Annotated in this window: 53 protein-coding genes and 1 tRNA gene (2 of these 54 running past the window's edge); 26 read left to right on the forward strand and 28 right to left on the reverse strand. The window is 35.6% G+C overall.

Translation table 11 applies throughout. The features are described from left to right. The 7 genes from selD to yedF all read right to left on the reverse strand — a co-directional run. Positions 1–574 carry the 5' portion of a selenide, water dikinase SelD gene (gene selD / locus C3L23_RS06755; RefSeq protein ID WP_127681126.1) on the reverse strand. The gene continues 470 nt to the left of window position 1, outside the view, so only the first 574 of its 1,044 coding nucleotides appear in the window; its start codon is at positions 572–574; its stop codon lies off the left edge, out of view. A 55-nt stretch (positions 575–629) separates the two neighbouring features. Continuing rightward, the gene (locus C3L23_RS06760) at positions 630–986 is read right to left on the reverse strand and encodes a DsrE/DsrF/TusD sulfur relay family protein (RefSeq protein ID WP_127681127.1); all 357 of its coding nucleotides are present in this window, start codon (positions 984–986) and stop codon (positions 630–632) included. Between the two features lie 66 nt (positions 987–1,052). Beyond that, positions 1,053–1,328 carry a heavy-metal-associated domain-containing protein gene (locus tag C3L23_RS06765; RefSeq protein ID WP_127681128.1) on the reverse strand — a complete coding sequence of 92 codons (276 nt, stop codon included), beginning with the start codon at positions 1,326–1,328 and terminating at the stop codon, positions 1,053–1,055. Position 1,329: 1 nt separating this feature from the next. Next, entirely contained in the window at positions 1,330–1,926 is a 597-nt protein-coding gene (locus tag C3L23_RS06770; protein ID WP_127681129.1) for a mercuric transporter MerT family protein, read from the reverse strand. Further along, the gene (locus tag C3L23_RS06775) at positions 1,926–3,041 is read right to left on the reverse strand and encodes a transglutaminase family protein (RefSeq protein WP_127681130.1); all 1,116 of its coding nucleotides are present in this window, start codon (positions 3,039–3,041) and stop codon (positions 1,926–1,928) included. The genes C3L23_RS06770 and C3L23_RS06775 overlap by 1 nt, the downstream gene beginning before the upstream one ends. Before the next feature lie 10 nt (positions 3,042–3,051). Continuing rightward, complete coding sequence (locus tag C3L23_RS06780; RefSeq protein ID WP_127681132.1) at positions 3,052–6,519, reverse strand: molybdopterin-dependent oxidoreductase; 3,468 nt, start codon at positions 6,517–6,519, stop codon at positions 3,052–3,054. 9 nt (positions 6,520–6,528) lie between these two features. Beyond that, the gene (gene yedF / locus C3L23_RS06785; RefSeq protein ID WP_127681134.1) at positions 6,529–7,125 is read right to left on the reverse strand and encodes a sulfurtransferase-like selenium metabolism protein YedF; all 597 of its coding nucleotides are present in this window, start codon (positions 7,123–7,125) and stop codon (positions 6,529–6,531) included. A 279-nt stretch (positions 7,126–7,404) separates the two neighbouring features. Between yedF and fdhD the strand changes: the two genes are divergently transcribed. Genes fdhD through C3L23_RS06810 form a run of 5 tightly spaced genes read left to right on the forward strand, consistent with a single transcriptional unit; the run spans position 7,405 to position 13,031 of the window. Next, a complete protein-coding gene (fdhD, locus tag C3L23_RS06790; protein WP_127681136.1) occupies positions 7,405–8,196 on the forward strand; it encodes a formate dehydrogenase accessory sulfurtransferase FdhD in 792 nt (263 codons plus the stop codon). A 3-nt stretch (positions 8,197–8,199) separates the two neighbouring features. Continuing rightward, complete coding sequence (locus C3L23_RS06795) at positions 8,200–8,925, forward strand: winged helix-turn-helix domain-containing protein (RefSeq protein ID WP_127681138.1); 726 nt, start codon at positions 8,200–8,202, stop codon at positions 8,923–8,925. Beyond that, positions 8,922–10,157: a molybdopterin molybdotransferase MoeA gene (locus C3L23_RS06800; protein WP_127681140.1), complete on the forward strand. Its 1,236-nt coding sequence runs from the start codon at positions 8,922–8,924 to the stop codon at positions 10,155–10,157. Before C3L23_RS06795 ends, C3L23_RS06800 begins: the two co-directional genes overlap by 4 nt. A gap of 44 nt (positions 10,158–10,201) precedes the next feature. Then, positions 10,202–11,587, forward strand: coding sequence for a diguanylate cyclase (locus C3L23_RS06805; protein WP_127681142.1), 1,386 nt, complete (start codon positions 10,202–10,204; stop codon positions 11,585–11,587). A gap of 55 nt (positions 11,588–11,642) precedes the next feature. Then, positions 11,643–13,031 (forward strand): diguanylate cyclase, encoded by a 1,389-nt coding sequence (locus C3L23_RS06810; protein ID WP_127681144.1) that lies wholly within the window; start codon positions 11,643–11,645, stop codon positions 13,029–13,031. Here the strand turns inward: C3L23_RS06810 and C3L23_RS06815 are convergent. Genes C3L23_RS06815 through C3L23_RS06825 form a run of 3 tightly spaced genes read right to left on the reverse strand, consistent with a single transcriptional unit; the run spans position 13,009 to position 16,257 of the window. Next, positions 13,009–13,686 carry a response regulator gene (locus C3L23_RS06815; protein WP_127681146.1) on the reverse strand — a complete coding sequence of 226 codons (678 nt, stop codon included), beginning with the start codon at positions 13,684–13,686 and terminating at the stop codon, positions 13,009–13,011. The genes C3L23_RS06810 and C3L23_RS06815 overlap by 23 nt on opposite strands. Then, the gene (locus tag C3L23_RS06820; RefSeq protein ID WP_127681148.1) at positions 13,673–15,163 is read right to left on the reverse strand and encodes a sensor histidine kinase; all 1,491 of its coding nucleotides are present in this window, start codon (positions 15,161–15,163) and stop codon (positions 13,673–13,675) included. The genes C3L23_RS06815 and C3L23_RS06820 overlap by 14 nt, the downstream gene beginning before the upstream one ends. After that, positions 15,160–16,257 carry an ABC transporter substrate-binding protein gene (locus C3L23_RS06825; RefSeq protein ID WP_127681150.1) on the reverse strand — a complete coding sequence of 366 codons (1,098 nt, stop codon included), beginning with the start codon at positions 16,255–16,257 and terminating at the stop codon, positions 15,160–15,162. The genes C3L23_RS06820 and C3L23_RS06825 overlap by 4 nt, the downstream gene beginning before the upstream one ends. 133 nt (positions 16,258–16,390) lie before the next feature. Here C3L23_RS06825 and C3L23_RS06830 point away from each other — a divergent pair, with 133 nt between their 5' ends. The 9 genes from C3L23_RS06830 to C3L23_RS06875 all read left to right on the forward strand — a co-directional run bounded on the left by C3L23_RS06830 (position 16,391) and on the right by C3L23_RS06875 (position 26,499). Beyond that, entirely contained in the window at positions 16,391–18,043 is a 1,653-nt protein-coding gene (locus C3L23_RS06830) for a 4Fe-4S binding protein (RefSeq protein ID WP_127681152.1), read from the forward strand. After that, positions 18,033–18,770, forward strand: coding sequence for a molecular chaperone (locus C3L23_RS06835; RefSeq protein ID WP_127681154.1), 738 nt, complete (start codon positions 18,033–18,035; stop codon positions 18,768–18,770). The genes C3L23_RS06830 and C3L23_RS06835 overlap by 11 nt, the downstream gene beginning before the upstream one ends. A 353-nt stretch (positions 18,771–19,123) precedes the next feature. Then, entirely contained in the window at positions 19,124–19,315 is a 192-nt protein-coding gene (locus C3L23_RS06840; protein WP_127681156.1) for a twin-arginine translocation signal domain-containing protein, read from the forward strand. Positions 19,316–19,325: 10 nt separating this feature from the next. Continuing rightward, positions 19,326–22,151 carry a molybdopterin-dependent oxidoreductase gene (locus C3L23_RS09655; RefSeq protein ID WP_256385436.1) on the forward strand — a complete coding sequence of 942 codons (2,826 nt, stop codon included), beginning with the start codon at positions 19,326–19,328 and terminating at the stop codon, positions 22,149–22,151. 10 nt (positions 22,152–22,161) lie between these two features. Continuing rightward, complete coding sequence (gene fdh3B / locus C3L23_RS06855; protein WP_127681163.1) at positions 22,162–22,758, forward strand: formate dehydrogenase FDH3 subunit beta; 597 nt, start codon at positions 22,162–22,164, stop codon at positions 22,756–22,758. 9 nt (positions 22,759–22,767) lie between these two features. After that, on the forward strand, positions 22,768–23,688 hold the full coding sequence (locus C3L23_RS06860) for a formate dehydrogenase subunit gamma (RefSeq protein ID WP_127681165.1): 921 nt from the start codon (positions 22,768–22,770) through the stop codon (positions 23,686–23,688). Between the two features lie 99 nt (positions 23,689–23,787). Further along, entirely contained in the window at positions 23,788–24,723 is a 936-nt protein-coding gene (gene wtpA, locus C3L23_RS06865; RefSeq protein WP_127681167.1) for a tungstate ABC transporter substrate-binding protein WtpA, read from the forward strand. Between the two features lies 1 nt (position 24,724). Beyond that, positions 24,725–25,708, forward strand: a complete 984-nt coding sequence (locus C3L23_RS06870) for an ATP-binding cassette domain-containing protein (RefSeq protein WP_127681169.1) — start codon at positions 24,725–24,727, stop codon at positions 25,706–25,708. 29 nt (positions 25,709–25,737) lie between these two features. Continuing rightward, the gene (locus C3L23_RS06875) at positions 25,738–26,499 is read left to right on the forward strand and encodes an ABC transporter permease (RefSeq protein WP_246831056.1); all 762 of its coding nucleotides are present in this window, start codon (positions 25,738–25,740) and stop codon (positions 26,497–26,499) included. On the opposite strand, the gene mnmH is transcribed toward C3L23_RS06875, so the two are convergent. From mnmH to C3L23_RS06890, 3 genes are read right to left on the reverse strand one after another with little or no spacing between them, the layout of a single operon-like run. Beyond that, positions 26,461–27,462: a tRNA 2-selenouridine(34) synthase MnmH gene (gene mnmH / locus C3L23_RS06880; protein WP_127681171.1), complete on the reverse strand. Its 1,002-nt coding sequence runs from the start codon at positions 27,460–27,462 to the stop codon at positions 26,461–26,463. The genes C3L23_RS06875 and mnmH overlap by 39 nt on opposite strands. Further along, entirely contained in the window at positions 27,449–29,488 is a 2,040-nt protein-coding gene (locus tag C3L23_RS06885; RefSeq protein ID WP_127681173.1) for a molybdopterin oxidoreductase family protein, read from the reverse strand. The genes mnmH and C3L23_RS06885 overlap by 14 nt, the downstream gene beginning before the upstream one ends. Positions 29,489–29,521: 33 nt before the next feature. Continuing rightward, positions 29,522–30,232: an SDR family NAD(P)-dependent oxidoreductase gene (locus tag C3L23_RS06890; protein WP_127681175.1), complete on the reverse strand. Its 711-nt coding sequence runs from the start codon at positions 30,230–30,232 to the stop codon at positions 29,522–29,524. A 60-nt stretch (positions 30,233–30,292) separates the two neighbouring features. Between C3L23_RS06890 and C3L23_RS06895 the strand changes: the two genes are divergently transcribed. Beyond that, positions 30,293–31,018 carry a YdcF family protein gene (locus C3L23_RS06895; protein ID WP_127681177.1) on the forward strand — a complete coding sequence of 242 codons (726 nt, stop codon included), beginning with the start codon at positions 30,293–30,295 and terminating at the stop codon, positions 31,016–31,018. Here C3L23_RS06895 and C3L23_RS06900 read toward each other — a convergent pair. Genes C3L23_RS06900 through thrC form a run of 5 tightly spaced genes read right to left on the reverse strand, consistent with a single transcriptional unit; the run spans position 31,004 to position 36,576 of the window. Beyond that, positions 31,004–32,968: a bifunctional diguanylate cyclase/phosphodiesterase gene (locus tag C3L23_RS06900; RefSeq protein ID WP_127681179.1), complete on the reverse strand. Its 1,965-nt coding sequence runs from the start codon at positions 32,966–32,968 to the stop codon at positions 31,004–31,006. The genes C3L23_RS06895 and C3L23_RS06900 overlap by 15 nt on opposite strands. Next, positions 32,965–33,810, reverse strand: a complete 846-nt coding sequence (locus C3L23_RS06905) for a hypothetical protein (RefSeq protein ID WP_127681181.1) — start codon at positions 33,808–33,810, stop codon at positions 32,965–32,967. The genes C3L23_RS06900 and C3L23_RS06905 overlap by 4 nt, the downstream gene beginning before the upstream one ends. A gap of 42 nt (positions 33,811–33,852) precedes the next feature. Further along, positions 33,853–34,725, reverse strand: coding sequence for an AEC family transporter (locus C3L23_RS06910; protein ID WP_127681183.1), 873 nt, complete (start codon positions 34,723–34,725; stop codon positions 33,853–33,855). Between the two features lies 1 nt (position 34,726). Next, the gene (locus tag C3L23_RS06915) at positions 34,727–35,002 is read right to left on the reverse strand and encodes a hypothetical protein (RefSeq protein WP_127681185.1); all 276 of its coding nucleotides are present in this window, start codon (positions 35,000–35,002) and stop codon (positions 34,727–34,729) included. A gap of 53 nt (positions 35,003–35,055) precedes the next feature. Then, complete coding sequence (gene thrC / locus C3L23_RS06920; RefSeq protein ID WP_127681187.1) at positions 35,056–36,576, reverse strand: threonine synthase; 1,521 nt, start codon at positions 36,574–36,576, stop codon at positions 35,056–35,058. 184 nt (positions 36,577–36,760) lie between these two features. Here thrC and C3L23_RS06925 point away from each other — a divergent pair, with 184 nt between their 5' ends. Further along, positions 36,761–37,627, forward strand: coding sequence for a YfdX family protein (locus tag C3L23_RS06925; protein ID WP_127681189.1), 867 nt, complete (start codon positions 36,761–36,763; stop codon positions 37,625–37,627). Positions 37,628–37,632: 5 nt separating this feature from the next. On the opposite strand, the gene C3L23_RS06930 is transcribed toward C3L23_RS06925, so the two are convergent. After that, complete coding sequence (locus C3L23_RS06930; protein ID WP_127681191.1) at positions 37,633–37,929, reverse strand: hypothetical protein; 297 nt, start codon at positions 37,927–37,929, stop codon at positions 37,633–37,635. A 64-nt stretch (positions 37,930–37,993) separates the two neighbouring features. On the opposite strand from C3L23_RS06930, the gene selA reads away from it, so the two are divergent. The 5 genes from selA to trpB all read left to right on the forward strand — a co-directional run bounded on the left by selA (position 37,994) and on the right by trpB (position 43,876). Beyond that, entirely contained in the window at positions 37,994–39,379 is a 1,386-nt protein-coding gene (gene selA / locus C3L23_RS06935) for an L-seryl-tRNA(Sec) selenium transferase (RefSeq protein ID WP_127681193.1), read from the forward strand. Beyond that, positions 39,376–41,205 carry a selenocysteine-specific translation elongation factor gene (selB, locus tag C3L23_RS06940; RefSeq protein WP_127681195.1) on the forward strand — a complete coding sequence of 610 codons (1,830 nt, stop codon included), beginning with the start codon at positions 39,376–39,378 and terminating at the stop codon, positions 41,203–41,205. Before selA ends, selB begins: the two co-directional genes overlap by 4 nt. A gap of 297 nt (positions 41,206–41,502) precedes the next feature. Beyond that, complete coding sequence (rpmE, locus tag C3L23_RS06945; RefSeq protein WP_127681197.1) at positions 41,503–41,703, forward strand: 50S ribosomal protein L31; 201 nt, start codon at positions 41,503–41,505, stop codon at positions 41,701–41,703. After that, positions 41,704–42,492 (forward strand): 16S rRNA (cytidine(1402)-2'-O)-methyltransferase, encoded by a 789-nt coding sequence (rsmI, locus tag C3L23_RS06950; protein ID WP_127681199.1) that lies wholly within the window; start codon positions 41,704–41,706, stop codon positions 42,490–42,492. A 172-nt stretch (positions 42,493–42,664) separates the two neighbouring features. Then, entirely contained in the window at positions 42,665–43,876 is a 1,212-nt protein-coding gene (gene trpB, locus C3L23_RS06955; protein ID WP_127681201.1) for a tryptophan synthase subunit beta, read from the forward strand. On the opposite strand, the gene C3L23_RS06960 is transcribed toward trpB, so the two are convergent. Genes C3L23_RS06960 through C3L23_RS06970 form a run of 3 tightly spaced genes read right to left on the reverse strand, consistent with a single transcriptional unit; the run spans position 43,873 to position 46,843 of the window. Further along, positions 43,873–44,439, reverse strand: a complete 567-nt coding sequence (locus C3L23_RS06960; RefSeq protein WP_168175723.1) for a rhomboid family intramembrane serine protease — start codon at positions 44,437–44,439, stop codon at positions 43,873–43,875. The two genes, trpB and C3L23_RS06960, sit on opposite strands and share 4 nt — an antisense overlap. 20 nt (positions 44,440–44,459) lie before the next feature. Then, a complete protein-coding gene (lepA, locus tag C3L23_RS06965; protein ID WP_127681205.1) occupies positions 44,460–46,241 on the reverse strand; it encodes a translation elongation factor 4 in 1,782 nt (593 codons plus the stop codon). A 29-nt stretch (positions 46,242–46,270) separates the two neighbouring features. Further along, positions 46,271–46,843, reverse strand: a complete 573-nt coding sequence (locus C3L23_RS06970) for a hypothetical protein (RefSeq protein ID WP_127681207.1) — start codon at positions 46,841–46,843, stop codon at positions 46,271–46,273. Between the two features lie 64 nt (positions 46,844–46,907). On the opposite strand from C3L23_RS06970, the gene C3L23_RS06975 reads away from it, so the two are divergent. Together C3L23_RS06975 and dnaE are read left to right on the forward strand one after the other, a co-directional pair. Then, positions 46,908–47,216 carry an iron-sulfur cluster assembly protein gene (locus C3L23_RS06975; protein ID WP_127681209.1) on the forward strand — a complete coding sequence of 103 codons (309 nt, stop codon included), beginning with the start codon at positions 46,908–46,910 and terminating at the stop codon, positions 47,214–47,216. A 30-nt stretch (positions 47,217–47,246) separates the two neighbouring features. Then, positions 47,247–50,645, forward strand: a complete 3,399-nt coding sequence (dnaE, locus tag C3L23_RS06980; RefSeq protein WP_127681211.1) for a DNA polymerase III subunit alpha — start codon at positions 47,247–47,249, stop codon at positions 50,643–50,645. Here the strand turns inward: dnaE and C3L23_RS06985 are convergent. The 4 genes from C3L23_RS06985 to C3L23_RS07000 form a co-directional block, all read right to left on the reverse strand. Beyond that, complete coding sequence (locus tag C3L23_RS06985; protein ID WP_127681213.1) at positions 50,640–51,578, reverse strand: DUF3137 domain-containing protein; 939 nt, start codon at positions 51,576–51,578, stop codon at positions 50,640–50,642. The two genes, dnaE and C3L23_RS06985, sit on opposite strands and share 6 nt — an antisense overlap. Further along, positions 51,575–52,129: a LemA family protein gene (locus C3L23_RS06990; protein ID WP_127681215.1), complete on the reverse strand. Its 555-nt coding sequence runs from the start codon at positions 52,127–52,129 to the stop codon at positions 51,575–51,577. Before C3L23_RS06990 ends, C3L23_RS06985 begins: the two co-directional genes overlap by 4 nt. 2 nt (positions 52,130–52,131) lie before the next feature. Further along, a complete protein-coding gene (locus C3L23_RS06995) occupies positions 52,132–53,760 on the reverse strand; it encodes a GGDEF domain-containing phosphodiesterase (protein WP_168175724.1) in 1,629 nt (542 codons plus the stop codon). Between the two features lie 95 nt (positions 53,761–53,855). Then, positions 53,856–54,287, reverse strand: a complete 432-nt coding sequence (locus C3L23_RS07000; RefSeq protein WP_127681219.1) for a DNA polymerase III subunit alpha — start codon at positions 54,285–54,287, stop codon at positions 53,856–53,858. Between the two features lie 96 nt (positions 54,288–54,383). Here C3L23_RS07000 and C3L23_RS07005 point away from each other — a divergent pair, with 96 nt between their 5' ends. Beyond that, a complete protein-coding gene (locus tag C3L23_RS07005) occupies positions 54,384–54,638 on the forward strand; it encodes an RNA-binding protein (protein WP_015902068.1) in 255 nt (84 codons plus the stop codon). 199 nt (positions 54,639–54,837) lie between these two features. Here C3L23_RS07005 and C3L23_RS07010 read toward each other — a convergent pair. Next, positions 54,838–54,936, reverse strand: a tRNA-Sec gene (locus C3L23_RS07010). Positions 54,937–55,117: 181 nt separating this feature from the next. Here C3L23_RS07010 and C3L23_RS07015 point away from each other — a divergent pair. Further along, on the forward strand, positions 55,118–55,462 hold the full coding sequence (locus tag C3L23_RS07015; protein WP_127681221.1) for a hypothetical protein: 345 nt from the start codon (positions 55,118–55,120) through the stop codon (positions 55,460–55,462). Between the two features lie 95 nt (positions 55,463–55,557). Here C3L23_RS07015 and C3L23_RS07020 read toward each other — a convergent pair whose 3' ends face one another. Continuing rightward, entirely contained in the window at positions 55,558–55,902 is a 345-nt protein-coding gene (locus tag C3L23_RS07020; RefSeq protein ID WP_127681223.1) for a hypothetical protein, read from the reverse strand. Positions 55,903–56,213: 311 nt separating this feature from the next. Here C3L23_RS07020 and thrS point away from each other — a divergent pair, with 311 nt between their 5' ends. Next, positions 56,214–57,671, forward strand: partial view of a threonine--tRNA ligase gene (gene thrS, locus C3L23_RS07025; RefSeq protein ID WP_127681225.1) — the 5' portion only. Its footprint extends 378 nt past the window's final position; 1,458 of the gene's 1,836 nt are visible here — the first part of the coding sequence; its start codon is at positions 56,214–56,216; the stop codon falls past the right edge of the window.

The following is a 57,671-nucleotide window of genomic DNA, read 5'->3' on the forward strand; positions in this document are numbered from 1 at the left end:
CCGCTTTTATAGCGGTTGTAAGAATACCCATTCCGAGAGGTTTTGTAAGTATTATTACGTCATCTTTTTCTAAAGTGTTGTTTCTTATCATTTTATCAGGATGTACCACTCCCGTCACACTAAGGCCGTACAGCATTTCCGGCGTTTCTATGGTGTGTCCTCCGGCAAGTACTCCTCCGCACTCTTTTATTTTGTCTTCACCGCCTCTTAAAATCTCTTTTAATATTTCCCTGGAATGATGACAAGAATCAAACCCTACAAGATTAAGTGCCGTTTTAACGTCTCCTCCCATTGCAAACACGTCGCTTAACGAATTAGCCGCCGCAATCTGTCCGTAAACAAAAGGATCGTCAACCACGGGAGTAATAAAATCAACCGTCTGAACAAGCGCAATATCATCTGTTATTTTATAAATGCTCGCATCTTCATTGCCTTCGAATCCCACAAGCAGGTTTTTATGTCTTCCCTCCAAGGTGCATGTTGTGTCGTTTAGCTCCTCCGGAGCCAGTTTGCCCGCTCAGCCGGCCGCTCTGACATATTTTGTAAGTTTTGCCTCATTGTTTAATTTCAGCATTAAAGACCTTTTTATTTTTATTCGAATTTAAGCATAAAAAAAGAAAAAAAAGAAGTTAAAAAGTAAGAACCTGATCGCACTCTTCCACCCAGTCTGCCAAGTCGTTCATAGTCGCTTTGATTTCAGGCGCAAAATAAGGCTCGTTTTTGTAAATACCGCATCTTGCCTGGCATGTTCCGCAGACTTTCAGTTTAACTCCGTTTTGATACATCTCTTTTAGCATCGCAACCAGATCGTTGTCGTAATTATCCGGTTTTTTATTGCAGTCTCTTGCCAGATCCACGGAATCGTTCATAAGAAATATTCTTACGTCATGCCCGCGTCCATGCATATTTTTGGCAAGTCTAAGCCCGTTCCATGCCACATCGCTTCCGTCATACGGTTCATGGTTAAATATAAAAAGCACTTTCATTTCCACTCCTTTAAATTTTTTTATAAATTCCTTACAACTTCACAACTTACCTACTTTACAACTTACCTACTTCACAACTTTTATTATTTTTCCTTTGTATCCCACAACTTCAATCGCATGCAAAAGTTTTTTTATATTCGTTTTGGTATCGTCAAAGATTACTGTCGCGGTTTTTGTATTTAAAATAACCCTGGCCTTTATTACACCAGGTGTAGTTCTCAATGACTGTTTAACCGCACTTGTGCATAAAGGGCATGTCATTCCCTCCACATGAATTATTGCCACTTTTTGAGCCGCAAAAAGCAGCGTAGAAAAAATAAGCCCGATAAAAAGTTTCCTCATATTATTCTCCTGTCAATAAATACTGCGCCCAGTAAGGATATGTAAGCATAATTGCCACAAACACAGTACCTATACTTAAATATTTTACATAATTTTTGCAAATGCTGCCTTCACACACAGGCCTTTTTCTTAACCTGAAAAACCAGTTCCACCACAAATAGCCTATTATTATAACAGCCGCAACCGTAAAATAATCTCTGTACGGAGCAAACACATGTAAAAAAGAAAGGCTTCCCACACTGACTCCGAACATCAAAAATAAAAGCGGTCCAAGGCAGCATGTACTTGCTAAAATTGCCGTTACGGCAGCTCCGGCTATCAAAGCCCAAAATGATCTGCTCTCTTTCTCGCCTCCGCTTTGCGGCAGGTCAAGCTCACATTCATAACCTTTTACAATTCTGATAACCGTATTTTTACCTTCTTTTTTTGTATCGACATAAAGCCCCTGATTTTGTGCAAATCTCTTAACGTTTTGAATAGAGGAGAAAGAGTTTACCTCAACTTCGAGTATCCCCTCTTCCATTGAATCGAGTGCGTCTTTGGTCCTGAGAACCGGCTCGGGACATGCCAAATCTTTACAGTCGATTCTTTTTACCATTAAAACAGCTCTTGAGACGTAATTTTATATTCAAAACTTTTCGGTGCGTAATAGTTAAGAACATCGTCGTTCACTTCAGCATAAGGATATCCGAACATATTAAGCGGATATTGAGTAGGTTTCGGATACAGTACGAAATCTCTCGCATGATTGAATCCGACCCAGTTCATTTCCCATGAATGCAGATATCTTTTTACAAGTTCCTGAACTTTCGGGTCGTCATATTTTAAACCTTCAACAAGTTCAAGTTTAGTAATATCCGCAGGATCCGCCGGAATCCATCCAGCTCCAGGAATATAATATTCGGCTCTACAGTGCTGCCATGTCGTAATAGTGGCGAAACCATTTTTATCACTCTTACCGAGAGCTTTATCGAAATGGCTTTTACCGAGTCTGATACCGAACACTTCTCTTGCAGGAACACCCGCAGCTCTTACAAGTGCGGTAAACAGTGAACTTAAATCCGTACATTTACCGCCGAAATATCCGTTTTTGTAAATATCGTCGACATTTTGTTCTTTAACCATTTTTTTAACGTCACCCTTACCGCAGCCGATTACTTTAGGATTTCTGAATGTATGAGCCGTACACCAGTAATAAATGGCTTTTACTTTTTCAAATCTGTCGGTTTTTCCTGCGGTAATTTTATCTGCAAGCTCTTTAATAATACCTGTGGTAGGAATATGAGCAGTCGGTTTTAAAAACTTTTGCGCTTCTTCCGGAATAGGAAGATTTTCTTTACTCGCAGCTTCTATTTTTTCAATCGGAACGATTCTCGGTTTAGTCTCTATTTCCATTTCAAGATATGCGAGTTTTCTTTTTGGAGATTTGTCCCACTCGGCATAAAACGTATTTGCGTTGTATTCGTTTTTGCAGTTAATGTCGTAATCATTGTAATTACCAGAAAATTTCAGGAATTTCACTCTTTGATAATCCGCATTGAAAGGCAGAGGATTCCAAAGTCTTGCAGGATAGTCTTTTTCATAATATTTAATATCAAACGCATAATTAACTTTAAATCTTCTAACCTTGTCTTCATTAGCACTCAATACGCTAGGCATTGACGCTACAATTCCTAAAGCTGCACTAGTTTTTAAAAATTCTCTTCTTTCCATAATAACTCCTTTATATTTTTATTATTTTTACTTTTGTCGAACTGAAATCAGGAATACCGCCTAGTAAATCCAAAAGCGGCAGATCATACATATCTTTATCAAGGTATGTTATAAGATTAGGCGTAATCCCCACACCTCTTGTCGGATTTGACAATACTTTATCACCTTTGCAAACTTCCGCACCTCCTTTTAATATATTTTTTGCGTTTTTAATTTCAATTTCACTCGCACCGTGCTGCCAGTGTCCGAAATGATGTGAATATGCAACATTTCCTTCAGTTACAAAGTTTGTAATTTTTACTTTTGTTTTAAGTTTTTTGTTTTGCATATTGTCTATAATAACTTCATCTCCTTCTTTTAACCCTAACCGTCTGGCGTCGTCAGGATTGACTTTAAGCTCAAAATCAGGTTCGTAAAACAGAGCTCTTTCATAACATATGGTTCTTGACTGCGTGTGAAGGGAGGATTTGTATGTTGTAATGTTAAATCCGTCTTCAGGAAGTTTTTTCCCTCTGTATGTCACAAAATCAGGATATTTAAGCCCACCGTAATATTTCTGGCCGGTTATGGTATTAGTTGATTTGGCAAGTCTTTCGTTATAAAGATAAATTTTTTCAAATCCGAACGTGTAGTTTCCGTTTTTATCAAACCAGCTGTTGTTTTTAAACACCCCGCCCCTTGCAACGACCGAACATAAAGCCGTCCACTCGTCTTTGGAAAACATATCTTTATACCTGCTTACAGGATAGTTTTTCTCAACGGCTGTAACGTCTTCTTTATTTCCTTTAACTCCGGAAGTTAAAGCAAGATTATAAATTCCCCTTAAATAATAATCTTCCGCTTTATACAGAGGATAATAATTCCCGTTTTTATCTTTAATCGCTTTTTCACCGTAACCCGGAAGATTCAGTTTTAAAGCCAGATCAATTAAAAACGTCTCAAGACAGATAGGTCTATTGTTTATTTTCGGAGTCTGAGCATCTATAAGAGGCGTTCTCACTCCAGTAAAATGCCCTCCGGGCGCATGAGGAGTTAAAAATCCGTACTGCCCTTCCATATAGGTAATATCCGGAATAATATAATCAGCATAAATATTCGTCTCGTTCACGGTTGTATCTATTGATACGAAAAGAGGCACTTTGTTGTGGTCTTTAAGAGTCTGCTTAAACCTGTATCCTCCCGGCATTGAATATATAAAATCGCTGAAATACGCAAACACTATTTTTGCAGGATACGGGTATTTTAAATCAATTCCGCTTATGGCGGAAACGCTTAATCCCCCTTTTGTAAATTCAAACCAAGGAAGTTTGGACGGATATCCGTGTTTTTTAAATTCGGACGAATGTTCGTATTTTGCTTTCTCCCTGGAAATTTTAACGCCCTTCGGTTTAAGCATTCCGTCGAATTTTTTAAGGTCGTATTTACCTTCTCTCCATTTGCCGGCACCCTTGCCTTTACCTAAATAACCGCCTTTGCGGTTTACGTTTCCGACAAGAGCGTTTAATATCGCAATCGCAAAGCTTGAATACGCCCCGCCGACGTAATTTCCTCCGCCGTGATATGCAAACGCCACGCTTTTCGGAGCGTTTTGCCAAAATTCTCTGGCAAGCGTTTCTATTTCGCTTACATCGATACCGCACTCTTTTGAATAAAATTCAAGCGAGTGTCTGTTTACTTCCTTTTGAAGCAGTGAAAATACGCTTTCACACTTAAACCCTTCTATTTCTCCTTTCCAGAAAAGTTCAGGATTATCAGCATCCGAAGCAAATACAGGCTTTGCATTTTGTATAACAATCTCTTCATCAGAGCCTTTTTTCAAATGTGACGCTTTTAATATCTCACCCTCGTGTTCACCATCCGTAATTACCAGATGAGCCGCGTTTGAATATGTTTTTCTTCCGGCTTTTTCAGCACTTTTTTGCGAAGCGAGTTTTAAAAATTTTTCATCATACCAGCCGTTTTTCAGCATTATCTTAATCATAGCCATTGCAAGAGCTCCGTCTTTTGTAGGTTTTACCGGCACCCATCTGTGAGCCACATGCACGGCTTTAGGAGCTTTAGGGTCTACTAAAACTATTTTAAGCTCGCCGTTTGCAACCCTTCTCGCAATCATTGCACCTGAAGTCGCAACCCCCGGCTGAAGTGCCGAATAGATGTTGGCACCGAAAATCAGCATATATTTTGAATTTTCAAAATCGGCTTTAAGTTCCACTTCCCTGCCGTCTGTGAAAATATAATTGCCCATCCTAAACCCTATACCGCATATATCCGTATGTCCGATATAGTTTTTAGAACCTACTGAATTTAAAAACCATCTTTTAATAAAATGGCTCCTTCCTCCCTGGGATCTCCCGGTAAACCACACAAACTGGTTTCTTTTAGGTCCTAGTTCCGGAGCGTTTTTATCAATAGGCTCGTCGCTTAAAATATCTTTTATTCCCGGATAATATCTATCGTCTCCTAAATGTTTGAAGTTTTTGCCTCCGTTGGCTATTTCGTTAATCAAATCTTCCCATTCGATTTCAACAAATTTGCCTTCCCCTCTTTTTCCGGCTCTTTTGAGAGGTTTTAAAATCCTGTAAGGGTTATTGATATAATCGTTTACCATCTGAGGTTTAGAACACGTTCCCGCTGCATATTTCATTGAATCTTTCACAGGCGTGTCATACGTAATCTGATTAAAACTTCTGTTATAAGGATGGTAAGGGTTGCCGTCTACCTGAACTATTTTATTACCGTTAATCCCGACTCTAAGCCCGCATCTTGCGTTACAGTCAAGACAAACCGTATGTGCGACCTTTTCCGTTTTAGGTCTGTTTTGTTCGGGATAAACGTAAGGATTGGAATATTTGGCTCCTTCAACAAACGTATGATGATGCTGAAGCAGAATATATTTAAGTCTTGGATTGTTATTGAGAAGTTCTTTTAAAGCACCCTCGGGTTTTTTAAGATTTCCGTATATAATTGCGCCTGCCGGACATACGGCTGCACATCTCGGAATATCCCCTTTTGTTATTCTGCTAAAACACATATCGCATTTTTTTGCCTTGCCGTCAATAACAATAGCGTCATGCGGACATGAAGCGACACATGGAGGATTGTTTTGGGCGCATGAAGCCTCACATCTGTTTTCATCTATAAGCACTACCGAATCTTCGATTTTTATCGCATTATACTGACATGCGTCTTTACAAGGCTTATGAAGACACTCTTTACACATATTTTCAAGTTCAAAATTAAGCCTTGCATGAGGATAGCTTCCTTCTTCATTTTCACTCATTTTAAAAAGCAGCGTTTTTACAGGCAGGTCTTTTTCAAGCTGACAGGCCGCCATACATGCTTTACAGTCCATACATCTGCTTTTGTCGTAAATAAGAACAGGCAAAAAATCATCTTCAACATTAATAGCGGCGCCTTTTAAAGTACTTCCGAGAAAAATACTCAATCCGCCCAGTTTTAAAAACTCTCTTCTTTTCATAGCACCTCTTTATAAACTTATGACTTCGGTATGTAAAAGCATATCCATGGTATCGTAGGCATTGCCGATTTCGCCGACTTTTAAATCTTCTGCGGGAATATTGTAATGATTCATACAAAGTCCACATGAATAGATCTTTACACCTCTTTTTTCAAATTCTTTAAGTATTTCTATTACTTCGGCATTTTCTTCTTTTGTGGTTAAAAAAACGCCTTCGTTAACAAAAATAATATTCTTAGGCAGTTTTTTAAATTCTAGCGTTGTTTTTAAAAAGCCTTTCATTAAAACGCTTCCGAGTTCTCCGTTTCCGACTTTATCCGTTTTTATAAACAGTGATTTGTTTAAAAATTTTTCTTCGTCTTCGTCATCCGCAACTATCGCACATTCATAACCTTTAACAATGGTTATCAGCGTATCGCCGTTATCCAGTTCTTCAACTTTGGGTTCAAATCCGTTATTCATTGCGTATCTTTTCACATTTTGCACTGAAGATACGGAATTAACCAATACTTCCAGAATTCCCTCATCCATTTCTTCAAGCGCTTTTTTGGTTTCAAGCACAGGCTGAGGGCATGCCATATTACGGCAGTCAATCTTTTTATTCATAATACTCTCCTTTGGTTTTAAAAAGATTTAAATATAAAACACCCCGGTAATGAGAATTTTATGCATGTAAAATAACAACAGGTTAATTAAAAATTAAGAATTTGCTTGAAGTACATCATGAAGCTATTAGAAGTTGCTGCTTCATGTGTGTCTCTGAACCTCAGAGCTTACAGCGTCAGAGAATTATAGCTCACTATTCTTAAAAATCTCTTAAACTTTTAAAAAATCAAAAATATATTATCCGTTTTTTGATATCATATAAAAAACAAAAGGCCTGCTATGGAACCGGTGTATAAATTTAAAATAAAAAAAGTCAAAAACGGAAAAAAATTCGATTTTGAAGACACTTTGATCAGGGAAATAAGAACCGACATACATATAAACGGACAAAAAACCGTATCAATGATGGCGACACCAGTAGATCTCGAAGCTTTGGCCGTGGGATACCTGATAAGCGAAGGAATAATAAGCTCATTTAACGATATTGAAAAAATCGAACTTAAAAACGACGGACTTATTATTGACGTTACGGCAAAAGCCGACACCAAAAAAATAGAAAAACTGAACGAAGAAGCCATAATAGTTAGCGGATGCGGCAAAAGCGTCACATCAAACATAGATATCGATCCTTCGAAAATAGAAGCTGAAAAAATCGATTCCGACATTACAATAAAAATTTCCGATATTTCAAAACAGATGGGCGAATTTTACAAATCATGTCCTTTGTATGAAAAAACAGGATGCGTCCACACGGCAAGACTCTATTTTGACGAACACACATATTTCGATGCCGAAGACATAGCACAGCATTCAACCGTAGACAAGGCTGTCGGAAAGGCGATAATTGCGGGATACTCTCCCAAAAACGGTATAATGATGGTAAGCGGAAGGCTTAGCAGCGAAATGGTAGTCAAAGCCGTTATGCATAAAATACCGATATTGATATCAAGAACAGCTACAACATGCCTCGGTGCAAAAATAGCAGATACGTTCGGCCTAACGCTTGTAGGTTTCGCAAGAGGCGAAAGAATGAACATATACACCCATGACTGGAGAATTGAAGAAGGATAAAAAATGGAAAATATTAAAGAACTTATTGAAAAATATAAAAACGAAGAAAACAGACTCACATGCGCAAAAGCATATGTAGTGGCAAAAAAAGCGGGAGTTGAACCTATTGTTGTAGGAAAAGCGGCGGATGAAATGGGTGTTAGAATTACAGACTGCGGACTCGGACAGTTTGGAAAACTGGATTTTACGGACAGTTACGAAAAAGAAATAATTGACGAGCTTCAACAGCTGGCCGATGAAAAAAACAGGGTCTTTTGCAAAGATGCCAGAAAACTTGCAGAAAAATACAATCTAAAAAAAGTCAGAAGCGCAATAAAAGACAACGGCTTTGAAGTAATATACTGTGAACTAGGCGTATTTAAAGAAAAAAAACGTCCAAGAGCTTTTATAAAAACAAAAATATGGATTGAAGACAATAAAGGAAATTTGCTGTTTGGAAAAGGTAAAACAGAGATTTTGGAACTTATAGAAAAAGAAGGATCCATTGCAAAAGCGGCTGAAAAAATGGGACTAAACTACAAAAAAGCTTGGAATCATATTAAAATTCTGCAAAAAAACCTTGAAGACGAGCTTGTTACGGTTGAAAAAGGAGTAAAAGGAGGCACATATCTCACTCCTAAAGCAAAAGAATATATAGAAGTTTACAAACAGCTGGAAAATGAAATTCAGGATTTTGCGAATAAAAGATTTAAAGAACTTTATTTAAAAAAATTAAAAGGAAAGAAATGATAACACTTGATAAGATTTCTTTTTCCCAGGCATTGGATTTATGTCTTGAAAACACATCTGAAACAATTATAAAGAAGCAGGTTTTTATATACGACGCATTAAAAGAGTTTATTGCCGAAGACGTAAAAGCCGAAAGAAACTCCCCCGCTTTTACCAATTCCGCAATGGACGGCTTTGCTTTTAAACATTCGGATAACAGAAAACTGAAAGTAGTTAAAACAATCTATGCGGGAGACAAATATGAAGATTTTGACATTAAAGAAAACGAATGCGTGCGGATTATGACGGGAGCAAGAGTGCCTGAAGGGTTAGATACGGTTATTCCGATTGAAAAATGTATAAGCGTTACAGACAATGAAATAGAAATACCGGAAATAAAAAAAGGCTCAAATGTAAGGCTTAAAGGAGAAGAATTCGCTAAAGGCGACGTTTTAATCCAAAAAGGCACGGAAATAACCCCGGAAATTATAGCTATGCTTGTAAATCAGGGAATAGTAAACGTAAATATTTACGTAAAACCCAAAATAGCCATTTTATCAACCGGAAACGAACTCAAAGACCCGTGGGAAAGCGCGGATGAGGACGAAGTGTACAATATAAACTCGCATGCAATAAAAATGCTTTTACAAAAACACGGATTCAAAGCCGATATTATAGGAATAATTCCCGACACCCTAGATAAAACCGTCGAATTTATAAAAACGCTGAAAACAAAATACGATGTAATCATCACAAGCGGCGGAATCAGTTTCGGAGATGCCGACTTTTTATACGAAGCTTATCTTAAAAACGGTCTCAAACCTCTGTTTCACGGAATAATGGTAAAACCCGGACGTCCTACAATGGCAGGAATTATGGATAACGTATTTGTATTTGCGCTTCCGGGAAATCCTTTGAGCTCATATATAAACGCATTCGGTCTGGTTATTCCGACTTTAAGAAAATTAAGCGGCGCAGATGCCTATTATCATAACATCGTTTTAGCGGAAAACCTGAAAGATTTTAAAGTAAATCCGAAAAAAGACCACACTATTCTCGGTAAATATGAAAACGGAAAATGGGAAGCATATAACGGCTACAAATACGGTTCGGGGATGCTGAGCCCGCTTATAAATTCTAATTCGCTAATGATTTTAAACAAAGGAAAAGAAATTATTAAAAAAGGCGAAACAGTAAGAATAGTTCCTTTTGAGTGCTCATTCGGTAAAAAATGTTTTACTTTTAACACATAATAGTGTATAATAAATTAAATATACATTAAATTTTAAGGTTATATATGAAAAAGTTGCTTTTATTGTTATGTGTATCTCTTATATATGCCGCAGAGGTGAATTTAACAAAAGACGAAAGTGAGTTTATCAAAACTCACACCGTCAAATGCATTACGACAGGGAGCTGGGCACCTTTCAATACCGTAGAAAACGGTAAGCTTGTCGGCATCTCGGTTGACATATGGAATATAATAAAAAAGAGACTTCACATAAAATCAGAATGTTTAATTACTTCATGGCCAAATGTAATAGACGCAATCAAACATCAAAGAGCCGATTTGACAATCGGTACAAGCAAACTACCCTCAAGAGAAAAATTTGCTATTTTTACAAAACCGTATGCAGAGTTTCCCATTGCCATCGCAACAAAAAACAACGTAGGTTTTATAGGTTCTATGAATTTTTTAAAAAATAAAAAAATTGCGGTAGGGAAAAACTACACTGCAGATTTATTATTAAAAAAACATTATCCAAATTTTCAGATTATAGAAGTCGAAAACGTTAAACAGGCCCTCAAACTTGTAAGTGAAGGCAAAGCCTACGCAGCTATAGACATTATGCCTGTACTTGTTTACAATATAAACAAATACTCATTTGCAAATCTGAAAATTGCAGGCAAAACGCCTTGGAAATTCGAATTACGATTTATGCTTTCAAAAAATAACAAACTTTTGGCATCCGCTATTAATAAAGTAATAGATACAATCACACCCCAGCAGAAAAAACAGATTTATAAAAAATGGGTTCATGTTACTTATCAGGAAGGCTATTCTTTGAAAGAAATACTTTCAGTTATATTTATAGCTTCAATAATTATCGGACTTTTATGCGTTTATATATTTTCTTTAAAAAAAGAGATCAAAAAAAGAAAACTGCTCGAAAAAGAGCTTCAGAAACTTTCCATAATAGATTCGCTGACCGGAATTTTCAACAGGTATAAAATAGATATGGCATTAAAACAGCAGATTTCTTATGCAAAAAGAAACAAAACCCCTCTTAGCATCATATTTTTTGATATTGACCATTTTAAAAAAATAAACGACAACCACGGGCATAAAATCGGAGATGAAATATTAATGGAGTTAACCGAACTTATAAAAAATAATGTAAGAGAATATGACATATTCGGAAGATGGGGAGGTGAAGAGTTTATTATTATTCTTCCTAATACGGATCTAATACAGGCGTTAAAAGTAGCAGAAAAACTTAAAAACAAAATTGAATCATATCCTTTCAAATACATCCATCATTTAACATGCAGTTTCGGTGTTACCGAACTTACGGAAGACGATACCAGCGACAGTATCGTCATTAGAGCCGACAATTATATGTACGAGGCTAAAAAACGGGGAAGAAACAGAATCGTTTCCGATTTAAACTATCATTTTTAACTTTTTAAAAATTTTTATATACTTTCATTAAAGTTAGAAAAAGGGCGGGGTTTTTATGCGGAGATTTTTAATATTTTTATTTGTTTCATCGGTTTTTTTATACGGTAAATTAAATCTTACAAAAGAAGAAAACAACTTCATTAAAACACACAGCGTCAAATGTATTTTAACTCCCAACTGGGCTCCGTTTAATACTAAAATAAACGGTAAAATCGCCGGTATATCGGTTGATTATTGGAATCTGATAAAAAAAAGACTTCATTTAAAATCCGATTTTATAATCACAGACAAATGGGAAACGGTCTTAAATAAAATAAGACTTAAACAGGCCGATGTTGCCCTTTCCGCCAGCAAAACAAAAGACAGGGAAAAATATTCCATATTCACAAAACCATATGCGGTTTTTCCTATTGCAATAGCTACAAGAAACAATATCGGCTACATAGCTTCCATGCAGTTTTTAAAAAATAAAATCATTGTAGTGGGTAAAAACTATACTGCAGCCAGGCTTCTTAAAGAAAAATATCCGAAATTCAACATACTTGAAGTAGAAAATATTAAAACAGCCCTTAAAATGGTAAGCGAAGGAAAAGCCTACGCAGCCATAGACATTATGCCCGTACTTATATACAACATAAACAAATATGAATTTGCAAATTTGAAAATCTCAGGCAAAACACCTCTTAAATTCAAAATGCAGTTTATGGTAAGAAATGACTATAAACCTCTTGTATCAGCGATAAACAAAGCAATTGACACAATCACACCCCGGGAAAAAAACAAAATATATTCTAAATGGATATATGTTAATTATCAAAACGGTTTCAGTTTAAAGCAGGTGCTTATAGGCTCTTTGATAATAGGGATAATGGTTACCGTTTTATTTATTTACTGGATTATAAGACTGAAAAAAGAAATCAAAAAAAGACACCAGCTTGAAGAGGAACTCAGAAAAATATCTTTTTACGATTCTTTGACATCAATATACAACAGATATAAAATAGACATGTCTTTAAAAACCCAAATAGAACTTTCAAAAAGATACAAAACGCCTCTTAGCATTATTTTCTTTGATATTGACGATTTTAAAAAAATAAACGACACTTACGGACATAAAATAGGTGACGAAGTATTAATAGAACTTTCAAAAACAATAAAAGAAAACATCAGACAGACTGACATTTTCGGAAGATGGGGAGGCGAAGAGTTTATTATTATTCTTCCAAACACTAACGTTACCGTTGCGCAAAAAATTGCTCAGAAACTAAAAAGAGTCATTGAAAATCATAATTTCCCTTTTATAAAAAAACTTACCTGCAGTTTCGGAGTTACCGAAATGAAAGAAAACGACTCAATTAACACTCTGACCGTCCGGGCGGACACTCTGCTTTATGAAGCGAAAAAACAGGGTAAAAACAGAGTTATTTCAGATTTGAACTCATAAATATTTCATCTAATTTATTGATATTTATCCTGTATTTTCTTTTTGGAAGTTTTTGAAGCACCTCTTTATCCTGTAAATCTTTAAAAAGTTTAATAAGCGTTGGTTTGCTTATATTTATTTCTTCCATTATATCGTTATAAGAAAGTGAAAAAGAATATTCGTCGTCCATGTTTTTAACTATCATTTTAATAACTTCAAGCTGTTTGCTTTCGCATATAACTGAAGCTATTTTAAATAAAAGCGTACTGTTTACAAGCTCTTTTTCCTGATATACAGGTAAAAGCACTTCGTAAAGACTGTCTAAAAGTTCTTTTATTTTTATAGGTTTAACCAGATAATTAACGGCTTTAAGTTTTATTGCATCAAGCAGATAATCCGTTTCCGTATAAGCCGTTGTCAATATAAACGGTATGTCTATTCCGTTTTGTTTTAAAAAAGATATAAATTCAAGACCGTTTTTATCGCCTATTAAAATATCGCTTATTATTACGTCTACATGTTTTTCTTTTATTATTTTATACGCATCGGTCGTATTTTCGGCAACAAAAAGATTTTTTACGAAATCCTCCAAAATTTCACTCAGATTTTTTAGAAGACTGCTGTCGTCTTCAATATACAATATCTTAAACTCTTTTAAAATATCATAATTTTTCATGAGTATCCTTTATAGGAATAGTAATTTCAAACATGGCGCAATTATACATAATTTCCGTTCCCATTTTATGTCTGATATTCATAGCTTTAATTTTACCGTGCATGTGCTCTTCGATAATCTGTTTTGCCATATAAAGCCCTATTCCGCTTCCTTTGTCCTTTAATTTCGTAGTAAAATACGGTTCGAATATTTTTTCCAGATGTTCCTCTTTTATTCCTCCCCCGTTGTCGATTACACTGATTATTATTGAATTTTTTTCTTTTTTGATTATTACAAGAATCTTTTTGGGCTCAACACTGCTTTCTTTTAACGAATCTATTGCATTGTTTAATATATTCAGACACACATGTGAGAGTTCATTTTTATACCCTACAATTTTAATGTCGTCTTTTATATGTACTTCCAGCACTATTTTATATTTTTCAAGCATGTGAGAAACCAGTTTTTTAGAATGAAATATACATTCTTTTATACTAAGAGTCTTTTTTGTCTTATCGGGTCTGAAGAAGTTTTTAAAATCATCTATAGTTTTAGACATATTATCAGCGAGTTCAAGCGCTTCTTCCGTTTTCCTGTCTATATATTCAGGGGTCAGTTTATTCATTTCATTTTTAAGTTTTATAGACTGAAGAATCAAAGATATACTACCGAGCGGCTGCCTCCACTGATGTGCAATATTTTGAAGCATCTCACCCATTGCGGCGAGTTTGCTCTGCTGAAACATTATTTTATCTTTTTTTCTGTTTTCTTCAACGGCCTTTTTAATTCTTTTTTCAAGGTTTCTGTTTATTTTTTCAAGCTCTTTTGTTTTTTCTTTTACGGTTTTCTCAAGATCAATATGTATTTTTTTGAAATTCTCTATTATAAGTATCATAAGCGTTATACTGAAAACAAAAACGATTACAATACTTATTATCGAAGCTTTTATTACAAAAGCAAATCTTTTGTCAGTTTTGTTTTTACGCTCAATAGCTTTTTTAATATTTGCGTTAATAATATCCGAAAGATAAATATTTATAGTATTGATATTGTTTTTAAGATTGCCGTAATCCACAAAAGATGTATTTAAAAATTTGTCTATCTGTCCGTTAATTCTTTTCTTAAGATTCAATATATTCTGCATGACAAGAGCTTCAAATCCGAAAACATTCATTTTTTGGGAAAGATATGATTTCCATTCTTTATTAATAAGCTCTTTGGCAAGAGAAATCACCTCTTTTGCCTGTTTTAAATTTATTTCTCCGTTTTTATACTGGTTTATCGTTTCGTAAACGTTTATTTTGTATAAGTCTTTTATATTCTCGAGTTTAACTACCGGAACCGTTCTTTTTTGAAAAAGCGTATCGATATCGTTTTTAAAAGTAAAAATAGAATACTGAGACAAAATTATAATAGTTATCATCGCAAACAGAATAACAAATATTAAAAGTTTTGTTTTTGCAAAAAATCCGAGTCTGTCTAGGAACTTAAAATTCATTTTATTTCTTTAAACTGTCTGTTTTTATATATGTATAAATATGTTTTGTTAAGAAGCTGATTGTTTTTATAATTTATTTTAATTCCTTGTAGAAAGTTTTTCGGCGTGTTTTTAATTATACTAATTAAATGAAAAGGCGTATACGGAAATGAAAGTTTTTCAAAAGCCCTTAATAGTATTTTATTGGCCAGATACGCCTCAAAAGCAAAAAAAGTCGGCTGTTTTTCAGGATATAATTTCTTAAGCTCTTTTTTAAACAGTACCGCTTCTTTAATGTTTTTATCGTTGTAATAAGGCACAACTTCCGAAAAGATAATATTTTTTTTATTTTTCAAAAGTTTAACCAATATATCGGGATTGACAAAGGAAATTGTACAAAAAACCGTTTTAGGATCAATTTTTCTGTATTTTTCAATAAACATGGCGCTGACTTTAGAAGTACTGCCCATTATTATAGCCTGAGGTCTGTTGTGAGATATTTCATTAAGAGCGGAAGTTATAAAAAACGTATTTCTTTTGTATGTTCCGACACCGTTAAGTTTTAAATTTCTGTTTTTCAATATTTTATACGTCTGATAGTAAATCTCGTTTCCGTATTCGTCATTCTGATAAAAAACACCGATTTTCTTAATATTGTGTTTTAAAAGATATTTTACGATTTTTTTTATTTCATCTTTATATGACGCCCTGAAGTTTATTACATATCTGTTTTTTCTTAAAAATTCGGCCCCAGTAAACGGAGCATACAGATAAATTGAATTATCATTCAAAAAAGGTAAAATTTCTTTTACCGTAGGTGTTCCGACAATACCGTACATTAAAAACACATTCTGTTTATAAAGTTTTTTTATATTTTCTTTTGTAAGTTTAGGCTCATATTTATCATCTAAAAACTCATATTTTATTTTCTTTCTAAAACCGTCGGAATAAAAATCAAAGCTAATATCAGTTCCCAGTCTTACGGTATTTCCCATTTCATTCATAATACCTTTCAAAGGCAGGGATGAACCTATTAAATAAACTTTTCTGGAGTTATTAAAATAATAAAAACCGATAAGAATAATTAATATAGACAAAGCTGCTATTTTTTTCAACTTTTCATCCTTTTAATTAATTTAATCAAAAAAAAGTGCTTCTAATGTGCCTTTGATTTTGTTTGATTTACTATTTAAGCTTCATTTAAGTTTTATAGTGATATAATGTTTTTATCAAACTTAAAGGTTCACAATGATTGAATACGTATATTTTTCAAATGAACTTGAATTCCCTTTGCCAGAAAGCATTACCTTCACTAACAACAGTTCCGAAAAAGCCATTATATCCAACTCGAAACAGATTGAAGCGGAAATTTACGCTCCGGAAATAGATTTTTATATTAAAAATAGTGAAGACGAAACTCTGAAAAAAATAGAAAACATTGAAAAACTTTACCAAATCAGAGGTATTAAATTCGACAGTGCGAAATACAACGAATATGAAAAAGAAATCGGCAACAAAGTTTTAGTTATAGGCAATAAAGAACAGGCCGAAAAACTTTCCTTGGATGATTTTGAAGTTTATTACGCCCTTCCGGAATGGATTAAAAACATTACTGGAACAATAGGCGCTCTTGAATTTACCATAGATAAAAACGGAGAAACAATAAAACTCTCAGTCGATCAGGCAATATGGTTCAATGCTCCCGATGCTGCTTATAAACAAAGAGGAATTGTAGACCCGGAAGACATCGGAATTGAAAAAAGCACCGAAATATTAAAAAAAAGAGCAGGAATATACGGCTACCGAAACTATATAACATACGACATAAACATATGTCAGTATAACGGCCGCGTACTTAAAGAAACATGCGGAAATTGTGCTGATGTATGTCCGACAAACGCAATTTTAAAAATAGACGAAGAAAAAAAACTTCTTTTTTCACATATAGACTGTGACGGATGCGGAGGATGCGTAAGCGTATGTCCAAGCGGAGCGCTTGATTTCTCAGCTGTTCCGAGAGACACTTTTGAAGAAATATCGAAATTTTATAAAAACACAATACCTTTAATACTTCCTGAAGATTTAATTGACAGTTTAAATATAAAACTAAAACCAAACGTTTTGCCTCTTGCAATAGAAGGCGCGAAATTCTTGGATGAAACACATTTTTTAACCTTAGTTCAGGAAAGTTCTTCACAGATTGTTTTCTATACCGACAGACTCTCAAAAGGGGAAAAAGAAGCAATTGATCTGATAAATGCCGTTTATGAAAAAATATACAATAAAAAAGCGGTTCTTTTAGCCCAAAATGAAGAAGAACTAAAATCCGTATTAAATAAAGCCGAATTATCCCCTGAATTCTCATACACTATAAATCCACAATCTGCAAAAAAAAGAGAAAAATTCGCAATGAGACTTTCCGCGGTTGTAGATAAAGATTACGGTATTATCGACCTTAACGGCAACAGTTATATACATTACGGAAAAATAGAAATAGATGCTGATAAATGTACACTTTGCATGGGATGCGTAAGCGTATGCAACGCCGGAGCATTAACAGCTCATCCTGAAGACAATTCCCTTAAATTCGATGCAGGCGTATGTACGGACTGCGGATATTGCGAAATAGCGTGTCCGGAAAAATGCATTGACGTTATTTATGACAGACTTGAGTTAAATCCAGAATATTTCGGCCAGAAAACAATGGCGGTTGACGAGCCTTTTTACTGCATAATGTGCGGTAAACCGTTTGCCACCAAAAAATCAATCGCAAAAATCGCTTCAATGCTGCTGCCTGTTTTTACGGATGAAATAAAGAAAAAATCTATTTACTGCTGTCAGGATTGCAAAGCAAAACTAGTATTTAGCGACTATTTAGAAAGGAAACTTAATGAAAAATAGAGAAATAAACGAAGCCAGAGCTTTTTATTACGGATTTTTTTCAAAACTTTTTACGTTCAGTTATGATAAAAACAGATTTGAAGGCGTTAAAGAGGCGGCTGAGCTTTTATATCAAAACGCTCTTGAAGAAAACTCCAAAAAAGCGCTGGCACACTTTATAGAAAACTTTAATGAAAAAAAACTGGCAGACGAATATGACGAAATATTCTACGACCTTTCACAGGATCCCGTGCCTACAACAGCTTCATTTTACGATGAAGAAATAGAAAACGGAAAAATGAAAGTAAAAATGGTTGATATAGTATTAGGCTCAAAATTCAGGAAAAACGAAGAATACAAAGACAGCGAAGACGATATCGGTTTTATTTTTCCTTTCATGCAGCATCTAATACTTGAAAAACTCAAAGGAGATGAAAAATCCGAGTGGCTTGAAAATAAAACATTCGATATTTTAAATACATTTATCGACGAATTTACGGAAAATGTCTATATGCATCAGGCTTCGGATCTTTACAAAGACATAGCAGTGGTGTTAAAAGCTTTTACAGAAACGGAAAGACTGTTTTTGGAAAAACCTAAACCTGTAATAGAAAAAATAAAAAAAGAAAGTTGTGAAGTCTGTATAGCAGACGAAGAAGCGGCTATCAGAAAAAGAAACAAAAAAAGACAAAACAATACAATGGTATGTAATCTTGAAGAAGGCGGAGATGTTGAAGATGAAGTTTAAAAAATTGAGAATTGAGAATGGAGAATTGAGAATTAAAATATTACTGCAAAATGCATATTTTGCGGGGCATTGCCGGGGTTCCCAGAAAGTCTTTAGACTTTTTGGGGTGTAAAAGATAACCGCAGAGCTTGCCGAGCTTTGCCGTTATCTCTTACGAGATAAATCCGAACGTTGTATTCCTAAAAGTTTTTTAGGAATCCGGCCTTATAAATTCTAAAGTTTATAAGACCGGCATTGTAAATTTTGAATTTACAATGCAGTTAAAAGATTGCTCCGGAAAAAACTTTTGGAGCAACAAAACGGAGGTCACCGCAAAACCATAATTTTGCGGTGTATCAAAAAAAGGAGTAAAAATGAAAAGAAGAAGCTTTCTTAAAGGAGCTCTCGGAATCGGAGCACTGAGTGTCGCTTCTTCAACACTGAGTTTTGCCAAGTCCGCTCAGCCGGAATATGACAACGGTGTAGTAAGAGGACACTCTCCTAAAAAAGAGATTCTTTACCGCAAAACCAAATATTGGGAAATTTATTACAAAAATGCCATTTAAGGAGTAAAAAATGAGCTCACTTGAAAAAATGAATCCAAAAGTGGGTAGAAGGGCCTTTTTAAAAATGGCAGCACTATCCGGAGTTGCAGGGGCTACAATGCTCAGCGCAGCACCGGCACTTAGAAATGCTACCGATGAAGAGATCAAAGACCCTTACCCGGGAAGTAAAAAAGTTAAAACAGTATGTACTACCTGTTCGGTAGGTTGCGGAATTATTGCAGAAGTTTATAACGGCGTGTGGGTAAGACAGGAAGTCGCTCAAGACCATCCAATCAGCCACGGAAGCCACTGCTGTAAAGGTATAGATTCAATCGATTATATAAGAACTGAAAAAAGGGTAAAACACCCTCTTAAAAAAGTAAACGGAAAATGGAAAAGAATAAGCTGGGAAGAAGCTATTAACGAAATTAGCGAAAAAATGCTTCAAATCAGAAAAGAAAGCGGACCGGATGCCGCAATGTTCCTCGGAAGTGCGAAAATGAGCACAGAGCAGGCATATTATTTCAGAAAATTTGCCGCAATGTGGGGAACTAACAATATAGATCACCAAGCGCGGATCTGACACAGCGCAACAGTCGCGGGGGTCGCGAATACATGGGGTTACGGCGCAATGACAAACCACCTTGGAGATATCCAAAATTCTAAAGCAATTATTATATTCGGTGCAAATCCTGCTGTTAACCATCCTGTCGGATTTAAACATATATTAAAAGCAAAAGAAAGAAACAATGCAGTTTTAATCGTGGTAGATCCTAGATATACCAAAACAGCTGCAAAAGCGGATATTTATGCAAGAATAAGACCTGGTACGGATATTCCTTTTATGTACGGTATGCTTCATCTGATCTTCAAAAACGGATGGCACGATCCTGATTACATCAAAAACAGAGTATTCGGAATGGATCATGTTATTAAAGAAGCCAAAAAATGGACACCTGAAAAAGTTGCCGACGTTACAGGAGTTCCTGCGGACTTAATTTATAAAATAGCAAAAGTTTATGCTACAAACAAACCTGGAACACTTCTTTGGGCAATGGGATTGACTCAGCACTCAATAGGTTCATCCAATACAAGAATGGCACCTATACTTCAGTTAGCACTTGGAAACATGGGTAAATTCGGAGGAGGATGTAATATTTTAAGAGGTCATGACAACGTACAGGGTGCAACTGACATGTGCTGTCTGTCACATACACTGCCTGGATATTACGGTTTAAGTGAAGGCAGCTGGAAATATTTTGCTCATAACTGGGGTGTTGATTTTAAATGGCTTCAAAACAGATTTGCCGCTAAAAAATGGATGCATACAAAAGGCTTCACATTGGCAAAATGGTGGCAGGGAGTATTACAGGAAGAAAAAATATACTCAACTTCACCGATAAGAGCTTTATGGGTACAGGGTAACGGTATTACTTCAATTTCTCAAACTGCAAAAGTACAACAGGCACTTGATAAACTTGATTTATTGGTAATTGCCGAACCTTTTGCAAACGAAGCTGCCGTTATTACCAACAAAAAAGACAATGTTTATATCCTTCCGACTGCCAGCCAGTTCGAATGTGAAGGAAGCGTAACCGCTACAAACAGGACGGCTCAATGGAGAAGCAAAGTAGTTGATCCTTTATATGAAAGTAAAACAGATGAAGACATTATGTTTACCTTCGCTAAGAAATTCGGCTTTTACGATGAATTCGTAAGAGGCATGATGATGGGCGTAAAAGACGGAAAAGCGGTTAAAGTTAAAAACAGCTTTAAATGGCCTGAAGACGCAACCAGAGAAATAGCAAGAATTATAAAAACCATAGGTCTTACCGGATGGACTCCTGAAAGACTTAAAAAACATCAGCAAAACTGGCATATGTTTGACGAAGTCACACTTAAAGGTATCGGACCAATGAAAGGCGAATACTACGGACTTCCATGGCCATGCTGGACTGAAACTCACAGCGGAAGCCCTGTACTGTACAACATTGATATCCCTGTAAGCGAAGGAGGTATGGGATTCAGAGCCAGATTCGGTACAGAATATAAAGGTGAAAACCTCTTAGCCGGACCTAGAGCGACAATCAAAGGAGCTAAAGTAAGAGGAGGATACCCTGAACTTACAAAAGAAAATATTGAAAAAGTTCTCGGAATTAAACTTTCACCTCATGAAAAAGCTATTATGGGTAAAAACTGGAAAGTGGATTTAAGCGGACTTATCGCAAAATACGCACTTAAAGCAGGCGTAGCGCCTTACGGTAACGCAAAAGCCAGAGCATACGTATGGACATTCCCTGATAAAATACCTCTACACAGAGAACCGCTCCATACACCAAGATATGATTTGGCTAAAAAATATCCGACTTATCCTGATAAAAAAGATCAGTATAGAGTTGATACAAAATTTGCATCAATTCAAAAAACAGACTGGGCAAAAGAGTTCCCTATCATTCTTACAACAGGCCGTCTTGTAATGTACAGCGGTGCCGGTCTCATCGAAAGAGAAAGCAAATACCTCTCAGCTCTTCAGCCTGATATGTTTGCAAGTATCAATCCGGAACTTGCTTATAAACACGGTATCAATGACGGGGATATGATATGGATTCATGCACCTGAAGGCACTAAAATAAAAGTAAAAGCAAGATTTACCTATGCAGTGTCACCGGACAGAATCTTCTTGCCGTTCCACTGGGCCGGAATTATGCAGGGCGTTGATATGAGTGCAAATTATCCGGAAGACACAAAACCGTATACAATAGGCGAATCAGCCAATACGGTGGCAAACTACGGATATGACATTGTTACCCAGATTCCTGAAACAAAAGCGGGCTTAGTCCGTATTGAAAAAGCGTAAGGAGTAGAAAATGTATGATTATGCAAGAATGAAATTTTACTGTGACGAAGACAGATGTATAGAATGTAACGCCTGCAGTGTAGCTTGTTCTGAAGCTCACGAACTGCCGGTAGGTATACACAGAAGAAAAGTTGTTACGCTTAACGAAGGAATCGAGGGTAAAGAATTTTCAACGTCAATAGCATGTATGCACTGTACCGACGCTCCATGTGCCCAGGTATGTCCGGTTGAGTGTTTTTATATCAGAGAAGACGGTATCGTACTTCATGATAAAGAAAAATGTATCGGATGCGGTTATTGTCTTTACGCCTGTCCTTTTGGTGCACCTCAGTTCCCGAGAGACGGTGCGTTCGGTATTAGAGGGGTAATGGATAAATGTACTATGTGTGCAGGAGGACCTGCTCCTACCAACTCAATAAAAGAATTTGAACTTTACGGACAAAACAGAATAGCAGAAGGAAAAGTTCCTATGTGCGCAGCAGTTTGTTCAACAAACGCATTATTAGTGGGAGATGCCGACAGCGTATCTACAATTATCAGAGAAAGAAACGCAGCAAAAGGTAAAGGCCCTATGACACCATACGGTTGGGATGTAGCCTATAAATAAGGATCTGTTATGAAAAAATTATTGCCTTTTATTGGCAGTCTGTTACTAGCTGGCGAAGTTCCTTTGGCAGAGCCTAATATGGCTCCTGCTAAAGACGGATTAATTTCCCCGCAAATGATAGAAGCCATCCCTAAATGGAATCATTACGGGGAATTATTCGTATATTTACAGACACATTGGATTAAAATGCTGTTTTTAATTATATTAATTGCAGTACCAACCGTATTTTTACTGCACTATTTAATAATAGGACCTAAAAAATTTTCTCATGAAGGAAGAAAATTTTTAGTTTTTCCGAGCTGGCAAAGAATAATTCACTGGATTGCAGCTTTAGGATTTATATTTTTAATTCCTACCGGAATATTAATAATATACGCCAAATTTTTTGGAGGAGGAAGTTTTGTAAGATTTGCAAGATACCTTCACGACATAGGTGCAGCACTTTTTGCCGTTGCTGTAATTCCTATGTTTTTAATGTGGCTCAAAGACATGCTTCCTAAAATCTGGGATATTAAATGGTTTATGATTTTAGGAGGATATCTAAGTAAAGAAAAAAAAGAAGTTCCGGCAAGCAAATTCAACGCCGGACAGAAAATGTGGTATTGGATTGCTACAATCGGAGGAATCGTTATGATTACGACTGGTCTTATGATGTATGTACAGGATTTTGATATAACCCTTCTTAAAAGCTTTAATTTATATCAAATCGATTTATTAAGACTTGCCGTCATAACTCATCTGTTTTTGGCGATGCTTATAATCGCATTTTTCATGACTCACCTTTATATGAGTGTTTTTGCGATCAAAGGTTCATTAGACAGTATGATTGACGGATGCAAAAGTGAAGATGAATTAAAATATCTTCATTCGGTGTTTTATAAAAAAATAATCAAAGAAGGCAAAGACAAAGAGTTAGCCGAAAAATGTTAGGGAGTTTTGTCTCCCTTTTTTATTTTTTAATTCGGATTTATTTTAAAATATGCAAAAAAAGCATAAAAAAATATGCAAATTTAACATAAAAGGCTTAAAATGAAAAAAACAGCTTTGATTTTAATACTTTCGATACTTTGCTTTGCAAAACAGCAGATTATAATATTTCACGCAGGCAGTTTAAGCGTGCCGTTTTCAGAAATGGCAAAGGCTTTTGAAAAAAAATACCCCCAATATGACGTCATAAGAGAAGCTGCTGGAAGCCGAGCATGTGCCAGGAAAATAACGGACCTTCACAAAAAAGCCGATATTATGGCAAGTGCGGATTACAAAGTAATTGACAACCTTTTAATGCCCAAATACGCCAAATTCAACGTGCTGTTCGCGACAAATGAAATGGTAATAGCTTATACACCTAAATCAAGATATGCAAACATCATAAATCAAAACAATTGGACCCAAATACTTCTAAAACCAGATGTAAAAGTCGGACACTCAAACCCTAATCTTGATCCGTGCGGATACAGAAGCGTACTTGTTGCCAAGCTAGCGGCAATTTATTACAAAAAACCCGATTTTTATAAAAATCTTTTAGGCTACGGAGATTTTTATAAAAACGGGGAAGAAAATCCAAAAATTATAGTCAGACCGAAAGAAACGGATCTTTTAGGACTTTTGGAAGCCGGAGCGTTTGATTATCTATTTATTTATAAATCAGTGGCTATTCAGCATCATTTAAAATTCATACAGCTTCCTCCCCAGATAAATCTGGGCAGTAAAAAATATACTAATTATTACAAACAGGTAAGTTTCAAAGTAACCGGCAAAAAACCGGGTACATTTATTGTAAAAAAAGGCGCCCCTATGGTTTACGGTATAACGATGGTGGAAAATTCAAAAGAAGGTCTGCCTCCAAACGAAAAAGGAGCAGAACTTTTCTTAAAATTTGTACTCTCACCTCAGGGAGAGGCCATAATGAAAAAAAACGGACAAGGAGTCATTAACCCTCCTGTAATTGAAGGTAAATGGGAATAAAATGAACAATAAACTGCTTGAAATAAAAGACCTGTTTTTAAAAAAAGGCAAATTTAAATTAAATATTCTCTCTTTGGATATTTACAAAAACGAATATTTTGTTCTGCTGGGGAAAACGGGCAGCGGAAAAACGCTGCTGCTTGAAAGTATCGCCGGATTTCAGACAATTGAAGGCGAAATTCTTTTCAAAGAAAAAGAGATCACAAACCTCCCTCCTGAAAAAAGAAATTTCGGCTTTTTATATCAGGATTTTGCATTGTTTCCCCACCTGAATGTAGAACAAAATATACGTTTTTCGGAAAAATATCATAAAAAAAACGAAGAACTTTTTAACGATCTTGTCTCTTTTTTGGAGCTCAAAAAAATACTTAAAAGAGACATAAAACACTTAAGCGGCGGTGAGAAACAAAGAACGGCGCTAGCAAGAGCGGTATACTCACAGCCTGAACTGTTACTTTTAGACGAACCTCTAAGCGCCGTCGATCCTACTATAAGAAACGAAATTATGAAGAACTTAAAAAAACTGCCGGGAAGATATAATCTCTCCGTCATTCACGTAACGCATAATTTCAGAGAAGCGTCATACCTGGCAGACAGACTGGGAATCATTCTAAAAGGCACACTTCTTCAGGCAGGAGACGCCAAAGAGGTTCTAAAAAACCCGAATTCAATTGAAGTGGCACAGTTTCTGGGATTTAAAAATCTTTTTGATATTGCGCTTCTTGGATTTGAAAACTCTCACAAATATTTTTCTATTGATCCAAACCAGATAACAATTTCAAAAGAGCCTCTAAACAGCGATTACTGTTTTGAAGGAATTATTGAAGAGATAATGGGAATAACAGACCATTACAAAATATTCGTAAATGTTCGAAAAAACCAGTTTTTTATTAAATCGCCTAAAAAAACATTTGAAAAATTAGGATTAAAAAAAGGTGACAAAATATATATTTGTTTCAATAAAAAAGATATAGTGTTTATATAGGGTGAAGGAAAAAGGATGAAGGAGGGAAAATGATGAAAAAAATTTTTATAATATTAGCCGCATGTTTAATGCTGTTTTTAACTTTGCCTTTACTGAAACTGATATTTGGGGTAAATGCTATTTCATATATTGAAGCCTTAAAAGACACAGAAGTTTTAAAATCTATTTTCCTTACTATGAAGGTCTCTTTCTTTGCAACTCTGTTTGTTTTATTTACCGGTCTGCCTCTTGCGTATATTATCGCAAGATACGATTTTTTCGCTAAAAGTCTGCTTGAGAGTATGATAGACATTCCGACAATGGTTCCGCATACGGCTGCAGGTATTGCTTTACTGATGACGTTCGGAGGAGAAAATATTCAAAATTTTTTAAGTAAACTAGGCCTGGGATTTATCGATTCGACAACCGGCATAATGGCTGCAATGATGTTTCTTTCGGCGCCATATTTAATAAATTCGGCAAAAGAAGGATTTAAAAACGTAGACGTAAAGCTTGAAAATATTTCCCGCTCTCTTGGAGCCGGGCCATTTGAAACCTTTATTAAAATAGTTATTCCTAACGCAAAAAAAGACATTATTAACGGAATGCTTATGATGTGGGCAAGAGGTCTTGGAGAATTCGGAGCTGTGGTAATAATCGCTTATCATCCGATGATTGCACCGGTACTTATTTATGACAGATTCGTAAATTTTGGACTCAATTATTCCGCTCCGGTGGCGGCGTTGATGATTATTTTTTCTGTTATTATTTTCTCAACAATCAGATGGCTTAACAACAGATTCGGCAATTGATTTTATTTCTTTGATAGTTTCTTCTTTTATTTTGTTTTTTATTACAAAATCCGGCTCTTTTTTTTTGTAAACTTTATCATAATACCTAATTAAAAGTATTTCGGCAACTTTCCTTAAATCTCCGTTTTTATAATATTCTTTAAGTTCTTCAAGCGTTTTTTTGGAAATATGTTTTTTTATTTTTTCCAGATTGCCGACAAATTCATTTTCATCAATATCGCCGTAATAACTCAAAATCCTCTCAATCCTGTCTTCCAAATCGGCTGTAATTTCTATATGTATTCCATCCTGCATCCTTTTATATAAAAGATTCGGCACAAAAAGATCTCCTATTTTATGTCCTTCCGCTTCGGTATAAATCATCTCTTCCGGATCGGTTTTATATAAAAAATCGGCTATTTCGTTTTCAAACTGTTTTTGGGAAGGCTGGTAACCTTTGCCTCCGAATACGCTTCCGTAATGATTTGCAAGTCCCTCAAGATCAAGGGAAGGTGTCAGATATTTCAGCAGTTCGCTTTTACCGCATCCGCTGTTTCCCCTTAAAACCACAAATTTTTTATGAGGAAAACTTTCCAGATAATTCACAACCCATTTTCTGTATGCTTTATATCCTCCCTCAAGCTTAAAAACCTGATAATCAAGCTGTGAAAGTATCGTGAACAGAGCGTTTGAACGCTGCCCTCCCCTCGCACAGTATACGCCTATTCTGCTTCCGGGTTTTGCATCGAAATCCTTAAGCTGCTTGGATATATTTTCAAGCATAAACCCGACACCCTCTTTTTTCGCCTGAAATTTGGATATGTTTTTATATATATTGCCTATATATGCATGCTGTTCGTTATTCAAAACATAAAAATTAATACTTCCCGGTATATGGGATTCGCTGTACTCCCTCGGACTTCTGGCGTCTAATATATAATCGAATTTTTTTTGTAGAAATTCTTCAACTTTAATTATTCTCATTTAACACCTCAACCTTGACACTTTTAAATCTTGCCGTTTTAACTTTATGGTCGTGTTCGTCTCCAAAAAGAGAATTTATACTGTTTTTTGCAAAATGAAAAGTCGTATAAAGCGTATAAGGTCTGACGGTATCTGTAAACTTAACTTTCAGCCTGCCGCTTTGTCCGTATTTTGATCTCAAAACGACATATTCGCCTATTTCATCTTTATGAACGCTGTTTACAAGAAGCAGATCATCATCATATTTTTTACTGAGTTTTTCGCTGATTTTGGTCTGTGCAGCATTGTTATACTGGGCGAGTTCCCTTCCGGTATTCAGATACCAGTATCGTCTGTTTTCCAGAATGTCTTTAATCTCTCCTCTGATATGACACGGATGATAATGAAAATGCCCTTTTCCGTCAGGCGTGCTGAATTTTTCCGTATGAAGAACCGGAGAGTCGCTTCCGTCTTTTTTTACAGGCCAGCAGAGAGGTTTTTTATCCAGCCTTTCATATGTTGCGCCTTCAAATCTTTTAACCTCTTTTTTAACATCTTCAAAAACTTCCTCGCTTGATTTATAATCAAACCCGGAATCTAATTTTTTTGCAAGTTCATTAATCACTTCCCAGTCATCAGGCATGCCGCTTCGGACCAAAGGTCTGCTTAAATGAAGTCTTCTTTCCGCATTTACGTAAACTCCAGTTTTTTCGTAAGCGCTTTTTACTCCGAAAACAATATCAGCAACTTCCGTTATTTCGTTTCTCATAACTTCCATAACCATTAAAAATTCTAAATTTTTAAAAGCTTTTTTTACTTTATTAAGATTAGGATGTACATGAAGGATATCTTCTCCCATATTTATAACCGCTTTTATTCTTCCGTCACTCATATGCTCTATCACGTCGGGAGTCATAAGCCCTATTTTTTCGGGAATGGTATAATCAGGCCCGTAATACGGCAGACACCCTACATCACATGCTCCCTGAACGTTATTTTGTCCCCTTAGCGGAAGCACTCCCGCCCCTTCGCCGAAATTGCCGCTAAGCATTGCAAGATTGCTGATAGCGTTTACTGCTTCGGTTCCGTCTATGTGTTCGGTAACACCCAGCCCCCATGCAAAAACAGTTTTATTTTTACTAATGAGTCTTGCAATTTCTTCTATCTGTCCGGAAATATGTTCAAACCCTTTAAGCTGCTCGAAAAACTCTTTGCTGTCCGGATGTTTTAATATGTTTTCTTTATATTCTTCAAATTTTACGCATCTGTTTTTTATAAAATCTTTATTGATAAGATCTTTTTCGATCATCTCCTTTGCTATGGCGTTTAAAAACAGAAGATTTGATTCAAAAGGCAGAATAACGCTGATATCGGCAAATTTCATAATAGGGATTTCCCTCACATCCGCCACTATAATTTTAGCGCCTCTTCTTTTTGCCTTAATTATTCTGCTGGCTACCATAGGATGTGCCTGCGTTGTATTTGAGCCGATTATAAATATTACGTCTGTTTTAAACAGTTCGTCAAACTCCACACTGCTCGCACCTTCTCCTATACTCATTTTAAGACCGCTGAGACTCGGAGAATGGCAGATTCTGGCACAGTTGTCCACATTTGGAGTTTTTAGTACGTTTCTTGCAAAATGCTGAAAAAGCCATGCGCTCTCTATACTCGTTCTCGCACCGCCTATTGCCGCAACGGAATTTGGCGAATATTTATTTAAAATATCTTTAATTTTCCATGCGGCGAGATCTGCGGCAAGTGTAAAAGGAGCTTCATAAAATTTTTCGTCGTATTCAGTTAAATTTGCAATTCTGACCGACAGTTCAAAAGGAAGAGTGTCTGCGTTTTTTTCGATAAATCTATAACTGACAAGGTGTCTGTCTATTCTTGCGTTTAAAAACTCATATCCGTATCTGCCTTTTATACAAAGCTCGCCTCCGCTTGATTTGCCGTTTTTCACAGGAGTGATTTTATTTATTTTATTATTAGCCACATCAGCGTCAATCTCACATCCGACACCGCAGTATGTACAGACACTTATCATTTTTCTCCTTTTTTATTCTTAACTAAATATATCTTATTTTGCCACTTTTTGCAATAATTTATCCTGAACATTTAACGGCAACATATTAAAAAGTTTAATTAAGTAATAAAATCTTTTCGGAAACGCATATTCTTTTTTTTCTTTTTCTATCGCATATACTATATTGTCTACTCCGCTTTGCAAATCCATTAAAAAAGGCATATAAAAATCATTTTTATCAGTCATATCCGTTTTAATGAATCCTGGCAGTATGTTTATTACTTTAATATTGTCTTTTTCAAGCATATTTCTAAGTGACTGCGCGTATGAATTAATAGCCCTTTTACTGGCACTGTAAGGCATTGAGCTTGGAGCCCCTACCAGTGAAGCGAGGGATGATATTAAAACTATTTTGCCTTTTTTTCTCTTTTGCATATCCGGTACAATTCCTTCAAGCAGCGCGTGAATGCTTAAAAAATTCACGTCAAACGTTTTTTTAAAATCCTCAAATGGTGTAAAATCGGGTGAATGCGGAAGGGATATCGCCGCGTTTGCTATTACTAAATCTATATTTTTCAGACTTTTTGCAAATTCTCTTACTTTATCCAAATCGGCAAGATTGAGATTTACAGGTTCTACGTTTTGTAAATTTTTTAAACGGTCCGTATTTCTTGCCACTGCATATATTTTATCGGCTTTTTTAAGATAACGGTTTAAAAGCTCCCTTCCGATACCCCTGCTCGCACCCGTTATAAGTATATTCATTAATATCCTTTTGTTAATATATCAGGATTTTTTCAATATAATTTCATAAAAAGGCGTATTATGTTTATTCTTTCAAAACTTTTCACTTATATTTTTCTTCCGCCCGGAATTTTTGTAATTATACTTTTTTTAGCCGGATTTTTTGCAAAAAAGGCAAAATATCTCTTTTTTTTATCCGCAGTGTTACTTTGGGCTCTCTCTACAAAGTTTATAGCAAACGCACTTTTATATCCGCTGGAACACGGATATAAACCGGACAGTATCACACCTTCGGCGGTTGTAGTGCTGGGAGGCGGAACAAACCCTGCCGATCCTGTAAAAGCCATGCCGGAAGCTTTTAAAAGAGAGGTTTACGGCCTGCTCATAGCAAAACAGGAAAATCTGCCTTTTATATTTACAGGAGGAGGGATATATAAAACAAAAGAAGCCCAAAACGTCAAAAAAGACATCGAACTTATAACAAAAACCTGCGGTTGCAGCATTAAAGCCTATTTTGAAGGAAAATCGTTAAATACATATCAAAATGCCAAATTTACATCTAAACTTTTTACAAGATTAAACCTTCCTAAAAAAATATATCTCGTAACAAGCGCATATCATATGAAAAGAGCCGAAATGCTGTTTAAACGTTTCGGATTTAAAATAATCCCAAAACCCGTAGGTTTTTATTATGACCCTGAATACAGTTTTTGGGATGTATTTCCAAATATGGGCAGTTTATATCGTTCATACAAAGCAATACATGAATATTTCGGTATTTTAAGTGTATATTTAAGAAAGATGTGATTTTGCAAATTTTTCGAATTCATCTTTCGGAAGAGGTTTGGCAAAATAATATCCCTGATAATATTCACATCCCAGAGATTTAAGTATTTCAAACTGCTTTCTTGTTTCAACCCCTTCGGCAATTGTTTCAAGATGCAGGTTTTCCGCCATATTCAAAATAGTCTGTACGTATATTTTCCCCTCTTCACTGTAAATTTCATCTACAAATGATTTATCTACTTTTAACACATCTATTTCAAATTCTCTTAAAAACGACAAAGAAGAATAACCGGTACCAAAATCGTCAAGGCTTATTTTTAAGCCGTAACGTCTGATTTCTTCAATTATTTTTTTTGCCTTTTCTCTTTCCTGAATAAAAACTGATTCCGTTATTTCCATTTCAAAAAGTTTTCTGTTGGTATCCTTAAAACACTTTTTTAAATCATTTAAAAAACTGTCGCTTCTGAACTGTACAGGTGAAACGTTAAAAGATATTCTGAGATTTTTAAGAGGAGTATTTTCCCACTCTTTTTGAGTTTTTACAACTTCCTGCATTACCCAGTTTCCAAGTTTAATAATAAAACCGCTTTTTTCCGCAATGGGAATAAAGTCCGCCGGCGAGATAACTTTTCCGTTACGGTTCCATCTTATTAACGCTTCACATCCTATAATTTTTTCGTTTATATCAAATTTACCTTGATAAAAGAGCTCAAATTCGTTATTTTCCAAAGCTTTGTTCATTGTCGTTTTGATTTCGATCTCTTTATTAACGTCTTGTTTTAATTTTTCGTCAAATATAACATATTTGTTTTTACCTCTATTTTTGGCCTCATACAGTGCGATATCGGCAAACTTCAAAAGTTCCTCCACGCTTTTTGCGGTTTTAGGAAATTCCGCCACACCCATACTGACCGTTGTAGAAATAGTTTGATTATGAATAGTCCAGGTTCTGTTTAAACTGTCTAGCAGCAAGTTAAGTCTTTTTAAAAGCTCTTCATTGTTTTTATACTCCTGAAAAACAATTACAAATTCATCTCCTCCTATTCTCGCAACTATTTCACCGTTTTTAATATGTTTTGCAAGTATGGCCGATATTTCTATAATTATTTCATCACCAACGGAATGTCCGAAAAAATCGTTAATATCTTTAAAATTGTCTATATCAATAAAAACAAGGGCAAATTTCTGATTTTCATTTATCAGTTTTATAAGATATTTATTAAGATAATTTCTGTTTTTGAGTCTTGTCAAAGGATCTGTAATGGCGCTTATTTTTAATTTTTCAATATATTCGTTTAAAGCGTTAAACGTTTCTGCCAAAGTTTCTTTAATATCGTTAAACTCATAAATTAAAAACTTCTCCGGTTTTGTTGTTCTTTTATCCGCGTACTGTTTAAGCTTTAAAAGAGGATTCACTATAACCAGTTTATAAACAGAACGCAGCACAAAAACAAAAAATATCAATACTAACACAAATAAAACTATATATTTTATTTTCAGATACGTAAACACTTTTTCAAGATAGTCTTTGCTTGGGAAAAGATAAAGTTTTAACGTTTTAAATTTATTGTTTTTATAATACTGAATTGTAATTACATAGGCCTTTTTATGCAGAAGTGTATTAAGGCCTATTTTATTTAAATTATACTGTATTTTCTCAGGCTGGGGAATTTTAAGACTCATATCTCCGCTTTTAAACAACACCCTGTCATCCGAAGTTGCAAGAATGAACCCGTCAAAAAAATCGCTGGTGCTTTTTCTGTCCAAAATAGGCTTTAAAATCATATAATCGGAATTATTATTCATAACTTTGCTGAAACTGTATGAAACGTTGTTTAAAGTCTGAAAAATGTCATTTGATATCACTTTTACGAGTTCTTTTTTCTGCTGAACGTAAATGTAATAAAACATTCCTAAAAATACAGTCATAACAAACAGATTGACAAGTATCAGAAAATTTTTAATTTTCATTTCAGCTCTTTATACGAAAGTTTTATTTTTTCAAGCAGTTTTTTAACATGAGCGTCCGGTTTTACTATCCAGACGATATTTTTTAAATCTGCTTTGAAATCGCTGTAACTGTATCCCGGAAGATACTCTTTAACAGCTTCATAAAACTCTTTTGGATTTTGTTTTAACACTTTTAACGCTTTTATGGTAAATTCTCTTATTTTAATAAACTGTTCTTTGTGTTTTTGTATATTTGCTGCATCGCTGAAAAGCGCGTCAATAACAATAAGAGAGCTTGAGTTTTTTGTCGAGTCTATAACTTTAAAGCCTTTTTTCTTAAGTTCCGCGTCATAAGGTGCGTATGTAACAATCAAAGTAGGCTTTGAATAGTTTTTTTTAGCGATCTGTCCCTGGTCAAGGTTATGAATATTAAACATGTTCTGTTTCAGATTTTTTTCTTTCAAAAAATATTTAAACAGCAGATAATTAACCGAATCCACTTCCATATATGCGTCTATTTTAGAATGTAACTTCCTGAAATCAAAATTTGACATAATCATATCAGCTCCGTTTGATCTGTCAAAAAGCATAATTGCGTATACATCTTCCCTGTTTAACAAAAAATATTCATACTGGGTTGCGGCCATCGCGTCTACAAAATTTTTCTTATAAAGATCAAGGCTTTCAGCAAGCGAAACGGTATTTATCAGTTTTATTTTTTCTTTTTTAAGCCAGCCTTTTTTATCGGCGTAAAACAGAGGCACGTAACCTATCCATGAATTTGCGGCTACTTTTAATTCTTTTTTTTCACTGCACGATACAAAAAACAGAGCTATAATTAATATAAAAAAAATCCTTTTCATCCCTAATCCCTTTGCATATTAACTTTAATTATACATTATTTTTCATATAATTAAAAACACAACTCCTAAAAACAGTACGGAAGTAACAATTACAAGCATTGCCACTTTTCTCGGATATAAATCAAAAAGAGCCGAAAGATTTACGTTCGTAACGGCAAGAGGGGTCAGTATTTCAAGCATAACGGCTTTAAAAAAAAGAGTGTTTAAATGAAACAGTTTTAGAACAAAAAAACTTACGGCAGGAAAAATGATAAATTTGTTAAATACGGTGATAATTCCGAGTTTGAAACTTATTTCCCTTGTTTTTATTTCAGCTACGTATATTCCGAATATTAACAGCTGCACGACTATAGATGCAAACGCCCCCATCTGAAGTATTTTCATTATATCTTTACTAAAAGTAACACCGCTTATGTTTAATACCAGAGCCAGAATACCAAACCACATAACCGGTATTTTTACGATTTTTTTAAAAGCGTCTTTAAATGAATATTTTCCGCTCGCAAAGAAAAACACCCCGAAACTGTATATAAAAAATATATTTGCAAGATTGACTATAGTTGCAATACTCGCTCCGATATCCCCAAACAGGGCATATGAAAGAGGTATTCCGAGATTACCCGTATTTCCTATTAACGGAGTTAAAGCCGCTATTATCCTCTCTTTTTTATCTTTTAAAATTAAGGACAGAGTAAATGTAAAAACAAGACTGAAAAAAACGGCCGCAAGATACGCAACCGGAGAAATTATTAAATTATAATCCAAAGGTATAAGCATAATGCCCCAAAGGGTCAAAAAGGGCTGTAGAAAATAAGTTGAAAGAAGAACTAAAGTTTTACCGTCTATTTCATTAAATGTTTTTTTTGCAAAAAAACCTAAAACAATAAATATATATATGCCTACTACGGTTATCAAATTAAGCCATTAAATTTAAATTAGCTCCGATTCCGATAGCTTCCGCAGCCTGCTGCTGAATCTGCTGCTGGTTTTGCTGCTCCTGCTGCTTCTGGGCATCGATATTCTGCATTTCTCTTTTTTGCAGTCTTTTTTGCTGCTGCATCTGCTGTTGCTGAGCCTGGTCGATTTGCTGCTGCTGTGTTTTTTGGGCGTCAGGTCCGCCGGCTTTCGCCTGGCCGTTCATATTTCCGGCAGGCATATTCTGTAACGAATTCAAACTGCTGTCTACTCTCATTTCCCCTCCTTTTTTTATTTATTATATCATACTTGTCAAAACCGTATCTAAACTTATTTTTCCGTTACGAATTTAATAATGTTTTCTTTTATTTCGTTTTTGTTAATTACCGTTTCGTTAATGTCTTTGTCAAACAGCTCTCTTATAGATTCAGGAGCCATTACTTTATAATGGGCTTCTATATAAGCTATTGCGTCTTTATCCGCTATCGTTTTTTCTTCAAGTTCAGCTATTTCCCTGTTAATATCTTCTTTGGTAAGGGCTTCGTAAACACTAGGAGCGAATTTTGTCCATTCGGCGGTAGAATATGCGACAACTTTATTTTTTATTTCGCCTTTTTCGCTCAGATATTCATATGCTTTAATGGCAGTCGCCGTGTGAGCATCCATAATGTAATTGTTTTCTTTTGCGTATTTTGCGATTATTTCCTCACATTCTGCGTCAGTAGCGAAATCCGCTAAGAAATCTTCTTTAATTGCTTCATGCTCTTTTTCCGTAAGTTCGAAAAACCCTTCACTTTCCAGGTTTTCCATAAGTTCTTTCGTTCTTTCTTCTCCGAATTTGTCAAAAAGAACCCTTTCTACGTTTGAAGATTTCAAGATATCCATTGCAGGTGAAATTGTATGAATAAGGTTTTTATCTCTTAAATCGTATTTTCCGTATTTTATAAATTCGTAAAGGATGTTGTTTTTATTAGACGCGATTACTATTTTATTTATAGGAAGCCCCATTTTCTTCGCATAATAAGCACCCAGCGCGTTTCCGAAATTACCGCTAGGAATTATTACGTCAATCTCGTCTAAAAGATCGATTTCCGCACTTTCTGCCAGCTGCATGTAACTCCAGAAATGATAAATAATCTGAAAAATAATTCTTCCGAAATTCACACTGTTTGCGGCGGAAAGCTTAATATTGTTTTCTTTAAGAGTATTTCTGAAATCATCATCTTTAAGAAGTGACTTAAGTGCACTTTGCGCATCGTCAAAATTACCGATTATTCCTAAAACTTTTTCATTTTTCGCATCGGTTGTCACCATCTGAAGTTTTTGAACTTCGCTTGTGCCTTCATGAGGATAAATACAAACGACTTTTATATTATCTCTGTTTTCAAAAGTTTTAAGCGTAGCAGGTCCCGTATCACCGCTTGTTGCCGCAAGAATCAGATAATTTTCGCCTCTTTGTTTGGCAAGTGATGAAAGTATAACACCAAACGGCTGAAGAGCCATGTCTTTAAAAGCTCTCGTCGGCCCGTGCCACAATTCTCCCACAAAAAGGTTTTTATTAAGTCTTACAACCGGAACGACATCCGGGTCGTCAAACTCTCTTAAATATGTATACAAAGCTTTTTCTATAAGCCTTTCGTCAATATCTATTTTAAATAACTTAAGAATTCCCCTGGTTATATGGGTATACGGTTTTTCATCCTGAACATCATAATATCTGTGTAAAAATTTTTCGTTTATTTTAGGCAGTTTGCTTGGAACGTAAAGTCCTCCGTTCGGTGCCGCCGGATTTAATATAACTTCACTAAAACTCTTTTTTTCATCAGTCCCGCGAGTTCCTATAAATTTCATTTATAGCCTTTTTTTGTGGAATTATATCATATAAACTCACCTTATATATAAAGCGTTACGATTAAAAAAATTTAAAAAAAAAATTAAGAAATGATTAAATTTTAGCATATTTCAATCAAAGAACTTGACAAGCTTACACTAAATATTTTATAATACGGGCACTAAAACATTTAAGGAGGGACATATGAAAAAACTATTGACATCAATAGTAGCCGCTAGCTTATTAGTAACAAGCGCTATGGCAGCAGACGCAAAAACAAATGCGGTATCAAAAAACGCAGTTGTAAAAGCTGAACAAAAAGCTCAAAGCACACAGCTTATAAAAGAAGCTATAAGGGCAATCCAGTATACACAGGATGCGTTAATTTATCTGAACAATAAAAAAACAGATAAAGCAAAAGAATCACTTAAAAAAGCGGTAGGAGAGCTTGCTGTAGTATTAAATACGCCAAACGCACCGTATTTATTACCTGTGGACGTACAAATTAACGCATATCAGTTTGTCGGAGATGTACATAAAATTAAAACGTTAATCGCAGAATCTAAAAAACTTATAAATGAAAATAAAATTCCGCAGGCCAGAGAAGTTTTAAATTCATTAAGAAGCGAAATTGTTATTAAAACAGTTAACCTGCCTTTAGCAACATATCCTGCAGCGTTGAATCTGGCAATTAAATATATTAACGAAGGAAAAGTAAAAGAAGCTAAAGACGTACTTTCTATGGCTCTTTCAACACTTGTTGAAGTAGACAACGTGATTCCTATTCCGTTAATCAAAGCCCAGGCTCTTGTTCAGGAAGCTAGTAAAATTATCAAAAAAGACAAAAAAGAAGCTCTAAGATATCTTGACGAAGCAAGAAGACAGTTAACAATAGCTCAGGCTTTAGGATATACAAGTACAAGCGACACAACATATAAAATGCTTGAAGACGAAATTACAAAACTTGAAACAGCAATTCACAAAGGTCACAAAACCGCTTCAATATTCAGCGACCTTATCGAAAAACTTAAAGAGTTCAAAGAAAAAGCAATCAGCGTTATTCACAAATAAGAGGATTAATTCTCCTCTTTATATTTCATTATTACATCTTCAACACTCAAATTTCCATCATTTACCTTAAAAACTTTAAAATAATTATCTTTGACATCTTTACCGGTAATTATATGTTTTATCAATACGGCTTTTAAAAATTTTATTAAATCTTCAGGGTTTTTTGAATAATAAGATGGAGATTTTCTTGACGCGTATTCTTTGGTTTTGGTATCGTATATTATGAGGTATTCACACTCTTCAAAACCCGGACAGTAACCTGATCCTATATAAGCCCCTGACGCAGTAACGGCAATTTTCATACTTTAAACCTTTTTTGTTACAATATTACCAAAAAATGCCGGCGGCATTTCACAAAGGTAAAAAATGAATCTATTCAGACAGATACCCAAAGTTGACAAAATAGAAAAAATCCTCTCACACATACCTAAAAAAGTATTAATTCCTATAATTCAACAGACACTGGAAAACATAAGAAACGGAATTAAAAACGGTAAAATCACTGAAATAAACGAAAAATCTATTATTAAAGAAATTGAAAAAAAAGCAAATGATATTCTTTCACCCTCAATCGTAAACGTAATAAACGCCACGGGAATAACGGTCCATACCAATCTCGGACGAAGCCTGATAGATCCTGAAATTTTCGATTATGCCAAAGAACGCTCAACCCATTACTGCAATCTCGAATACGACCTCGAAAAAGGAAAAAGAGGAGACAGATATCACCACAGCGCCAAAATACTGAGCCATCTTTTCGGAAGCGAAAGCGCGCTTATTGTAAACAATAACGCCGCAGCCGTGTTTTTGATACTAAACACATTCGCAAAAGATAAAGAAGCGATAGTCTCAAGAGGCGAACTTGTAGAAATCGGCGGAAGTTTCAGGGTACCTGAAGTTATGAAAGCAAGCGGCGCGAAACTCGTAGAAGTTGGAACGACGAATAAAACAAAAATCAAAGACTACGAAGAAGCAATAACAGAAAATACATCAATGCTTATGAAAGTGCACAAATCAAACTATTCTATAGAAGGTTTCAGCGCCGAAGCGACACTTGAAGAGATAATCAGCCTCTCAAAAGAAAAAGGCGTTTTGGACTATTACGACTTAGGAAGCGCATATGTGCCGAAACTCCCTTACGGACTTACAAATTACGAACCTCCTATAAGCGATATTATGAAACTAAACCCTTCTCTTGTCAGTTTCAGCGGAGATAAACTTTTCGGAAGCGTTCAGGCGGGAATAATACTCGGAAAAAAAGAACTTATTGACAGACTCAAAAAAAACCAGATTTTAAGAATGTTCAGGGTTGACAAAATAACCCTTTCACTGATAGAAGCCACCGCTTTGGCGTATATAAAAGAAGAATACGATAAAATTCCGACTTTGAAATCTATCTTCCAGACAACAGACGAGCTTAAAGAAAAGGCCCAAAAACTTTTAAATTTATGCCCGGGCTTAAAAGCCGAAATTAAAGAATCGCACACATATGTCGGAGGCGGAACGATGCCTAACCGCAAAATTCCGACAATTGTGGTGGAAATTAAAGGCAATGCAAAAAAATGGGAAGAAAATATGCGTAAAAACCTTGTAATCGGAAGAATAGAAAACGAACATTTCGTACTCGATATGAGAAGCGTCCAGGAAGACGAAATAGAAAAACTGTCAGAAATTATTAATAATATTATCAGCTGTGAAATTCCTTCACAGAATAACAACATAGCAACTTCACAACTCAAAGGTCAAAAATGAGAAACATAATCATAGGAACGGCGGGTCACGTAGACCACGGTAAAACGTCTTTAATAGAAGCACTCACCGGATATAACGGAGACGAGCTTAAAGAGGAAAAAGAGCGCGGCATAACAATAGATTTAAGTTTTACCAATATGAAAAGGGACGACGTAAACGTAGCGTTTATAGACGTTCCGGGACATGAAAAACTTGTCAAAAACATGATCAGCGGAGCTTTCGGATTTGACGCCTCGCTTTTTGCCATAGACGCCAACGAAGGAGTTATGCCGCAAACCGTAGAGCACCTTGAAGTTTTAAATATTTTAAGGGTTAAAAACATAATAGTCGCACTTACCAAATGCGATCTCGCTGACAGAGAAACAATTGAAAAAAGAAAACAGGAAATCAGGGATTTAATAGCAAAATATAAAAACCTCCGCCTTCTAGAAATATTTGAAACATCTATCTACGACAAACAAAGCATCGAAAAACTTAAAGACTACCTTTTCAACCTGCCTCCTAGAAAAATCACCCACTCGAAATTCTTCAGATACTATATAGACAGGGTTTTCAGCTTAAAAGGTATAGGTACAGTCGTTACGGGGACGGTTCTAAGCGGCAAAGTAAAACTCAAAGACAAAATATACATCAACGAAACAAAAACGCTCACAACCGTTAAAAACCTACAGGTACACGGCGAAGATGTGGAAGAAGCATACACCCACCAAAGAGTTGCCATTAACCTCAATATTTCGCATAAAGAGCTTAAAAAAGGATACCTGCTCTCAACAAAAGGCTATTTAAGAGGATTCAGACTTATTGACGTATTCGTAAAACCTGTCGAAGGAAAAGAGCTCTTTCACAATATGGAAGTGCTTTTCATAAGCGGCGCCAAAAGAATTCCCGGCAAACTTTTAATGTTTAACCCGGAAGACAAAAAAGGCTATGCAACCATCAAACTCGAAGAAAAAGCGTTTTTAGTATTTGAAGATCCGTTTGTAATTCTCCATAACGGCCGTGTAATAGGCGGAGGAGAAGTGTTAAACCCTATCAGCGATCCGATTAAAAAAAGGAAAAAATTAGCACTTCTTAAAGCTTTAAACAAAAAAGACTTTAAAAAAGCCTTTGAAATACTTGTACAAAACCATAAAAGAGGATTCGGACTGCTTCAAAGCTACCAGAGATTCAACCTCTCCCCGCAAGAAGCGCTTGAAATAGCAAAAACCCTTGATAATGTGTTTATAGACGAGGAAAACTATAATATTTTTTCGATCGACGTAAAAAAAGAGATTGAAAAAATAATTAAAGACACATATGAAAAAAACAGATTCGCATTCCTCTCCCCTGCATCTCTTAAACTAAGACTTAAATGGGCAAGCGCCGAACTTATACAAAGCGTACTTGACGAGTTTGTAAAAGAAGGTTATCTGATAAAAGAGGACAATATCTACAAAAGAAAAGATCTCGGCGAAGTAGACGTAACCAAATCGGTTGAACATAGACTCTACCAGCTGCTTGACAACTCCGGACTGACCCCGGACGCACCATACAATATATATGAAAAACTGAATATTGACAGAAAAGTCGGCGACAACGCCATGAAGAAACTAACCACATCCAAAAAAGTGATACGTCTGGCACATAATCTTTTCGTAACTGATAAAAACATTAATATAGCGCTTAAAAAAATGAAAGAAATTATGCAAAGAGTCGGTTATATCGATATTAAAACATTTAAAGAAGAAATGCCTATGAGCAGGAAATACATAGTGGCGTATCTCGATTATCTCGATCAGCTCGGAGATGTGGAAAAACGGGACAATAAAAGATACCTCAAAAATTAAGAATGGAAAATGAAGAATTATTATTAAAAATCATAATTATTTTATAAATTTTAACCTTTTTTTCTTTACAATTTTTATCTCGGCAAAAAATTTCATTATATTTGGAAAATAATAAAACTAAAAATTTTTTATTCCAGAAAAATCCGACAATTTTAGAAAATATTCTCTTTTTAATTCTCCATTTTCAATTCTCAATTCTCCATTCCTTAAAACTTGCTTAATTTAAGGATACTTTAAGATTAAATATGTAGAATTTCGAACTAATTTTGAATAAACAATAATAAAAAAGGATAATGAATGAAAAAAGGTATCCATCCTGAATACGTAAAATGCCAAGTTACATGCACATGCGGTCATCAGTTTGAAATTTTATCAACTAAAGAAACTTTAAGAGTTGAAGTTTGTGATAAATGCCATCCGTTCTATACAGGTCAGGAAAGAAATATTGACAGAGGCGGAAAAGTAGATAAATTTAAGAAAAAATACGGTCTTGCATAATTGCTTAGCCTAGTTCCTACTCCAATAGGAAATCTTAAAGACATATCCCAAAGAGCCCTTGAGGCTCTTAAAACTGCCCAGATAATCTTCTGCGAAGACACAAGAATTACAAAAAAGCTTTTAAATCTTTTAGAAATCCCTCTTAACAAAGAATTTATATCAATGCATTCGCATAATGAAAAAGAAGCGCTTTCAAAATTAAACCCAGAACTTTTAAAAACAAAAGAATGTGTTTATGTCAGTGACGCCGGAATGCCCGGTATTAGCGATCCCGGAAGCAAATTAATTCAATACTGCCAGAAAAACGGCATACCATATACGGTAATACCGGGAGCCAATGCGGCGCTTACAGCATATGTGGCCAGCGGATTTGAGGGTGAATTCTGTTTTTGGATGTTTCTGCCTCATAAAGGGAAAGAGCGTTTAGATAAACTGAACGAAATAATAAATTCCGGCAAAATAGCCGTGCTTTATGAATCCCCTCACAGAATTGAAAAACTGATAAAAGAATTAAAAGAGCTTATCCCCCAAAGAGAAGTATTTCTGGCAAAAGAAATGACTAAAGTTCATGAAACATATATAAAAGCAAAAGCAAAAGATTTAAACCTTCCGAACACAAAAGGAGAATGGGTTGTAGTAATCGATAATGGCGAAAGCAAAAAAGATTTAACCCTCACTTATGACGATATTTTAAATCTTTCACTGCCTCCTAAAGAAAAATCAAAACTTCTGGCAAAAATATCCGATAAATCCGCCAAAGAAATTTATAAAGAACTTCAAAACGGTTAATTATTTCTATATTTTTAGCTTTAAAATAAACATTTCTAAAACTCAATTTAAACTATTTATTTTACTTTTAAAATAAATCCATTATTTTCAAAGTCTAGCGACAGACACTGATAAAGTACAACTTAAACAGACTATTATGCTAAAATACTTTAAATGAGACAAAGGAGAAAAAATGAAAAAATCACATTTGCAAAAATTTCCTGACAGTGAAGGATTTTTCGGAAGATTCGGAGGAGCATATATTCCCGATGTATTACAAGAAGAGTTTGAAAGAATCACAAAAGCGTATATGAAACTCAGACGCTCACACGATTTTTTAAGTGAACTTAGAAGAATCAGAAAACATTACCAGGGACGCCCTACTCCCGTATATCATGCCAAAAGACTCTCAGAAGCGCTTGGAGGAGCACAGATATATCTTAAAAGAGAAGATCTGAACCATATGGGAGCACACAAACTGAACCACTGCATGGCAGAAGCGCTGCTGGCCAAATACATGGGCAAAAAGAAACTGATAGCAGAAACCGGTGCAGGACAGCACGGCGTTGCGCTTGCTACAGCGGCAGCTTACTTCGGAATGGAATGTGAAATTCACATGGGTGAGGTTGATATAGAAAAAGAACATCCGAATGTCGTAAGAATGAAAATATTAGGAGCCGAGGTGATTCCGGCCACACACGGGCTGAAAACACTCAAAGAAGCGGTTGACAGCGCGTTTGAAAGCTATGTAAAACAGATAGACACGGCTCTTTACGCAATCGGAAGCGTTGTGGGACCTCATCCGTTTCCTATGATGGTAAGGGATTTTCAAAGCGTTGTGGGATTTGAGGCAAAAGAACAGTTTACAGAAATGGTCGGTTTCCTGCCCGATAACGTTGTGGCATGTGTAGGGGGCGGAAGCAACGCCATGGGAATTTTCAGCGGATTTATAGACGACGAAGTGGAGCTGTATGCGGTAGAGCCTCTTGGCAAAGGAACTAAACTCGGAGAACACGCAGCAACTCTTATGTACGGTGACGAGGGAGTGATCCACGGATTTAACACTATAATGCTAAAAGATGAAAACGGAGAGCCTGCCCCTGTTTACTCAATCGCCAGCGGACTTGATTATCCGGGTGTTGGACCAGAACAGGCGTATCTGAAAGAAAGCGGCAGACTAAATATAGCGGCAATCACCGATGAAGAGACAATAGACGCGTTTTATGCTCTCAGTCAGTATGAGGGAATAATTCCGGCACTTGAAAGCGCTCATGCGGTTGCATTTGCTATGAAACTGGCAAAAGAAAAACCAAATGACACAATTCTTGTTAATTTATCCGGAAGAGGAGACAAAGACATAGATTACGTGGTTGAAAATTACGGAGTCAGGGAAATTAAACTCTAACCGTTTTTTTCTTCCGGTTCAATAATATTTTTCTTGACAAAACCTTTAAAAAAAATATAAAAAAGACCTGCGATAAAACCTGCTATTGCCCCGCCTAAATGCCCGAACCACGCAATATTCATATTAAACATAAATACGGCTCCGTTGTATATAACCGCAAAAATAATAAAATCTTTAAACTCTTTCGTAATTAACGAATAAAACGCATACAGCCCGAATATAGCCCCCGAAGCGCCTATTACGTAAACATTCCAGTGGTTTTGAAGATAATAGTAATTAGCCAAATCGGCACCTAATATAGAAACAAGATAAACTATAAAAAACCAAAACGTATTAGTAACTTTTTCCGTTGCGAACCCTACTTCCAAAAGTGCCAGCATATTCATTGCTATATGCCCCCATCCCCCGTGAATAAAAGCGTTAGTAATCCATACGACGGGATCGTCCCTGTTTTGTGCAGTCATACCGTAATGAACCATATAATCAGCCGCATAAGAGCCGTTATGTATATTGATATACCAAAATACGACAGCATTGATTAAAAAAATTAAAAGAGTCCCCATTTTCATCCTTAAAAAAAAGATTAATCTATCTTCAGAACGCTTAAAAACGCCTCCTGAGGAATATTAACCTTTCCGATCGCTTTCATTCTTTTTTTACCTTTTTTCTGCTTTTCAAGAAGTTTTCTTTTTCTGCTTATATCTCCCCCGTAACATTTGGCGGTTACGTCTTTTCTTAGAGCTTTTACCGTTTCACGGGCGATAATTTTATTGCCTATACTTGCCTGGATTGCAACTTCGAAAAGCTGTCTTGGAATCAGCTCTTTCATAACCTTGATAAGCTCGCGCCCTCTTCTTTCGGCTTTATCTTTAGGAACGATTACGCTTAAAGCGTCTACAGGCTCTCCAGCAACCCTGATATCCATTTTTACAAGGTCTCCTTCCCTGTAGCCTATAGGTTCGTAATCGAAACTCGCGTATCCTTTGGTAAGCGTTTTAAGTTTATCGTAAAAATCCGTAACTATTTCATTCAGAGGTATTTCATATTCTAGCAGCACCCTCTCAGGAGAAAGATAGTCCATTTTTACCTGAACCCCTCTTTTTTCATTTAAAAACTGAATTAAATTTCCTACAAATTCATTCGGTGTTAAAATGGTGGCTTTTACGTAAGGTTCGTAAATTTTATCTATTTTATTCGGAGCCGGAAGCTCGCTCGGGTTGCTTATTTCCAGTTCGCTGCCGTCTGTAAGTTTAACTTTATAAGTAACGCTCGGAGCCGTTGCGATAAGTTCTATTCCAAACTCTCTTTCAAGTCTCTCTTTTACAACCTCCATATGAAGCATACCTAAAAATCCTACCCTGAAACCGAATCCCAAAGCCTGTGAAGTTTCAGGTTCGAACGTAATGGAAGCGTCGTTTAACTGAAGTTTTTCAAGAGCGTCTCTTAAATCGTCGTATTTATCGGTATCGATTGGATAAATACCTGCAAATACGAAACTTTTTGCCTCTTCAAACTCGTCCGCAGGTTCCTCTGCCGGATTCTTGGCATCTGTTATGGTATCGCCTACCCTGATATCGGCCACGTTTTTAAGCCCCATTACGACAACGCCTATTTCACCCGTTTTAATCTCGTCTGTTTTCAGTTTTTTAACGGGATGCGGATAATAAAGATCCAAAACTTTATGTTTTTTACCCGTTCCCATTACTAAAACTTCCTGGCCTTTTTTAATAGATCCGTCAAACATTCTGACTAAACATACAGCTCCTAAATAATTATCAAACCAGCTGTCGTATATAAGTGCTTTGGCAGGAGCTTCCGGGTCACCGTTCGGAGCCGGCACCCTTTCTACGATAGCGTCAAGAAGCTCTTCTATTCCTATTCCCGTTTTAGCGCTGACGAGTATTGCGTCGCTTGCGTCTATTCCTATAGTCTGTTCGATTTCTTCCGCAACTCTCTCAGGCTCTGCGCTTGGAAGGTCGATTTTGTTAATTACAGGAATAATCTCGAGATCATTCTCAACGGCCATATAGACATTCGCCAGCGTCTGCGCCTCGACTCCCTGCGTAGCGTCCACCACCAAAAGAGCACCTTCACTGGATTTAAGAGATTTGCTCACTTCATAAGAAAAGTCAACATGCCCCGGCGTGTCGATAAGGTTTAGGATATGCCCTTTATATTCAAGCCTTACGCTTTGGGCTTTAATGGTAATACCTCTTTCTTTTTCGATATCCATACTGTCAAGCAGCTGGTCTTCTCTTTCTCTTTCGCTCACACCGCCCGTAAACTCTATAAGTCTGTCGGCAAGCGTACTTTTGCCGTGGTCGATATGGGCTATGATAGAAAAGTTCCTGATTTTGTCCTGCATTCAAAGCCTTTTTTTAATGAAATTATACTTTATTTATATAATTTTGCGTTATGTTTAAGATTTTTGTTGATTATTTCAAGCTTTTTGATTGTTTTTTGATCAAAACCTAGTTTTGAAAGGTCACTGATATATTTTTCACTCAAAAATACAAAAGATTTTTCAATCTCTCCTATAGGCTTGACGTTATGCGAAGACTTTAATCTTGGAATAAAAGTAAAAGCATGCTGATAAAGTTCAAAAAAACCGATAGAATTGACGCTTTTTAGAATTTTTTTTCTCAAATTACTGCTTAAATCCAGATACAGATATCCGTTTTTTGCATCAAGTTCTTTGAGTATTTGAGATTTTTCCAGAACATTAAGATACTCTTTTAAAAGGGAAACTGAATAAACTTTTGCACGTCCGCTTTCAAAAAGTTCTGAAAAATTAGCAAATCTTTCATCCGCAACCGTTTTTCTTAATAAATTTATTAAAGCCTTGGTTTCCTGTTTTGTGCAAACATACCTGTAATATTTGACTGCTTCGTTTTTATTAAGCATAAAGTCTAAATCTGAAGCAAAAAGAGACAGCGTAACCGCAATAAGAAGAAAAAATTTTGACATATAATTTCCTTTTTGATAATTATATAATATTCATTATGATAAAATTCGAAAAAAAAGGATTAAAATGGACTTTTTTAAAATAATCCAGACAATTGAAAACGTTCAGCATCCCGCAATCGCTACAAGCCTGGTAAATCTGGGTATTTTACAGGATATCGACATCGACGGTAATAAAGTAACAGCGACGTTTGCATGGCCTTTTGCAAACATTCCTATAAAAGAGCAGCTTATAAATTCCGTTAAGCAACCTCTTAATCAGATGGGACTGGATTTTGAATACAGCGAAAGAATTATGGACGAAAGCGAAAAAGAAAAATTCCTTGAACTTGAAAAAAAATACTGGAAAGGCGGTCCTGCTGCCTGCGGCGCATAATATGCTAAAATTTCATTAAAAAGGACTGTCTTGACACCTTTCCATATCCACAGCGATTATTCGCTTCTTCATTCCACCGTTAAAATAAAAGATCTCGTTAAAAAAGCCAAAGAATACGGCTATAAAGCGCTCGCCATAACGGAACTCGACAATATGTTCAGCGCCATTGATTTCTATGAAACATGCAGGGCCAGTGAAATAAAACCTATAATCGGAAGCGATGTCAGCATTGTAAGAGACGGAAAAATATCAAGACTGATTCTAATAGCAAAAAACAAAACCGGATACGACAACCTTATGTATTTAAGCTCCATCTCATATCTTTACAACATGCGCGGAGATAAACCCTATCTGCCGTATGAAGAGATTGTGAAAAACAAAGAAGGCCTTTGTTTTATCCTTCCGATGCTTGATTCCGAAATCGGATTTCATTTAAATATTTTTAACGAACAAAACGTATTAAACGGCGCCGAAGGAATAGAAAAGGCAAAAAAAATCCTTGAAGAATATAAAAAAGATTTAAATGAAATTTACCTTGAAATAACCAGGGACAGCGAAGAAGAAAGACTGATTGAAAACGATTTGATCACCCTTTCAAAAGAAACGGACACACCTCTTCTTGCGTCATCAAACATATTTTTCCTTAACAAAATGGATTATATTTACAAAGACGCCCTTGAGTGTATAGAAAACAACAAAAGATTCGACGATCTGCACAGACGCCCGGTGGTAAAAGAAAATTATTTCAGAAGCGTTGAAGAGTTTGAAAATATTTTTTCGGATCTTCCCGAAGCAGTTGAAAACACAGATAAACTTGCGGAGTCCATAAACCTTGAAATACCTCTTGGTAACCCGACACCCCCTACTTTTAAATTTACAAAAGAGTATGCGGCGGCAGAGGGGCTTGATATCGATAACGATGTGGAATATTTCGAATACAAATGTAAAGAAGGGCTTGAAGAAAGACTGAAACACATCCCAGAAAATCTGCATGAAGAATACAGAAAAAGACTCGATTACGAAATAGACATTATCAAAAGAATGAAATTCCCTGGATACATGCTCATAGTGTGGGATTTTGTAAGAGAAGCCAAAAAAAGAAAAATTCCCGTAGGTCCCGGAAGGGGAAGTGCGGCCGGTGCGCTTGTGGCGTATTCTTTACAGATTACTAATATCGACCCGTTAAGATACGGACTTCTTTTTGAGAGATTTTTGAATCCTGAGAGGGTGAGTATGCCCGATATCGATATGGACTTCTGTCAGGAAAGACGGGGGGAAATTATCGAATACGTCCGTGAAAAATACGGAAAGGTAAACGTTGCACAGGTTATTACGTTCGGTTCCCTGCTTGCTAAGGGTGTATTAAGGGATGTGGCGAGAATATTTGAAATAGACTATTCCGAAGCCGACAGGTTTGTAAAGCTTATACCTGACCAGCTGGGAATAACGCTTCAAAAAGCAAAAGAACTCGAGCCCAAAATAGTTGAAATCACGGAAGAAGACCCTCTGTACAACCGTCTGTATTCATTCGGAGAGCATTTAGAAGGCCTTAAAAGAAACACCGGAATGCATGCCGCTGGTGTGGTTATAAGCGACGAGGAGCTGTGGAAAAAATCGCCTCTTTACAAACAGGATGAACACGACGATACGATTGTTACGCAGTATTCGCTAAACTACCTCGAACCTGTTGATTTGATTAAATTCGACTTTTTGGGTCTTAAAACGCTGACGGTAATAGACAGGGCCGTAAAAAACGTTAAAAACAACAAAAACGAAGACATAAATATAGATTTGCTTACGTTAGACGATCCGAAAGTGTTTGAACTTATACAGTCAGGCCATACGCTGGGACTGTTCCAGATAGAATCAGACGGTATGCAGGATCTAGCCAAAAGGCTAAAACCTACGAACTTCGAAGACATAATCGCTATGCTGGCCCTCTACCGCCCTGGACCGATGGACAGCGGAATGCTTGACGACTACATAGACAGAAAGCACGGCAGAAAACCTATAAGCTACTTTTTTGACGAATTTGAAGAAGCCCTGAAACCGATATTAGAACCGACATACGGAGTTATCGTTTATCAGGAACAGGTTATGCAGATAGTTCAGGCGATAGGCGGATTCAGTCTCGGTGAATCAGATATTATCAGAAGGGCGATGGGTAAAAAGAAATTCGATTTAATGAAAAAATACGCCGAAGAATTCGCCCAGAGGGCCCAAAAAAGAGGCTTTTCTTATGATAACGCCAAATCGCTTTTCGAATTAATCGAAAAATTCGCAGGCTACGGATTTAATAAATCGCACTCCGCCGCATATGCAATGATTACATATCAGACCGCATACCTCAAAACATATTATCCGACTGAATTTTTATCCGCACTTCTTACTTTCGAAGCTGAAAACACTGATAAAATAGCCAAATACATTGAAGAAGCTAAAGTTCTGGGAATCGAAGTCCTGCCTCCGAACGTCAATAAATCAAATGCAGAATTTACACCTATTGACGACAAAATTCTCTTCGGACTCAGTGCCATTAAAGGAGTCGGAAGCAAAGCGATTGAGAGCATTGTAGCCAACAGACCTTATGAAAGCATCGAAGATTTTATTCTTAAAGTCGATACGAGCAAAGTTAATAAAAAAGTACTCGAACAGCTGATAAAAGCCGGGGCAATGGATGATTTCGATTTAAGCAGAAAAGCAATGCTCAGCCGTGTTGAAGAAATGCTTGAATTCAAAAAACGTATAGAAGAAAAGAAAAACGCAATCAACCACGAATTTTCACTTTTTGCAGATATGGAGGAAAATGAAGAAATCGACGAACATCTGGACATTCCAAATACCGTTGAATTTGACATTAAAACGCTTCTTGAATATGAATATCAGACACTCGGATTTTACGTATCAGCCCATCCGTTAGATCCGTATAAAGACAAAATGCAGGGTATAAACTACAACCTATCAAGCGAAATAGAAGAGATAATTTCCCAGGAAGCGCTGTTTGTAGGAAAAATAGACGCAATGAAAGTGAGAATTTCCAAAAAAGGAAACAAATTTGCAATTGCAACCCTTATGGATTTTCACGGCAAGCTTGATGTAATGATATTTGAGAGGGATCTGGAAAAACTAAACGAATTTAACCTCGACGAACCAATTGCCATAAAAGCACAGGTGGACAAAGTCGGAGAATTTTTAAGAATTACATGCCGTAAACTTATGAGTCTGGAAGAAGCCAAAGAGGAAAAAGGCGCCGTTAAAGATGAAATTACCGTAATTCAAAGACAAATAGGCGAAAACTATGAAGAAGATTTGCTGAAAATCTACTCCGAACTGACCAAAAATCCGGGAAATAAAAGAGCGGTTTTACTTTTAACCACGCCATTCGGATTCAGCTTAAGGATTAATACGAATATAAGGACATCTTTATAAATTTTTCCAAATTTTTCTTTCCAGTGAAAGCATTTCAACAAGCTTCGCAATATAATAAAAGCTTTTAAGCATATTCTCCACATATCCGTAATCACTCAGCGATTTAAAAACGGGAGGTTCAAAATTATTATTTCCGCTTATTGCCACAAACATCATATTATGTCTAAATGAAAGATAAATTGGCCTATTTACGGCTTTTTTAAATTTAAGAATTTTTTCCATAAGCGAAGTGCTCAGCACATACCTAGCTAAAATCTGATCGTTTGAATATACTTTAAATTCTTTTTCAAATTCCGGGCTGTCCATTTTGACAAATTCAAGACCGTTGGAATTAAACTTTTGAAAAGTATTTGCGACAGATCCCAAAAATCTTTCGCTGTAATCAGGATAAACAAGTACTATACCTTTAAAAGACTTGTTAAATTCACTCAAAAAAAACGTTCCTTTAAAAATCGTATGCCACTGTGTTCTTCCTTTGGAATCTGTCGTTTTATATTCAGTGTGTATATCGGAAAACTCAAATGCCACGTTTTTTAAGCTGCCTTTTACATAGTCTTCGCCTTCATATTTATCGTAAGGAATTAAAAAAAGTCCGCTTAAATCATATTTTACGCTGTTTATTTTATCTTCCGGAAAATATTTGAAATTATCACCGAACAAAGACACCAGGGAATAAACAACTTTTTCTTTAAATTCCCGCCTGTAATTTTTAATTATCAGATAATACAAAACGGCAAAAACACCGGCTTCAACCGCTACCAGCTGAATAATACCGACAAAATCCGGTTTAAGATAATAAATCAACACAAACAAAACCGCCGTTAATACAAACAAAAGAATTTTTAAAATTAAAACAATACTTTTTCTTTTTTTATCAAGTTCTTGAATATACGGATTTTTATAATATTCTTCTATTAAACCTGATAGTGTCATTTATTAAAAAGATCGCCTACGTTGATGTTTTTTCTTTCTTCATCACTTATTTCAAACACGCTCTTTCTTTTGTATCCCATTATTTTAGCTATAAAATTAGTCGGAATCATTTCTATTGCGTTGTTGTAATCAGTAACAGCCTGGTTGTAAGCCCTTCTTGCTGCGCTTATCTGTTCTTCTATTTCGGCTAATGTCATCTGCAGATGCATTACGTTTTCATTGGCTTTAAGTTCGGGATAATTTTCAACGTTTATCAAAATTTTACCGAGCATTGAAGAAATCTTGTTTTCATAATTCATACGTTCGTTTTCATCCGTAGCGTTTATTGCTTTGCTTCTGAGTTCTGTTATTTTTTCCAATACCTCTTTTTCGTGTTTCATATACGCTTTTACGCTTTCTACCAGATTAGGAATCAGATCCCTTCTTTTTTTTAGCAAAGCGTCAATACTTCCGTATATATTTTCGACCTGGTTTTTCTTTGAAATTAAAGAGTTATACAGTAAAACAGCTGCGACTATTATAACCCCTACAACGATATATCCGATATTCATAATCATCCTTTTACAATTTCCGGAGAAGGTTTGCCAAAATAAAATCCCTGGAAATAATCAATGCCCAGATTTTTTATGGCATCAAACACTTCTTTGCAGCATACGAATTCCGCAACCGTTTTTGCACCTATTTTACTAGCAAAATTTATTATCGTTTCAACAACTATTAAATTCTTTTTTTGTTTATATACTTCTTTAATCAAAGAACCGTCTAATTTTATACAGTCAATGTTCAGTGAAAAAATATGTTTAAAATTTGAATAACCGCTGCCGAAATCATCAATTGCTACTGTTGCTCCTAACGCTTTTACTTTATCGATAAATTTTTTTACTATGTCATAATTTTCTATACCTTCGGTTTCCAAAATTTCAAAACCGATTTTTTCTCCCGTTCCCGTTTTTTTTATCGTATTTATAATATATTCCACCAATTCGGGATTATTGATATCATCAATCGATATATTTATATTAAAACTTTTATCTATACTCGCAAAACTGTTGCAGGCACACCTGACAACCTGTCTTGTAATCTGCGTATACAGTTTCGTGGTTTTTGCAATCGGCAAAAACTCTCCCGGCAAAATAATATTTCCTTTCTCGTCTCTCATTCTGACGAGTACTTCATATTTTACAATTTCTCCGTCTTTATTAAATATAGGCTGATAATAACAGAGTATTCCGTTATTTTGCAAAGCTTTATGAATCGCAACGGTCATTTCGAGATTTTTTTTATATTTTTCTTCTATTTTCAGGGACTCATCATAAATCTGATAAGGGATTTTTTTTCTTTTGGCTTCCCTTACCGCTATATCTGCGTGAGTAAGAAGCTTGTGTTTATTGATTGCCGCACCTGCTCTGATATGTATATGAAACGGTTCGTTGTCTGCAAGAAATTCCATTTTTTCTATTTTATCTATTATTTTTTCTATAAATAATTTTAAATCTTTATAAGTAATACTGCTGTCAAATAGTATTGCGAATTCATCACCTCCGATTCTGTAAGGATGTGTGTTTTCATTTTTCAGCTCTTCAGCAAACTTAATTAAAAGCTTATCACCGATTGCCGAACCGAAAAGATCGTTTATCTGTCCGAATTTATCAATATTAAAAATCACACATGAATGAAGACGGTCCATTTTATTCATATCTGAAATCATTTTCTGTCTGTTAGGAAGACCTGTGAGTTTATCGTAGTAAGCTATAGTGTATATTTCCTCTTCTTTGGCTTTAAGTTCGCTTAAATCTATTATTGCAGAAATTCTGATTTTTTTGCCGTTAATCAATATGTCCCTGCCTCTGAGCATGGCGGGAAATTTAGTGCCGTCTTTTTTTACCATATAGGCTTCATAAGGAGACTGGTCTTTTATTTTAATTCTGTTTTTCACAAGTTCTTTTGAGTCGTCGGCGACAAACTCAAAAGCAAATTTGCCTATCATCTCCTCCGGCGTGTATCCGAAAATATAACTGGCTGACTTATTGGCTCTTATGCATTTTTTATTCTCGTCAAAGACTATAAGACCTTCTATTGTTGAATTTATAATTTGATCGAGAAAATTAATAATCTGCTCTTCGCTGTTAAATGAATTATTTAGATTATTAATAATTCCGGAATCTAACAATGATTGAAGCATTTTGTCCAGTTTATATTCAAAGTGTTCCATAAGCCGCTACTTTTTTAATTTTATATTAATATTATAACATAATAAAAAAAGAAAAAATTTAAATATTATTTGATTAATTCCTTGATATTATCATTGAAATTACATAAAAACTGAGGAAACTCTTCATCTACTTTGCTCAAATCCACATAATTTCTGAAGAAAGTATCAACGTCAATTCCCGACTGCATTCCAAGAGAATACCCTTTAAACATTTCTTTTAATTTCGGAGAATCAATCAAATCGATCATACTCTCACAAAAAGCCGTGCCTTCTTCTATCATTCCCTCTTTCCAAAATCCAATTGCGTTATCAACAAGCACCACCACCGCAAACAGTTCGTCTTCATCAAGTAAATTAAACTTTTCATTGTTGGTCAGTTTAATCTGATATAAATCAAACGCTTCGTTAAAAGCTTTTTGAAAATACTCCTGTGCTTTTTGTGTATCACCTTTGGTTAAAGCGTTTCTAAATTCATAATAATTGTTTTTGATATCCATAAGTTTCCTTTTTTTTAGAAATTTTAACATTTATTTGCTTTTTTTACATAATGGTGTTACAATGTCGATGCAAAATTCACAATTAGGAAAGATCACATGAAAACAATTTACGTAGGAAACATTAACTATCAAGCAACTGAAGACGATTTAAGACCGGTATTCGCAGAATATGGAGAAGTAATCTCAGTAAAAATTATAAATGATAGAGAAACAGGAAGAAGCAAAGGATTTGGATTCGTTGAAATGGAAAGCGGAGCTGATACAGCTATTGAAGAGCTAGACGGTAAAGACTTCCAAGGAAGAAGACTTAGAGTTAACGAAGCAAGACCAAGAGCTCCTAGAGGAGAATAATTTCTTCCTCTTTTTAATAATTCTTTTATTTAGTGTCTGTCACTTTCTTATGTAAACAGAAAGCATTTTTATCATTTAATATTATTGATACATTAACTCAACCCGGGCAATTACTGTCAGTAATTTATTTATTAAATTTTCACCTCAGTAAAAAGAATATAAGTGAATATTTTAGTAACAGGTACTTAAATACTATTAATGGCGGAAGGGGGAAGGAATCGAACCTTCCGGGCAGACAGTCACCTGCCGCCCCACCGGGTTTGAAGCCCGGGGTGTCCACCAGGATCACATCCCCTCCAAAGCAGGATTGTTATTTTACACAATAAATTTAAAAAATGCAAACATGAATAAACGGTCATGTTCCAAGATAGTAACAAAAATTATAACAACATTAAAATTTTTCTTATATTTTAACTTTTTTTTAATCATTGTGAAAATTATTTATTAGAATTTGATGAAAACAAAGAAAAGGAGCTTTTATGAAAATTTCTAAAATCGCATTAGCGGCAGTATTAGCAGGCGGACTTTTTATTACTACTGCATCTGCAGATTACAACAAAGGGTTCAAATATTACAATAAATACGTAAAGAAAAAATCCGGAGTAAAATCTACTCAGTTAATCAAAATTCTGGGAGTAAAAAGTCTTAACGATTTAGACAAACTGTTTGAAAACAACGGTAAGCCTTTAATTGAAAAATTAAAAGCGGCTGGAGAGGAAAAAGCGGCAAAAGCAATGCAAAAAGTTATAAAAAAAGGAAAATTAAAAGACGTTCATGACTTTTTAAGAGGAATTATGGAAGGAAAAATTCCGGCAGGATGTTAAATCCTGTTTCTTTTTATCTTTTGAGAGATAAGTGTCTGTCACCAAAAATGCTAATTTAAAAATGTAAGGCACAACCTGTGCCCTATTAAGCGTTATCAGCCAGCAGGAATTTTACCATTGAGCATACCTACTAAGAAATCTTGTAAATCTTTAAGTTTATGTTTCTTAGCAATTTTCTCAATGGCTTTTGCAGCTTTCTTTTTACCAAGTTTTTCTAATTTTGCAATTAGAGGTTTAGCATCATCTTTAAGTAATGCTTTCATTTGGTCAGGTGTTTGTACTCCAATAATTTTTAAGAACTGAGTACCTTTAATGTGGCTCATTCTTTTTACATATTTTTGGTAGTACTTAAACCCTTTGTTGTAGTCAGCGAAAGCTGCAGTCACGCTAACACTTGCAAGTAGCAAACCTGCTACAAAAATCTTTGCAAAGCGTCTCATAGTTTCTCCTTTTATGAATATAGGTTCAGTTTATTTTAAATAAACGAACCTTCATCGTAATTATAAACCTCAAAACTTAAAGAAAACTTAATATAAGTTCAAATTATAAAAAGGCCTATTTTATTCTTTTTCATTCCTATGCTGATACTTACAGAGATTATGTGTTGACATTAAATTTTTATTAAGCTAAAATTCAACTAAAAAAGGAGAATGCAATAAATAAGGAGACTCTTGAATAATCTATTTTCTTCATATCTACAAATCAACAATCCTCATTTAATTAATTCTTCAATAAATAAAAAGGAATTTTAATGCAACAAGATGTTATTGCTTTAAAAATTGACGATCAGGTAATTGATCTTCAAACAGCGGAAGCTAAAGGCATTGAAGGCGGAGAGCCTGTATATTTTGACAATTCGCCCGAAGCACTCGAAGTAATCAGACATTCTGCCGCTCATCTTATGGCTCAGGCTATAAAAGAACTTTATCCGGAAGCTAAATTCTATGTCGGCCCTACAATCGAAAACGGATTTTATTACGACCTAAAAACAGACACTCCTATTACCGATAAAGATTTAAAAAACATAGAAAAGAAAATGAAAGCCCTTGCCAAGAAAAAATTCGATATTACAAGATACGAAATTTCTAAAGAAGAAGCAAGGGAAAAATTTAAAAACGACGAATTGAAACAGGCCGTTCTTGATATGATTCCGGGAGATACGGTATCCATTTACAAACAGGGAGATTTTGAAGATTTATGTAGAGGCCCTCACGTGCCGAACACTAAATACCTCCATAACGTAAAACTTCAAAAAGTATCCGGTGCATATTTAGGAGGCGATTCTAAAAATGAGATGCTAACCCGTGTATACGGAACAGCGTTTGCCACAAAAGAAGCACTTCAGGAATATCTCAAAATGCTTGAAGAAGCTGCAAAAAGGGATCACAGAAAACTTGGAACTGAATTAGATCTTTGGATGTTTGACGAAGAAGTCGGAGCAGGTATGCCTATATGGCTTCCAAACGGCGCCCTTCTTAGGGCAAACCTTGAAAAACTGCTCTATTCTGCACACATTAGACGCGAATATCTACCTGTAAGAGGTCCTGAGCTTCTTAGAAGCCATATGTGGAAAATTTCAGGACATTATTATAACTACAAAGAAAATATGTACTTTACTGAAATTGAAAACGACGATCCTGAAAAACCTGCAGACGAATACGGAATTAAACCTATGAACTGTTTAGCCCACGTAAAAATTTTCGGTCATAAGGTAAGAAGCTATAAAGAACTTCCTCTTAGACTTTTCGAATTCGGAACAGTACACAGACATGAAAAAAGCGGAGTGCTTCACGGACTGCTCAGAGTTAGGGAGTTTACTCAGGATGACGCACATATCTTCTGTAGACCAGACCAGATTGAAGAAGAAGTTATTAAGGTGCTTGAATTCGTCGACTCTATAATGGAAAGATTCGGATTTAACTATGAAATGGAAATATCAACAAGACCAGAAAAATCAATCGGAAGCGACGAAATTTGGGAAAAAGCTACCGAATCACTTAAAAAAGCTCTTAATTCCCTAAACAGAGAATACGGAATAGACGAAGGCGGTGGAGCGTTTTACGGACCGAAAATCGATATCAAAATCACAGACGCAATTGGCAGAAAATGGCAGTGCGGAACTATACAGGTGGATTTTAACCTACCTGAAAGATTCGACATCACATACGTAGATGAAAACAACGAAAGAGTAAGACCTGTAATGATTCAC

Source organism: Nautilia sp. PV-1, from assembly GCF_004006315.1.
GTDB classification, from domain to species: Bacteria; Campylobacterota; Campylobacteria; order Campylobacterales; family Nautiliaceae; genus Nautilia; species Nautilia profundicola_A.

What these genes read in the sequence shown, in the direction of transcription:
- trpB (WP_127681201.1), top strand. Translation starts at nt 42,665, where the DNA reads ATGAAAAAATCACATTTGCAAAAATTTCCTGACAGTGAAGGATTTTTC.
- C3L23_RS06960 (WP_168175723.1), bottom strand. Translation starts at nt 44,439, where the DNA reads ATGGGGACTCTTTTAATTTTTTTAATCAATGCTGTCGTATTTTGGTAT.
- C3L23_RS06830 (WP_127681152.1), top strand. Translation starts at nt 16,391, where the DNA reads ATGATTGAATACGTATATTTTTCAAATGAACTTGAATTCCCTTTGCCA.
- thrC (WP_127681187.1), bottom strand. Translation starts at nt 36,576, where the DNA reads ATGAAATTTATAGGAACTCGCGGGACTGATGAAAAAAAGAGTTTTAGT.
- C3L23_RS06975 (WP_127681209.1), top strand. Translation starts at nt 46,908, where the DNA reads ATGGACTTTTTTAAAATAATCCAGACAATTGAAAACGTTCAGCATCCC.
- C3L23_RS06885 (WP_127681173.1), bottom strand. Translation starts at nt 29,488, where the DNA reads ATGATAAGTGTCTGTACATACTGCGGTGTCGGATGTGAGATTGACGCT.
- C3L23_RS06870 (WP_127681169.1), top strand. Translation starts at nt 24,725, where the DNA reads ATGAACAATAAACTGCTTGAAATAAAAGACCTGTTTTTAAAAAAAGGC.
- C3L23_RS06815 (WP_127681146.1), bottom strand. Translation starts at nt 13,686, where the DNA reads ATGAAAAATTATGATATTTTAAAAGAGTTTAAGATATTGTATATTGAA.
- C3L23_RS06875 (WP_246831056.1), top strand. Translation starts at nt 25,738, where the DNA reads ATGATGAAAAAAATTTTTATAATATTAGCCGCATGTTTAATGCTGTTT.
- C3L23_RS06925 (WP_127681189.1), top strand. Translation starts at nt 36,761, where the DNA reads ATGAAAAAACTATTGACATCAATAGTAGCCGCTAGCTTATTAGTAACA.
- wtpA (WP_127681167.1), top strand. Translation starts at nt 23,788, where the DNA reads ATGAAAAAAACAGCTTTGATTTTAATACTTTCGATACTTTGCTTTGCA.
- C3L23_RS06900 (WP_127681179.1), bottom strand. Translation starts at nt 32,968, where the DNA reads ATGAAAATTAAAAATTTTCTGATACTTGTCAATCTGTTTGTTATGACT.
- C3L23_RS06890 (WP_127681175.1), bottom strand. Translation starts at nt 30,232, where the DNA reads ATGAATATACTTATAACGGGTGCGAGCAGGGGTATCGGAAGGGAGCTT.
- C3L23_RS06780 (WP_127681132.1), bottom strand. Translation starts at nt 6,519, where the DNA reads ATGAAAAGAAGAGAGTTTTTAAAACTGGGCGGATTGAGTATTTTTCTC.
- C3L23_RS06860 (WP_127681165.1), top strand. Translation starts at nt 22,768, where the DNA reads ATGAAAAAATTATTGCCTTTTATTGGCAGTCTGTTACTAGCTGGCGAA.
- C3L23_RS07015 (WP_127681221.1), top strand. Translation starts at nt 55,118, where the DNA reads ATGAAAATTTCTAAAATCGCATTAGCGGCAGTATTAGCAGGCGGACTT.
- lepA (WP_127681205.1), bottom strand. Translation starts at nt 46,241, where the DNA reads ATGCAGGACAAAATCAGGAACTTTTCTATCATAGCCCATATCGACCAC.
- C3L23_RS06895 (WP_127681177.1), top strand. Translation starts at nt 30,293, where the DNA reads ATGTTTATTCTTTCAAAACTTTTCACTTATATTTTTCTTCCGCCCGGA.
- C3L23_RS06820 (WP_127681148.1), bottom strand. Translation starts at nt 15,163, where the DNA reads ATGAATTTTAAGTTCCTAGACAGACTCGGATTTTTTGCAAAAACAAAA.
- C3L23_RS07020 (WP_127681223.1), bottom strand. Translation starts at nt 55,902, where the DNA reads ATGAGACGCTTTGCAAAGATTTTTGTAGCAGGTTTGCTACTTGCAAGT.
- C3L23_RS06795 (WP_127681138.1), top strand. Translation starts at nt 8,200, where the DNA reads ATGGAAAATATTAAAGAACTTATTGAAAAATATAAAAACGAAGAAAAC.
- C3L23_RS07000 (WP_127681219.1), bottom strand. Translation starts at nt 54,287, where the DNA reads ATGGATATCAAAAACAATTATTATGAATTTAGAAACGCTTTAACCAAA.
- C3L23_RS06995 (WP_168175724.1), bottom strand. Translation starts at nt 53,760, where the DNA reads ATGCTTCAATCATTGTTAGATTCCGGAATTATTAATAATCTAAATAAT.
- selA (WP_127681193.1), top strand. Translation starts at nt 37,994, where the DNA reads ATGAATCTATTCAGACAGATACCCAAAGTTGACAAAATAGAAAAAATC.
- C3L23_RS06770 (WP_127681129.1), bottom strand. Translation starts at nt 1,926, where the DNA reads ATGGTAAAAAGAATCGACTGTAAAGATTTGGCATGTCCCGAGCCGGTT.
- C3L23_RS06840 (WP_127681156.1), top strand. Translation starts at nt 19,124, where the DNA reads ATGAAAAGAAGAAGCTTTCTTAAAGGAGCTCTCGGAATCGGAGCACTG.
- C3L23_RS07005 (WP_015902068.1), top strand. Translation starts at nt 54,384, where the DNA reads ATGAAAACAATTTACGTAGGAAACATTAACTATCAAGCAACTGAAGAC.
- C3L23_RS06915 (WP_127681185.1), bottom strand. Translation starts at nt 35,002, where the DNA reads ATGAGAGTAGACAGCAGTTTGAATTCGTTACAGAATATGCCTGCCGGA.
- C3L23_RS06800 (WP_127681140.1), top strand. Translation starts at nt 8,922, where the DNA reads ATGATAACACTTGATAAGATTTCTTTTTCCCAGGCATTGGATTTATGT.
- C3L23_RS06930 (WP_127681191.1), bottom strand. Translation starts at nt 37,929, where the DNA reads ATGAAAATTGCCGTTACTGCGTCAGGGGCTTATATAGGATCAGGTTAC.
- C3L23_RS06970 (WP_127681207.1), bottom strand. Translation starts at nt 46,843, where the DNA reads ATGTCAAAATTTTTTCTTCTTATTGCGGTTACGCTGTCTCTTTTTGCT.
- fdhD (WP_127681136.1), top strand. Translation starts at nt 7,405, where the DNA reads ATGGAACCGGTGTATAAATTTAAAATAAAAAAAGTCAAAAACGGAAAA.
- C3L23_RS06835 (WP_127681154.1), top strand. Translation starts at nt 18,033, where the DNA reads ATGAAAAATAGAGAAATAAACGAAGCCAGAGCTTTTTATTACGGATTT.
- C3L23_RS06805 (WP_127681142.1), top strand. Translation starts at nt 10,202, where the DNA reads ATGAAAAAGTTGCTTTTATTGTTATGTGTATCTCTTATATATGCCGCA.
- mnmH (WP_127681171.1), bottom strand. Translation starts at nt 27,462, where the DNA reads ATGAGAATAATTAAAGTTGAAGAATTTCTACAAAAAAAATTCGATTAT.
- fdh3B (WP_127681163.1), top strand. Translation starts at nt 22,162, where the DNA reads ATGTATGATTATGCAAGAATGAAATTTTACTGTGACGAAGACAGATGT.
- C3L23_RS06985 (WP_127681213.1), bottom strand. Translation starts at nt 51,578, where the DNA reads ATGACACTATCAGGTTTAATAGAAGAATATTATAAAAATCCGTATATT.
- C3L23_RS06775 (WP_127681130.1), bottom strand. Translation starts at nt 3,041, where the DNA reads ATGGAAAGAAGAGAATTTTTAAAAACTAGTGCAGCTTTAGGAATTGTA.
- C3L23_RS06760 (WP_127681127.1), bottom strand. Translation starts at nt 986, where the DNA reads ATGAAAGTGCTTTTTATATTTAACCATGAACCGTATGACGGAAGCGAT.
- C3L23_RS06810 (WP_127681144.1), top strand. Translation starts at nt 11,643, where the DNA reads ATGCGGAGATTTTTAATATTTTTATTTGTTTCATCGGTTTTTTTATAC.
- C3L23_RS06905 (WP_127681181.1), bottom strand. Translation starts at nt 33,810, where the DNA reads ATGAAAAGGATTTTTTTTATATTAATTATAGCTCTGTTTTTTGTATCG.
- selB (WP_127681195.1), top strand. Translation starts at nt 39,376, where the DNA reads ATGAGAAACATAATCATAGGAACGGCGGGTCACGTAGACCACGGTAAA.
- C3L23_RS06990 (WP_127681215.1), bottom strand. Translation starts at nt 52,129, where the DNA reads ATGAATATCGGATATATCGTTGTAGGGGTTATAATAGTCGCAGCTGTT.
- rpmE (WP_127681197.1), top strand. Translation starts at nt 41,503, where the DNA reads ATGAAAAAAGGTATCCATCCTGAATACGTAAAATGCCAAGTTACATGC.
- yedF (WP_127681134.1), bottom strand. Translation starts at nt 7,125, where the DNA reads ATGAATAAAAAGATTGACTGCCGTAATATGGCATGCCCTCAGCCTGTG.
- C3L23_RS06765 (WP_127681128.1), bottom strand. Translation starts at nt 1,328, where the DNA reads ATGAGGAAACTTTTTATCGGGCTTATTTTTTCTACGCTGCTTTTTGCG.